Raw genomic sequence first — 57671 nt, forward strand, 5'->3', positions numbered from 1 at the left:
ATAGGTAGCCATTGCACCATCACCGAGTAATACTTTTTCTTTCATATACTCACGTACCGATTGTTCCACTCCGAATATCCCCCCTACACAGCGCTAAAGTAACGCGCTTGTGGATGTGCAAAAACCATCGCCGATACTGAGGCTTCTGGTTCCATCATGAAACCCTCAGTCAAATGAATCCCGATTCGTTCGGGTTGGATCAGTCCAAATAGTTTCTCCTGATCTGCTAAATCTGGACAAGCTGGATAGCCAAACGAGACCCGTATCCCCTGATAACGAGCGCCAAATCGTTCCTTCATGGTCATCTCTACGGGGTCAGGAAAGCCCCAAACATCACGCATAACTTGGTGCAAACGCTCCGCGAAGGCTTCTGCTAATTCAAGCGCGAGCGCCTGAATCATATGCGAATCTAAATATGCCCCTTCATCTTTCCATTGCTCAGCGCGTTCTCGCACGCCATGCCCAGCCGTAACAGCAAGAAATCCAACTGTATCCATCTCTCCAGATGACGTAGGACGAAGAAAATCAGCTAGACAAAGATAGGGCTCGACCTGTTGGCGCGGAAAGGTAAAACGTTCGATTATACGCTTGTGATCATCTGGGTCATAGATTATGATGGAGTCTCCATCCGCCTGAGCTGGGAAAAACCGATACATACCTGATGGAGAGAGATATTTTTCTTGTTCAATTTTCTGCCAAAGAAGTTCTAATTGCTGATTTAACTCAATTGCTTTTGCATCTCCTTGTGCTAATAATTGTTCGACATTACCCCGAATCCCTAAATGCTTTCCCAATAACATCTGTCGATTGACATATGGTCGTAAGTGTGGTAGTGGATACTCACGAAGAATATGGGTTTCATAATCAGGCGGTGTAAATAAAGGTGCCTTCCGATCAATCGGCGAACGTTTCAATGGTGTTCTCGGTTTTGCGATTTCTTCAGCAGTTTGATTCCTTTCCTGCACTTTTATTTGGCGTTGTTCTAAGTCTTCCAGTAAAGAAATTTTTCCTTCTTCATTTACTAGCTTATTGGCCAACTCAAGCCCATGCATAGCATCTTTTGCATATAGCACAGGGCCTTCATAGACAGATGCAATCCGCGTATCGGTAAATTTACGAGAAAGAGCAGCGCCCCCGACCAGTAGAGGAACATCGACTCCAACCGCTTGTAAATCCTGAGCTGTGATCACCATCTGTTGAGCAGACTTCACCAATAAGCCAGAAAGACCGATAATATCGGGTTTTTCGATCCGACATGACTCAATCAATTGCTCAGGAGGCACTTTGATTCCAAGATTTACAATTTGGTAACCATTATTGCTGAGAATGATTTCAACTAAGTTCTTACCAATGTCGTGAACATCACCTTTTACCGTCGCTAGGATCACTTTTCCTTTTGTAGAGGTTTCGAGTTGATCCATATGCGGTTCTAGATGGGCGACTGATGTCTTCATCACTTCCGCACTTTGCAAAACTTCCGCTACTATCAACTGATTATCATTAAATAAACGTCCGACTTCATCCATGCCTGTCATCAAAGGACCATTAATAATTTCCAACGGTTCATAGCGCGTTAAAGCTTCATCCAAATCTTCGATTAAACCATCTTTTGAGCCTTCGACCACATATTGTGCCAAGCGATCCTCTAGGCTGAGTTGCTTGATTGGTGTTTTCTGTTCCACTCTTTTTTCGCGATAGAAAGCCGTAAACTCCGCTAAAACTGACTCATAATTTTCTCCATGGGTCTCAAATAATAACCGATTGGCCAACTCTCTTTCCTCTTCTGGAATCGAAGCATATCGTTCTAACCGCTCTGTATTTACAATCGCATAGTCAAGTCCTGCTTTGGTGCATTGATAGAGGTAAACTGCGTTAAGCACTTCCCGCCCTGCTAAAGGTAACCCAAAAGAGATATTTGATACACCTAAAATGGTGGAACAGGCTGGTAAATGTTCTTTGATCAAACGAATTCCTTCAACAGTTTCCAAAGCAGAGCCAATATATTGTTCATCCCCTGTGCCACAAGGAAAAACAAGCGGATCAAAGATAATATCTTCTGCTGGAATCCGATATTTCTCAGTTAATAACTGATAAGAACGTTTCGCCACTTCCAGCTTGCGCTCTCGACTCACAGCCATACCTGCTTCATCGATTGTCCCTACTACAACAGCAGCCCCAAAGCGATGCACCATTGGTAGAACCTCGGCAAAGCGCTCTTCTCCATCCTCTAAGTTAATCGAATTAATAATCGCCTTCCCTTGAGAATACGTAAGCGCTCGTTCAATCACTTGTGGATCAGTAGAATCAATCATTAGAGGTACCTTTATTTTCTTTGTAACAAACTGAAGAAATGATTCCATATCGATTAATTCTTCTCGATCAGGGTCAGCCAGACAAATGTCAATGACCTGCGCACCGCCTTTTACTTGACGACGTGCCACTTCTGAAGCCTCTTCGTATAAACCAGAAGCAATTAACTCCTTAAATTTCCGGCTTCCAATCACATTTGTACGCTCTCCCACGAGAATCGGTCGATTATCCGGTTCTAGAAAGAGTGGTTCTATGCCAGAGACGGCAGGAAAATGGTCGATAAGCTGTTTCCTAGGTTGATACTGTTTCATCGTTTCGGCAATCGCTCGAATATGGTCAGGAGTCGTTCCACAACAACCCCCTGCCATGTTCAACCAACCTGCTGCTGCAAAGTCGCCCAATTTTTTCGCTAGCGCTTGTGGTGTTTCCAGATAGTTGCCATCTTCATCAGGCAATCCAGCATTTGGATAACAACTAACTGCACTTTGTGATAGTAAGGCAAGACTTCGGATATGGTCCTTCATAAACTCTGGCCCTGTTGCACAATTTAGTCCCACCGAAAGCGGTCTTAAATGCTCAATCGAGAGATAAAATGCTTCAATATTCTGCCCTGCTAACATCGTTCCCATCGGCTCAATTGTTCCTGAGATCATCACAGGAATCTCTTTACCTAATTCCGTAAAAGCTTGCTTCATACCTAGACTTGCGGCTTTAACATTTAGAGTATCCTGCGAGGTTTCTAATAAAAGAAGATCGACTCCACCTGTTACAAGTGCCCGAACCTGTTCATAATATGCTTGAATTAACTCTTCAAAAGTGATACCACCTGTTACCGAAAGGGTTTTCGTAGTCGGCCCCAGCGATCCTGCTACATATCGAGGAGTATCTGGGTGATCATAAAGATCACGCGCTGCACAAGCTACCCGTGCAGCAGCAAGATTTATCTCTTCCGTACGATCTTGAAGCTGATACTCTGCTAAGACAACAGAAGTAGCACCAAATGTATTGGTTTCAATGATATCGGCACCTGCATCATAGTAGGCTTCATGTATTTTTTGAATTAAATCTGGACGCGTGAGATTAAGCATCTCATTACAACCTTCATATTCCTCTCCGCCAAAATCTTCAGCAGTTAGATTCGCTTGTTGTAACATGGTTCCCATAGCGCCATCGATAATTAAAATCTTCTCATTTAATCGTTCTTGAATCGATTTTCTATTCACACACATCATCCTACTTTCTATCTCACAAAAAAACCTTCATCTCAGAAGATGAAGGTTGTTGTGTCGATCACTACATGCAACGCTCTCATCACTCAGAGGATTTACTCTGCAGGAATTGGCACCATGTAGATGATCATTCATCTACTGGTTGCCGGGTTTCATCGGGCCAGTCCCTCCACCACTCTCGATAAGAGAAGTATTTTATTCAATTACATAACTATACATTTTTTCCAAACTCTTGTCAAACTGCGTACTTACATTTGTTTTCCTAGCTGTTGAAAAGTCTCTGCTGTATGTAAGTTTGACTCTTTTTGTAAAGAGTACATTTTTTTTGTAACTTGTAAAAACTTCTCGTCATCGTGTAGCTCCATATAACAATCAGCAAGAGCAAAGCATGCCTCAAAACAAAGTTCGGTGAAACCGTTTTCTTGAGTAGCGGATATCACTCGTTCCAGATGGACAACTGCTTGATTCCATGCTTTTTTTTGTTTCTCTATCTGTGCCTTTAGATAGAGGGATCGTAAAGCCCATTCATCACCAGTATTTTGACCAATCATTTTTAAACTTTCATCAGCAATCGTATCAGCAAGGTGAATATTATCCTGCTTCAATGCTAACTGAATCATGGGCAGATAAGCCTGTACAATATCAAATGGTTGACGAACATATTCAACCATTCCCCGTACAAAGTGAAAACAGGTTTCTGCATGTTCTAACTGCTCCACTTCAAGGTAAATCTTACCCAGTAATACCCAGAGATGAAATAAATGATCTTGGTAACGACTTCCATTTGCTAACCTGATTCCTTCCCGTGCATAAACAATTGCATCATGATGCAACTTCATACGCAGATATAATTCTGCCCGTAATCTGTACATCTCCAACACAAAACCATCTTTTCGAATGGAATCAATTGAGTTCCAAAGCAATTCTAAATACTTAATCGCTTCATTTGTATGCCCAAGTTGTTCTAAATAGGTAACCTGTTGTAATTGCAACTGATAGATTAATTGATCCTCATGATTTCCCCGTTTTTGAAATGCCCTTACACCTCGTTCTACATAGATCAATGCTTGATCTACATCCTGACGTTCAAAACTACAGCGGGCTAGTTCGGCGTAACTGCTAGCAATGACATTGTTCTCTTGAGCATAGGAATCCTGTTCAGCATATCGAATGGCTTCACTCAATTCACGTTCTGCTTTTTTCCATTGTTGCTTTTGTAAGAATCTCTTCCCTTGGAGCAAATGTTGGATCGCCTGATAGTTTGCAATGGATCGCTTAGGAATACTTTTTAGCATTAAGAGCGCTTCTTCATCTTTACCTAGATCAATCAATGCTTCCATGGCAGTAAAAGTTAGCTCCACTCGTTCCGTATTCTCACTGTTTTCTATCATCAACTTAGGTATTTCTTTTATATTTATATTTAACTTATCTAGCAAATACAAAACTTTATCTTTATTAACATGGGGGACGCCGCGTTCTACGTTACTAATGGTAGCAGTTGAAATATGCTCATCCGCTAAATCTTCTAAACGTAACCCTTGTTCTTTCCTCTTATTACGGATAAACTTACCAATCTCATTGATCTCGAGAACATTCACGCGCTCCTCCCCTTTCGGAATATTTGTTAACTATATTTTAATCGATTATCCTATGTGAGATAAAGAAAAAGATGAATAGAATTAGACATTAAAAGCTTGTAAATGTTTCCAAGGAAAATGTGATCAACTAAATTAACATATATTTTAATAAAAGGAACATATAGTAAAAAGGCAAGGGTCCATAGCAAATATAGAGAAGACTATTGCTTGATTAGAGTTATATTGGACAAATCATGGAGAAGGACTCGTTCCATCCGAGGAGAATATGTTCTCCTCTTCGAACATCGTGATCATGTCGCCGAACGGTACGATCCCGACACCTCCGAACGAGTGGAGGGACCGAAAGTGGACCGGCCTACAGAGCGGCAGAGTCTGGGTCACCATGAAGAAGTGAGAGTGAGACCTACTCAGCGAACCGACCTACAGTACGGATCGCCGTGGTGAAGTGAGACTGACCAACATGAGCCAGGTGATGATGAGCTGTGAAGCTTCGATCATCACCTGGTTCTGTTTTCCCATCTCCTTATATCAGCGTCTTTGCTATATTTTTTATATTTTTTTACCCCTTTAGTTGAATCATATTTAACACACGTGTTGGATTTACGACAACCCATGTGGAGACTTCACCGGATATTAAAGTGATGGGTGTTATTCTCGAAATGTTCAGTTTATTATCCGAACTGCACAATTTAAGATGGATCCGCCCAGGATGAAGCTCTATATATTTTGTAGCACCTTTATAACTTACTTGTTTAAAGAGTATCTCTCCTCCTTGTGCCTTTAAATCGAGTGTTGGTGCTTGGGGAGAAAGGTGAATGAACCGAACTTTTGATACACTCGGTTCTGCCGTTTGTTCATCCTGATAGAGCAGCATCTGAATCCGATGTGACTCTCGTTGACGATCCGTTAACCCGGCTGTATAACGCTTCTTCCAATCGACTTCAAAATGCTTACGTAGTAAAAGACGTTGACGATCACCGCTCCGAAATATTTCTAGGCGATGATTTCCAGATGGTATTGCAAAATAGGAGCTATGCGAAAGATAGGGCAAAGCATGAACCACTCTTCGATCATCAATATATATATCAATAGGTGTCCTTGACGAAGAAATTGCCGCATGTAAAAAGCGAATCTCTGGTCTAGGCGAATGCTTCTGCACCTTCTCCCCCGACAAGCCTTGCTCCACCTGCATATAGTGACTCATTCCTCTTTGAATATCGAGCTCCGCTCTTCTAAGATCATCATTCATCAGCCAATCTGTCATCTGTTTAACGCTCCTTATCTCCTAAGATCACTTAAATGTATGCAATCAAAGTAAAAGAGATACGTTTTTCTCAAAGACATAGAAGATGACAAATGTCATGTGAAAGTGATGACATCTATGAATGTTCTATTTTACCCCAGACCAGTAAGATAAGTGTATCAAGACAAACGAAAGCAACTTATCTGAGGTGATCAAAAATGAAACCAGTGATTCAACTGAATCAGGTACACAAACGCTTTACTGACAAAAAAGTTGTTCAGAATCTATCATTTGAAATAGAGAAAGGAAGCTTTGTCGCATTACTAGGCCCCAATGGAGCCGGTAAAACAACAACAATATCCATGATGCTTGGATTAATCAATCAAACGAGCGGACAAATTCTCCTCTTTGGAAAAAAGCCTGAAGAGACAGCAGTCAAAAACCGGATTGGCGCTATGTTACAAGATGTACATCTAATTGATGACTTAACTGTAGAAGAATTGATCGATTTATTCCGTCATTACTATCCAAAGTCGTTGCCATTAGATTATTTATTAGCAGTTTCCGACTTACAGAAGAGTCGCAAAAAAATCGCTCATTCGCTTTCCGGAGGGCAAAAAAGACGGCTTAGCTTTGCCTTATCACTTGCTGGTGATCCTGATCTTCTATTTTTAGATGAACCAACTGTAGGCATGGATATTATTTCGCGTCAATTATTCTGGGATACAGTTCGCAAACTAAAAGAGCAAGGAAAAACGATTATTCTTACTACACATTACCTTGAAGAGGCAGATAAGATGGCCGATCGGATCATCATGATCGATCAAGGCAAACTGATCGTAGATGGAACACCAACAGAATTAAAAAAATCCACACTAGGGAAATCGATATCTTTCATCGTTGATCAAAAGACTACTACTCAAAAACTATATCAATTTCCTGGTGTTACAGATGTGGTCTGGGAAGGCGAACGTGTCAAGCTATATAGCCAAGATACTGATCAATTAATAAGAGAACTAATTAATAGTCATTTAAAAATGAAAGAAATTGAAATCTCAAATAGTAATTTGGAAGAAGCATTTCAACACTATGTAGAAAAAGCAAAAATTTCTTAGGAGGAAGATGAAAATGAGCATGTTTTTTGCCCAATGTAAAGCTGAATTTATCCGTTTGCTTCGTAGAAAAAAGACTTGGTTTACATCTCTATTGCTACCCACTATTCTATACTTTGTCTATGATCAATCCCATGGAACTGGAAAGTTCAATGGCGCTGATATTTCAACATATCTATTAATGGCGATTGCCTGTTTTGGACTGGTTATGACGAGCGTTAATACACTATCCGTTCAATTCGCTGATGAACGAAAACAGGGATGGACTCGGCTATTAAAGATGACCCCGCTACCAAATTCATACTACTTATCTGCTAAAATAGTGAGTCAGTTTATCATTAATTTAAGCTCTCTAGTATTCCTATTCTTAATTGGAGCCTTTACACAAGGGGTCGAATTATCATTATGGCAGTGGATTTCATGCACAGTGTGGATTCTACTCGCCACAATCCCTTTTATGACCTTAGGAATTCTAATTGGTACAATTCGGATCGTTGAAATTGTCCAAATCATCTCTAGCCTGACCATGATGTTACTCTCTCTCCTCGGTGGATTGTTGATGCCAATTCAAACCTTGCCCCACTGGCTACAAAAGTATGCAATCTGGAGCCCTACTTATCGCCTTGGTCAAGGAGCTTGGGATTTAATCGCAGGACATTCTCCACATTTACAAGCAGTATGGATTTTAGCTGGATATGCAATCATCTTTATTGGATTGGCAACCTTTATTATTAAAAGGCAAGAAGCTATATAAAAGCCTCACTCATCATCTTTGATGGTGAGTTTCTATCATTCTTAAAGGAGTTACAACAGGAATAGGCTTAGTAAAGCCCAACAGACCTGTCGACAAAGATAATGAAAAACAAAAAAGCAATTCATATCATTTGGCTAACTTTTTTACTCGCATACTTTTACGATCTATTCCATGAACAAGGACCGAATCGTTGGATCAATCTTTCGCTATTACTCATATTTTCGCTTATTTATGCATTAGGATTAATTCATGACAAATATCAATTTTATTGTACACTAGCCCTGATGGTTATCATTATCATCTGTATTTTTTATTCTCATTCCAATGCTTGGTTCCTTAGTTTCTATCTTGTGATTTTGATTGGGACATTAAAAAAAATCAAGCAGCTGATTACATTACTGGCATTTTTATTTGTTATTTTAATCACAACTATATGGCATGGAAGCAGTCATCTGCAAAATATAGATTGGCTCCTCTCAAATATTCCTTGGATGATTTTTGTGCTTTCCCTTCCAGTTCTCTCTTTTATGGGCAGACGTTCAAAAGAATTAAAAGAAAAATTATCACTTGCTAATGAGGAGATCGCCAAGCTAGTAAAAAACGAAGAAAGGGAAAGAATTTCTCGCGATCTCCATGATACACTTGGACATACGCTCTCTTTACTCACTCTAAAAAGCGAGCTAGCGGAACGCTTGATAGAAAAGAATAAGATAGAAAAAGCGATTCAAGAATTGCAAGAGATTCAAACAACATCTAGAAACGCCTTACAACAGGTTCGACTGTTGGTCTCTGATATGAATATGACCACAATTGCTGATGAACTGATCCGCGCAAAAAAGCTTTTAGCAACCGCAAAAATCACCTTAGAGAGTGATTCAGACATTCATACTCTTTCCATTCCACCATTGATCCAAAATATTTTAGGCATGTGCTTACGGGAAGCCGCTACAAATGTGGTGAAGCATAGCCAGGCAAAAGCTTGTCAATTTAAACTTAAAGAACATCCAGGAGAATGGCGAATGATGCTAATCGATAATGGGATCGGAATCAGCTTAGCAAATATTGATCAATTGAAAACAAATGGAATCCGAGGAATGAAAGAACGATTAGCAATCATCGAAGGGAAAGTTGATTTTATCCCTAGCAAGAGAGGAACCCAACTTCAAATTACGGTTCCTAGAATCAAACACCATCAAGATCGAAAGGAATAAACACATGAAAATCTTTATCGCGGAAGATCAAGGCATGTTACGTGACGCTTTAAGCGCTTTGTTAGAGTTAGAAGAAGATATTGAGGTTATCGGAAAAGCAGAAGACGGTTACAAGGCTTTAGAGCAAATCACTCAGTTAAATCCCGATCTCTGTATTCTAGATATTGAAATGCCGAAGATGACTGGATTAGAGGTGGCTAAGCAGCTAAAGAAAAAACATCATCCCTGTAAAGTGGTCATTGTCACAACATTTGCTCGCACCGGATATCTTCAACGGGCAATGAAGGCTGGGGTGAAAGGTTATCTTCTTAAAGATTTACCGATCACTCAATTAGCTGATTCACTTCGAAAAATTGATCAAGGGGCAAGAATCATCAGTCCAGAACTCTCCTTCTCTTTTTGGGAAGAAGAAAATCCTTTAACAGAGCGTGAACAAGAGATTTTGCAACGGATATCAAAAGGCGAAACTGTAAAAGAGATCGCCCAACATTTATATTTATCCAATGGAACTGTTCGTAACTACATCTCAGAAATTCTCCAAAAATTGGAGGTTAAAAATCGAATTGAAGCAATTACTGTTGCAGAAGAAAAGGGATGGATATAGCTGGATGAATACAAAAATTGACCAATTGAGACATTAAGTTTCAAAAATAAACAACATGGCGTATAATCGGTAGCTAGAGTTGCATTTTATTTTTATTAAAATTAAACCGAAGTAGTTTGATGGCGTGGAGAGATTCATGTTAAAAGTTTGGGGTAGGCAAAAGAGAATCCTCTCCATTCAAGGCGGGAGGTTCAAGTAGCAAATGGAAGATTGTATCTTTTGTAAGCACACAGATAAGATTTTAGAAAATAACCATGCATTTGCGATTTTTGATCAATATCCTGTGAGTAAAGGTCATATTTTAATTATTGCAAAACGACACGTTGCTGATTATTTTTCTTTAACAATTAGAGAAAAGTTTGCAATTGAACAATTATTGGATGCAGCGAAAGAAAAGTTAATCGATGAATATCAACCCGATGGTTTTAATATTGGAATCAACTGTGGTCAGGCTGCTGGACAGAGTGTCCCTCACACTCATGTTCATCTCATTCCTCGCTATGTGGGTGACCTAGAGAATCCATTAGGTGGTGTTCGCGGAGTGATCCCTGACAAACGGCTATATCCTTAAATTCAAAGAGTCGCACAAGGACAAAACACAATCCACCAAAAAAATACAAGCTCTACCAGTAAAAAATCTCCAACAACAACCAATCACGAAACGCACCGTAATCCAACTACACATTCCAATCAATGGCAAGCAAATGCTACATATCAATCATGTGACATGGTTACATATAAAGGAAGAACCTATGTAGCGAAATGGTGGAATGTAAATCAAGCCCCCAAACCCAAGAGTAGAACGGAAACCCTTGGTTCAAATTACATTAAAAACCAATCCGCATAGGATATGGTTTTTATTTTGCACAAAAATGTCACTATTTATTTCATAAAATTAATCATTCGGGTATTGATATTTCTCCTGCTTACGGTTATCATATGAATGGTTCGTATATGAAACATTATCATCTAAATGTTTTGGGGTGTGAAAAATGTTAAGCCAGGACCAGGTTCACGAGTTATTCCAAGCACTAAGACATAGTGGAAAAGTGATGCACCAAATATTTCAGCTTGAGCTTAAAAAAGTAGGGTTAACTGTTCCACAAGCACGTGTATTAAAAATTCTGTATGAAAAAGGAAAACAATCACAAGTCGAGCTAAGCCGTGAACTGGACTCCTCGATGAGTTCCTTGAGCGGAATGATTGATCGGATGGAGCGAATGGGACTTGTTGTACGCCAACGAGATGGAAAAGATCGTCGGATTGTACAAATTGAATTAACGCAAAAAGCTCAGGAACTAAAGAGTGACCTTCCTGCCGAAGGGAAATTTTTCCGCAAATACACCGAGAGCATGTCCACTGAGGAAATCATTAACCTGACTCACCACCTCAAACGTTTCACACAATCTTTGGAAGAAGGGCTAAAGAAATGGAACAAACAGTAGAAAAGAATAGACGCTTTCCTTGGGCAATCAGTGTCATTGTTTTACTGGTTCTGATCGGGGTCGGCGTTGCTCTTTACATGTACAATCAATCTTCACTCTATATACAGACCGATAATGCAAAATTAACTGTCGATCAAGTGACCATTTCCGCTAAACAGAACAGCAAGCTAGCTACTTGGGACATTCAACAGGGAACCTCTTTACAGAAAAATCAAAAATTAGGCTCTGAGCAACCATTGACAGCAGGAACCAATCCAACTGGTCAAACAGCTCAAACGAAGCAACCAACTGCTTCCGCTAGTGATATTGTCTCACCTATTGCTGGTACTGTGATTCAGAATCGTCTCCAAGCTGGACAGTCGGTAACTCAAGGTCAACCATTGGCTGTTGTAGCTGATCTATCCAAAGTTTATGTCTTGGCATATGTTGACGAAGATCAAATTCACAATGTTGCTGTTGACAAAGATGTTGACATCACGTTTGACGCATACAAGGATCAAACCTTTAGTGGTAAAGTGGCAGAAATCGGAAGCACTGCTGGTAAGTTTGCACAAAGCAGTGCAATTCTTAGCACAAGCACAGATAAAAAAGAAATGGAACGCGTTCCAGTGAAAATTGAAATCGACCATTTCTCTGTTAAATATCCGGTTATTGGACTCAATGCATCTGTGAAAATTCACAAATAATGTACGGAGGTAGTGGGAAACGATGAGTACGAAACGAATGATATTAATCAATACAGTCATCTTTATTGTGATTGCTGCAATCGCCATTGGTGGCTATGCCTACTATTCGGAAGCAGCCAACTATGTTAAAACGGATGACGCGAAAATTACCGGTGATTTGATGCCTGTAACAACTGATACAGCGGGTAAAATTACGGACTGGCAAGGAACCGTAGGAAAGACTTTTAAAAAAGGCGATGTAATAGGTAAAGTCGCACTTCCAACTGGAACAAAAGATATTACAGCACCGATTGATGGAACCATTGTACAAAACAAAACCAATAACGAACAATTAGTGGCACCTGGTCAACCCATTGCACAGATGGTAGATCGGAACAAGCTCTATGTATTAGCAAATATTGAAGAGACTTCATTAGAAGATGTAAATATTGACCAAGATGTTGATATTCAAGTAGATGCTACCTCAAACAGCAAGATTAAAGGCAAAGTAAAAGAGATTGGACAAACAACCAATTCTGTCTTCTCCTTATTGCCTGCTGATCAGTCAAGTGGAACCTATACAAAGGTTGTACAAAGAATACCTGTAAAAATAGAATTAGACTCTTATCCAGAAGAGATTGTACCTGGAATGAATGCAACAATCTGGATTCATAAATAATTTAACTACTTTAGTTTAGAAAGGGAGGGGACAAAAGTGCCTACTGAAGAAGGCAACGGCATACGCCAGCATATTCCGTTGATTATTGTCATCATGTCTGGTATGTTTCTGGCAGTTTTAAACCAGACGTTGCTCAGTGTCGCAATCCCTCATTTTATCAACGAATTTCAAGTAACAGCTACCACTGCTCAGTGGTTAATGACCGGCTATATGCTGATTAATGGTGTCTTGGTACCGATGTCCGCCTACTTAATTGAACGTTTTGGAACCCGCAATCTCTTTATTGGTTCCATGTTGTTCTTTACAATTGGCTCATTCATTTGTGGTATTGCCATGACTTTCCCCATCTTACTTACAGGACGATTAATTCAAGCAATCGGTGCTGGAATTTTGATGCCTCTGTGTATGACGATCATTCTCTATATCTTTCCCCCTGAAAAACGAGGAAAAGGAATGGGGATCGTTGGATTAGGAATTATGTTTGCTCCTGCGATTGGACCAACACTTTCAGGATGGGTAATGGAACATTATAGCTGGCGCCTTCTATTCAATGGGATTGTGCCATTATCCATCATCATTCTTATCATTGCTACGATTTTAATGAAAGAAGTAAAAGAGAAAAGTAATCCTCAATTTAGTTTTCTTGGCTCACTTCTCTCAACCCTAGGCTTTGGTCTTTTTATTTATGGATTGAGCCAAGCAGGTACAGATGGTTGGACAGACCCAATTGTACTTAGCTGTATCTATGCTGGGTTGATCGCGATATTAATCTTTATCTATCAGCAGTTACGTGCTAAAAATCCGATCCTTAACTTTCGCATCTTTAAATATGACATGTTCTCATTATCAACATTAATCAGCATGATTGTCACCATTGCAATGTTCTCAGGCATGTTTCTACTGCCAATCTATCTCCAAAACCTAAGAGGTTTTTCACCGCTTGAATCAGGTTTATTAATGCTTCCTGGTGCAATTGTGATGGGAATCATGTCACCAGTCTCTGGCTATCTTTTTGACAAAATAGGTCCACGATGGCTTGCCGTTGTAGGGATGGCGATTACGACCGTCACAACATGGGAATTTACCCATCTAACATTAGATACAAGTTATAACTACATTTTGACAATCAATATTATTCGTTCGCTCGGTATGTCCTTGTTGATGATGCCGATTATGACTGCTGGGCTGAACCAGCTTCCGCGTGAAGAGAACTCACATGGAACAGCAATGTCTAACACGATGCGTCAAGTGGGTGGCTCTATTGGGATTAGCCTTTTCACCACGATCTTTACAATACGCACAGATTTCCATCTCGCTCATTTAAAAGAACAAACCAACCTATTCGATCCACTGTTCCAACAGATGTTTCAAACGTTGAGCAATGGTCTTGCTGCCGTCACTGGAACACCTCCTGGAACAAGCCAACAATTAGCTACGGCATTGTTGGGTGGCCGCGTTGGTCAATCATCTGCTGTTTCGGGAATTAATGACGCTTTTTACTGGGCAACTGCTTTCGCTCTAGTCGGCTTTATTCTCAGCTTCTTCTTACGCGATGTCCGTCGAGATAAGAAGCCTGAGCTGGCTGTAAAAGAGCCAAATCAACCTTCACCAGACTCAGCAGAAGTTGTAGAAGAACCTGCATCATCTGAACCTGTACCAAAAGAACAAGCACAACCCATTCCATCAGCATAAAAAATAGCCCCCTTTATTGGGGGTTTTCGTTTATTTTTCTGGTAAAACTAAGTCGCCTTCTGGATCGAGCCCTAAGCTAGCCGCATATTTTTTTGCACCTTCTTCATCATGTTTCTCTATAAATGCATTAATAATCATCTGATGTCGACGGCGATCCATTTTTATTTTTTTGCGCAATGACATCATTGTTTGTACATCATCGGACAAACCTGCTTGCTCAAAGCGCACCTCGGGTAGATCACTTGAGATGTTAAGTAATTTCGCTTTCTGATTCGTTCGCTCCAAATAGGCAACCACAACATCCATGTAGTTTCGATCTAAGCTGAGTACTCGTTCATATTGTCCAGCGCGTAGATAAGTAAAGATTACCGCTTTCTGATCTTCACGATCTAACTTCTTAAAATCAATCTTGGCAAATTCCTTTGAGGCATTTGTAAAATCTTGGATAGCCGCATAGCGTAACCCTGCTAAAGCTGGACTACTCTGGCTGCCAGCAAAGGATAGAGGCTGAAAAGAATTTTGGATCATCAGATAGATGATGGTTAAGAATAATAAAGAACCGATTGTTAACAAAGATAATATATAAAGCAGTTTATGACGACGTAACGCTTTAAACCAATCTATTAAGCGTTGTCGTCTCCCAGGCAACAATGGTAACTGATCTCCCTTTTTTCCTGAATCAGTTAAAGCTAGGAAAGCAGGCTTCTTCACGATAGGCGGGGTTGTTTTCTGTTCTACCTTCTCCAATACTGATGCTTTCTGCTCCACTGCCACTGATTGTCTTTCTTGCTGAATAATGGAGAGTAATTCATTTAAATCAGTTGCCTCCATCCACTTTTTGATCAATGGACGTTCCCCAGCTAATGCTTGTTGATAAGCCTGCTTATTTCCATTTAGACGAATTTCATCAAAGCGTGCTTCCGAAAATAGCAAGAGCAACAGCCGGCGCACTTGATCGATAATCGGTTCTTGTTCATAACCATCGGCAGGCATAAGACCTTTTACACCACGGTAGAGCAACTTTACTCTACCTTGCGCATCAACAAAGAAATTCAAAGGGTGAAAGACGGTTACCAACTGAGTCTGTGTCTCAAAATAATATGCAATACGCACCAATTGATCTACAATTGCCAATTTTACCGGCCGATCCATTGTTCTTCCTTGTTGAAAGGGTAAAAAGCCTGGTTCAATTTGATATAAGAAAAAGAAACTCTCTCGATCATCAGATCGGTTTACTTGGCAAGAAAAACTGAGATCTGGTAACTGAAAGATGGGATCAAGCTCTTTTGGGGTATCGATCATCAGCTCCCGTGCTGGCAACTCAAAGAAGATTTGGTTTTCGTCAATTGCTAATGTTCCTTGATTAAACGATATTTTTTTCATATCAATCACCCTTCTTCTTCGATCATGGATCAAATAGACCTGATACCGGCTCTTCATCCAACCCCTTTGTATGATGAATCATCTGAATGAGTTCTTCGCTTGTTATTTGATCGGATTTCGACCCTTCACCTATCTTACCAATAATCATAATCGTAATCAGGATAAATCCAATCAATGGTAAAATCCATTTTTTCACGATTACTGGTTTTTTGACGTTTACCCGTTGCATGATCATTTGCAACTTTTGGTATTCTGGGAGACCTCGATGATCTGTCCTTGTCTCTTCAAGAAACTGCACATCGATGGGTCCTTTATCATGATGTTTCATATAATCGCCTCTACTGATAAATCATTTTTACAGCCAAATGTGAATTTGGAACCTCATGTTCAGTAAAAATTTGATTCAAATCCGGTAAATAACTGGTACAATCTCCCTTTTGGATCAGTTACAACAATTGAACGCTCTTGTTCATGAATCATATTCGTTAAAATATAAGACTTCGTTTTCCCTGATCCTGGCGATCCAACTATAAATACATTTCGATTCGGTATCTTTGTCTACTCCGAAAGAATCACTGGTTTATTTTTATATACTCCTGATATCAAACTCGATGGATTTTTGAGATTCTCATTACTGCTGCGATTCCATGTATTTCGGGCAAAGGCTTGATCATTAAAAATCTCTTTTGCTTCAGCAAAACGCGCAGTTTCATAAGCACCATAGATAGCTGCTTCATTGAAATTTTTCCCTTTTAATTTATTATATAACCAAATTCCAAAAAATAGAGCGATGATTGTTAAAACAATTTGCCTCTTTACAAATGATGATTGTTTTGCAGCACCTGAGAAGACTTAGCAAGTTGCTGATAGAAAAAAGAAAAGGGATCAATCTTTTGATGATAGGCGCCTAGAAGGAACGGTTAGCATCGACTACCTTTTGCCATAACCTTCCAAATAATTCTATGCCAATTGATCCACAATTCTTCTCAGCCGTCCTCACACCCAAAGCCACGGTCTTGATCAATTCCTTTGTCTCGATCTGGCGAAGAAATTCTAATGCATGGAACTTCCCTTTTGTCGATTCTAGTAATGGCATTTGTCGATAAGAAACAGATTTTTCCTCTAAAGTATTGGGATCTTGAAAGACCAGTTTTCCATCCCGCACTTCTTGAAAAGATGAAAACGATGGGTTGCTTTGATTTGGGTCTTGCCGTTCAACTAATCCCATTGGGTCTTTCATTTCCTTTGGCTGAATGTCAGGCGTGGGTAACTGCTCCCTAACCTCCTTTGTCATTTGAATCTCAATTCTTTTGATCATCTCATCACGCGCACGTTCCGCATATTCAGCTAACTCTCGTTTCTTCATTTCTTGCTCATAAATCCTTAATAGAAGATCAATAAAAAATTCAATAATTCCCTTCGCCGCCTGATCTATCTCTCTACTCTGCTGAACGATGAGAAATCCCTTCCTATTAACAGCCTATTCACTCTATTTACTCACTTAATTATAGTCGAAATTTAGCGAGCTACCAATACTAATGCGCATAAATGAGGAACCCGATTTGGGTTCCTTTCGATTTTTATTGAATTACACCACATGCAATTCGTTTTCCTGAGTCTCCACTTGGGTCCGTTTTGTAGTCATCTATCTTTTCATGAATGACAATCGATGTTCCACCAAAATGGAATAATGAATGTGCTTGACCTTTTTGTAATGTTACCCCTGCTAGGACTAGACTCGCATTTGCCTTTCCTGTTGAGTCGACTGTTAGGTTTAACATGTCACCCATATGTTTTCCTTTTGGATTCTTCTCACCATGTTCTTTATGAGTTGGGTTAAAATGCTTTTTGGCTGATTGAAAGTCGGGCAAGGTACATTTGCCTACTTCATGAATATGTAATCCATGTTGACCTGGGGCAATATTGGTAACGGCTAACTCCATTTTCACCCCATTTTGTACTTCTTCAAATGAAGCAGTCCCCACACTTTTACCTGTTTGATCGATTAATTTTGCTGTTGCTCGTTGTGGCTCATTTTTTACCTTTTGCGGTTGCTTCGATCCCGTAGCCGCTTTATCTAATGACATACATCCTGCTAACACTGTTACCATGATCATAAAAAGTAGTAATACTCGGCTCATCAGAAACCTCCTCCTTAGCACATTTGTTTTATAAAAGTATATCATATGTAATCTGAAAATTAATAATATATCATGATCAAAAAATGTACGAACTTAGCAGGAATGGACAATTAATCATTGAAAAATTATGATATTACTCAATTTTCAGGAAAAAGAGGTGTGGTTACATGTCGGAACAAGTCAAACTACAAATAGTAGGAATGAATGAGGAGACAGCTATGAAAAAGATAGAAACCGCATTGTACCAACTGCCTGGACTGATCGAAGCCAATGTTAATGTTGAAAAACAATTTGTCCAAGCCATATATGAGCCTGAATTAACAGGCCCCTATCGACTGCAAGAGGCAATTGAAAAATTAGGTTTATCGGTTATTTTAGACCAACCCCATTTAAAGCCTGTTCCCGCTCAGTTAGATAGCGATTTTACAGCCGAACCAAACATCCCTGTTGAAGAAGTTGCCGCAACAATCGCAGCTTCAACGTCTATTCAAGATGGATCAGTATGTGAGCTATGCCCCCCCACCAAACAATGGGAATTTCCTGCTACTCCTTCACTGGATAAAACTTGGATAGCGATTATGCTGACCATTCCGCTTCTATGGTCATTGTTAAGTGAAATATCAATCTTTTCCTTCTTCTACATACCGACATTATTTACAAATCCGTGGTTCCAATTGCTACTCGCAACTCCACTACAATTCTTTTGGGGCTCGCCTTATTATAGAAAAGCATGGAATTCACTACAAAATCGCCAAATCAATATAGATGTCTTAATCATGTTGGGGACTTCATGCGCTTATTTATATAGTCTGATTACCCTTCTATTTCCAAGGCAAGAACCAGACCCTCATTTTGAAACAAGCGCACTTTTGATCACGCTTTTTCTGGTCAGTAAATGGTTAGAGAAAAAAATAGAAATACATCAGATTGATCCGATTCGGCAGCTAATCGATTTACAGATAGCTCAAGTTACACGAATTAAGGGTGAAGATGAACAAACAGTTCCTTTGGAACAAGTAGTGGTTGGTGATCATTTACTTGTAAATCCAGGTGAGAGGATTCCAACTGATGGAGAAGTGATCATCGGAGAATCGATGGTAGATGAATCGATGATTATGGGACGCAAAGAAAACAGATCCCTAAAACCAGGGGATCGCGTGATAGCAGGTACATTAAATGGACATGGACAACTAACAATTTGTGTGCAATCGATTGATCAAGATACGATTTTAGCCAAAATTATTCAGGCCGTTCGCTCTGCACTTCAAGTAGAATCATCTATGCAAAAAATGGCCCAACGTGTTTCAACCTATTCTGGACCGACCATTCTGGCGATCTCATTACTCACACTCATAATTGGGTTATTCAAGCACTTTGTCCCCTCACTGGAAGCAGCTATCGCAGTGCTTGTCATCTCTTGCCCATGTATCTACCAAATCGCCACCCCCATCATGATCATCCTAGGACTCGGCAAAGCAGCTCAGCATGGCATCATTTTCTCAAGCTGTGAACAATACGAACAAGCATATGAAATCGACACCATTCTACTAGAAAAAACCGGGGTTCTAACTGCTGGAAAGCCTGAGCTTGTCGATATTATCCTCTACTCTGGACAATCTGAATACCAACTGCTACGTTTTGTTGGTTCATTAGAAAAGCAAATCGATCATCCGCTTGCCCATGCCATTGTATCCGCCGTTGAAGAGCGTCAGATTCAGCTTACGAGTGTTGATCAATATACAAAGTTACCTGGGTATGGGGTTCATGGACGAGTAGAAGGAAAAACGGTCACTGTGGGCAACCGCAAACTGTTAAAACAACAAAGCATCAACACCGAAGCGATTGAAGATCAGCTCCGGATGCTAGAAGCAGAGGGGAAAACGACAATCTTAATTGCCATCGATCACCGAATCGCTGGTATCCTTACTTTTCTAGACCCATTTCGTGAAGGAGCGGTTCACGCGATCCGTCGTCTGCGAAAAATGGGGATTGCGATTCAATTAATGACAGGTGATAGTCGTCGTACAGCAAATATGATTGCACAAACAGCAGGCATTCGTTATGTCTTGGCAGATGCACTATGCAGTGGCAAAGAAGCTGAGATCAAGCGTCTTCAGCAACAAGGCCGAAAAGTAGCAGTGATACATACTGCTACTGATCCAGTTCCGTATTCGACTACAGCAATGCAAATTCAACTTGATAGCGGGGCTTCTATTTACCCTTCTTACGGACAGTTACAAATTATAGAGCGTCATTTGCATCAAGTTGCTGCTGCTTTAGAGAGCAGTCGTCAAACATTTCGCAAGGTGAAAATGAATCGTTTCTGGGTAGGTGCTTATCATCTGATCTTTATTCCACTTGCTACAATGGGCTTTCTACCACCGGAGATGGCGGGTGCAGTTATGGTCACCAGCTTTGCTATACTAGCGTTTTATGCATATCATCAAGTGTTAAAAATAAACACCCACCCATAGATTTCGTTAATCAATTTGCATCAATGGTCAACTGCCGAGCCAGGTTCTACTCCCTCGCATAAGATAAGTTTGAGGGAGGTGATAAACGTGGGCTGGGAATCTAGAAGACATCGTCGGATCGTTCACTTTGGTCCTTCCATTCATATTCATAGAATTTGTCCTGGAGAAACCAGAAGAGTTCACTGCGGATTTCGCCATCGCCATCGTCGAAGAATAGTGAGACTTCATATTCGAGAAGGAGAACTACTCATTGTAAAATGCAAAAGAAGCCGTAGACGTTTTGCCTTTGCTGCTGTTCCATTGGAATGCCTAAGATGCGTTCGTTTCGTCACCGTATTCGGCAATCACACCGTCAAGATACACAGAAGAGAGCACAGAAGAGAGCATTGTCAATGGTAATCATCCCACATCAATTGGACATGGGGAGCTTTCCGCTCCCTAGGGTCCCGGGCTAAGTAAAATAATAAGCCTGCATTCGATAGATTTAGATTGTTCAAAATGCTATTCTGTTATTACATACAGCTATCGTTCATCTGGAAGGGAGCAAAACCAGACGAATTCCAATGCTGGAGCATGTTCATACCCAAAAACCAAGGGTCATCTAACGGAGAAACATTGATTACACAAATTCAGCTTCCTCTCGATGGAAAACACGTCATAGACGAGTGCTATGTTGGGCTCACTCCAACACATGGGACTTCATATCTCGTCAACCGAGCTATGCTGCTCGACCCCGCGACTCATTGCGCGAAGCTGTGCATGTTCCCGATCTACGGCTGGATGGCTGGGGAGATGCAGCCGAGCGCCTGGCTGATTAAGTTGTTCAGCCCGCTCAACCAGCTCGTCAAGCTGTTCACCCGCAGCCCTCTTCAGTACCTTCAGGGCGTGTGGATGACCCCTGATCAAATCCACATCCTCGTCCGAACGAAGAACGGTCTCATCATCGAGCCACGACACCACGGTGACAAGCCAGTCAAGAGTGATAACGAGGGCTAATCTGTACAACCTTTAAATCAAAACCACCTTCCCTTGGTGTGGAACCTTGGGAAGGTGGTTTTGATATGTAGATCGATTGATTAGAAAAGCTGAATCTGAAAATCTCCTTCGATATATGTATATATTTCTTCGATTTGTCAATTATATACTCTTTTATATCTGATAAGCTATAAGTAGAAACATGTTTTTTATCCCCTTGCTACTCTAATGGCTACGGCTTCCATCATCTTCGATAATCTGCATAAAAAACGCATATCCTATCAAAGACTGAAATTTGCTAAGAGGTAGGGAATGATATGCCATTTAAACAACAAATTCAAACTAATAAACAAAAAACCATCTTACTTGTTGCTATCTTTATCGCTTTTGTACTATTCATTGGCTCGACTATTACTTATCTACGATCAGAAAATTGGGTGTCTGGATTTATTATCGCATGCGTGATCGGGCTGATCTATACAGGAATTATGATTGCCTCCAGTACACGTATGGTGATGGCGATGAATCATGCAACTGAAATTGACCATCCTGAGCAGCACCCCTATCTTTGGCAAATGATTCAACGATTAGCGAATCGTGCAGAAATACCGATGCCCAAAATCTATATTATTGAAGATAATAGCCCCAATGCTTTTGCGACTGGTTTATCACCGCAAAAAGGCGCTGTTGCTATGACAACAGGTCTGCTGCATTTACTTGATCAAGATGAAGTGGAAGGCGTACTTGCTCATGAAATAGCCCATATAAAAAATTATGATGTTCGTCTTGCTACCATCGCCATCTCGCTTGTTTCGGCTGTTGCCCTATTAAGTAATCTAGGAAGCCAGTTCCTAATCTTTAGCGGGGGACACCGAGATGATGAGCGCCAAAATCCGCTTACACTTATTATTTCACTCCTGATGTTATTTTTAGCCCCTTTGATTGCTACCTACATTCGCCTTGCTATCTCTCGAAATCGTGAATACTTAGCCGATGCTTCAGGGGCAGCACTGTGTCAAAACCCACTTGCGCTCGCTTCCGCTTTGCGGAAAATCTCTGGTATCCCAATACCTGTACAAGCTGCTAATCCTTCATCTGCGTCGCTCTATTTTGCTGATCCATTAAAAAAACAACTTGCAGCTTTATTTTCCACTCATCCACCAGTTGAAGAACGTGTAGCCAGATTGGAAGCCCTGTATCACAATAGATAAAAGATATGGTCGCTTGCCAAGCGATAAAATAGAACAGTATAATCAGATTGTATGACTTTAAAAAAATGAATTTGTACGCAATTCTTCAGTTGATTTTGAATTGAAGACAAACCTATATTGCGGTCTACATCGATCAGAAGTTAAATCTTGAAGATAGATATTGTTTTTTCTAATAACGATTGATTTTATCCTCATATAAAAGAAGGAATTTCCCATATGGCACAGCACATATTAGTGGTGACTGCAGTCTCCGCCGAACAGGAGGCTGTTTTACATGGTTTGGGATCGGCAAGCCACATCGATGTAATCGTAGGCGGTGTTGGTTCATTTTCCACTGCTGTTAAAACCACACGAAAATTAAGTGAACAATCATACGATCTTGTCATCTCGGCTGGAATTGCTGGCGGTTTTGCAGATCGAGCCCCTGTTGGTTCTGTTGCAGTTGCAAATCGAATCATCGCAGCAGAATTAGGAGCAGAGTCTGAAGCAAGCTTTTTACCAATTGAAGAACTTGGTTTTGGTAGCTCCGTTATCTCAATGCAAGACCGGATACTGGCGCCTATTATTCGCAAGCTTCATGATAGCGAACTAGTTTCCCAAGTCGGTTCGATCTTATCCGTTTCGACAACTACAGGGACAACAAACACAGCTACAACTTTGCTACAACGCTACCCCGATGCCATTGCAGAAGCAATGGAAGGCTTTGGTGTTGCAATGGCAGCACATGAATTTTCAATACCTGTCCTTGAAATTCGCACCATTTCAAACGTGATTGGACCTCGCGATCGCGAATCCTGGAAAATTGTCGAAGCCTTAAACATGCTGACATCTGTTAGTAAACTACTTGCGGAGGTATACTGATGCAGATTGCTTTTTCACCTTGTCCAAATGATACATTTGTCTTTCATGCATGGGTACATGGACGAATCCTAGAAGCTTCTAAGCTGGACGTTATCTATGCTGACATTGACCAAACCAATGAATTAGCACTTCAAGCTAATGCCCCAGATATTTTAAAAATTTCTTATGCTGCGCTTCCTTGGGTTTTGTCTGAGTACGCTTTGTTGCCATGTGGCGGAGCTTTAGGTAGAGGTTGTGGCCCTTTAGTACTGATCTCGGACAAGCATGACCCAAACAAAGAGCATAGCCGCTTAACAGGCGCACGAGTGGCAGTACCTAGCGAACGTTCGACTGCTTATCTACTTTTTCGACTCTGGGCCAAAGCTGAAGTACCCAGCCAGATCGAGGAAATTGTGGTTATGCCTTTTGACCAAATTATGCCCGCTGTACAACAAGGCACTGTAGACGCTGGATTAGTCATTCACGAAGCACGATTTACCTACCCGCGATATGGATTAACACAACTTGTTGATCTGGGTGAATGGTGGGAGAAAGAAACAGCGCTGCCCATCCCGCTCGGTGCGATCATTGCTCGCCGTTCTCTTGACTTAGCAGCAATCACACGCTGGATTCGAGCATCCGTAACATATGCATGGGAACATCCCACTGCCTCACAAGCATATGTCCTTACCCATGCACAGGAAATGGACAGCCAAGTCGCCCAATCGCATATTGACCTATATGTGAATTCATTTACGCATGATCTAGGAGCAGAAGGTTATGCTGCGATTAAAACTTTGCTCAATCGTGCTGCTGATGAAGGTCTCGTTCCAGCCATTAACCCCAATTTGCTTGCAAATCCAAGTTAAAAGTGGACAAATATCTGTCTCTGATTGCAATAAAGTCACGTGATCGTGTTCGCGGCGACGCTCCAAACGAACTTTCCAGGAGTTAGGGCTGTCACGTTCTGATCATAGCATATTCATATAAGGGGCGTAAAAATATGCCCCTTATATTACATAATATTACCATCATTCAGATTTCGATTTTCGCGCATATGAGAAATAATACATACTCAATGGCCACCAGAGCATAAGAAAGATCGGATAGATTGCCCAAATGGTATGGGGTGTTGTGATAAAGTTTGCTGTAATGAAAAATAACGCACTTAGGATTGTTCCTGCAATGGATAGACCAAAGAAATTTCTTTTATATGAATAGTGTAACGCGATTGGCCACCAAAGCACCAAAAAGGCTATATAGATCACCCATGGGTGATCAGGAGAGAAAAGAAAGTTTAATGCACCATAGTAAAGAATGGTTAACAGACTGACCAATACTGCATATTGAACGGTCTTCGCCCATTTCCCGACATAAAGGGTAATTGGCCACCAAAGGAACAAGTAGGCTGGATAGATCACCCAGAGATGATCAGATGAAGTAAAATAATTGATAAGAGCTAAATATCCAATGGTTAATAAACTACAGATAACCGAATAGAGTTTACTTTGTTTCTTATAGATAAGTAACATGGTAACCGGATAAAGAATGAGAAAAAACGCAGGATATAGGAACCAAGGATGCTCAGGCGATGTGAGATAATTCGTTATTGCTAAAAACAAAATTGTCATCAAACAGGCTGCAATAGAGAACTTTACATGGGCAGCACGCATTTATGTCACCTCCTCTCATCTTGTTTTACGCCAATAATAAAACATAACAGATGGCCACCATAGAACAACAAAGGTCGGATATACAAACCAAATATTATCTGGTGTATAGTAAAAATTTGCAAAGACAAAGAGCGAGATTATGAGTAAGCTACCCCAAATCGAAAACCCTAGATTATATTTCGTATTGTTTTTTCTTAATGGATTTTTTGTTACGACAAGTTCCATCTTAATTTCATCTATATCACCAAATTCTACAATTGCTTTATTAATGGCGTCCTCCTCATCCTTCCCCTGTTCGATCAGATCTTGTACCTTTTCTTGAAGATTTTCATAGATTTCTTGTTTTAACACTTCTTTTTCATCGCTGTCTGGTACATCTGAAAACAGTTTATCTACATGCTTTTTTAGTTTTTTCAATCACAATCCCTCCATAAACAAATCAATAATATTCTTCGCTTCTTGCCATTCCTTTACAATCTCTGAAAGATAAGCTCTACCCAATGGAGTTATCGAATAATATTTTCGCTTTCCACCATGCGAAACACTACCAAAATAAGATTCGATTAATTCTTTTCGATGTAGTCGTTGAAAGACAGCATACAACGTTGCTTCTTTAATCTGAAAACGACCTTCTGTTCGATCTGTTATCTCTTTTGAAATTTCATAACCATAACGATCTTTTTCAGAGATTAAGCGTAAGATGATTGCATCTAAATGGCCTCGTATGATATCGCTGCGAATATTCATTTCCCCCTTCCGACCTCACAATTGAATAGCTCATCCATTTTAAAGCTTATTCTCTTGTTTCTTTGCTCGTAGAAAATCTTTTACATACTGAAAACCAACCAGCTTCTTCCGATTTTCATCCCAAATTCGATAGGACAATGAGCGAAGACTCGACCAGAGTGAGATTGAATTTACCTCTTGAAAAAGGCGATTTTCTTTATGCGCACGGTTTAAATGATAGTTTGGAACACGGGCGCTTAAATGGTGAATATGATGGTAACCAATATTTCCAGTAAACCAATGAAGCAGACGAGGAAGGTTATAGAAGGAGCTTCCTTGGAGCGCAGCATCTACAAAATTCCAATTCTCCTCTTTCTCAAAATAAGCACCTTCAAATTGATGTTGTACATAGAATAACCAAACACCCGCTAGTGAAGATAGCAAAAAGATGGGACCTTGAACAAGTAGAAATGCTTTCCATCCGATCAACCAACAGAGCAGTGAAATAATCGCAACAATGGACACATTGACCAAATATGTGTTGAAACGTTCTCTTTTCTTTGCACCTTTGCGATTAAAACGATTATCTATGAGAAACAGATAGATCGGACCTAAGCCAAACAAAACGAGTGGATTACGATATAGTCGATAAGCAATCCGTTTCCAGCGTGGCAATGCAAGATACTCTTCCACCGTAAGCGTCCAAATATCTCCTTCACCATGATGATCTAAGTTTCCGCTCGTTGCATGATGTCGAGTATGCGAATAGCGCCATTGATGGTAAGGTGTAAGGGTAAAGATGCCTGCAATTGTCCCAATGATTTCATTTGCCTTCCGATTGGCAAAAAAGGACCCATGACAACAATCATGAAAAATGATAAAGATACGAACCATTAAACCAGCCGCCACTATCGAAAATCCAAGTGTGAGCCAGTAAGAAACAGAAAGGCTCCAATATGCAGCATACCAAAGTACAAGAAATGGTACAAATGTATTGATCAACTGCCAAACACTTTTGCCAACACTCGGTTTTTCATAAGGAGATATAATCTTTCTCCAATTATCCTTTTCTTGTTGATTTCGCATTTCGCTTTCCCCCCGCGTCTTTAAAAATTACTTTAATAGATAGAGTAGTTATTAAGTATATTATTCTATCAGATAGAATAATACAACCCCTTTCGTTCAAAAACTTACAAAAAAATCTCTTTTAGATAGAGTAATTATTTTATTGATTGTTCTATGTCATTGAATACTAAGCAAGAAGGGTCGTATATCCATCTACACAAGAAACGGCTGAAGACCGCGAAAAAGCATTTACTGCATGGCAACAGAAGAAGGATGAAGCCGCACAAGGAAAAGAAGAAGATGAACGGTAATTTCGGGATTAGCGACACTTTTTATATCTTTGCGAGTGAAAAAACAAAGAGAACCACTCCTTTATAAGCAAGTGGTTCTCTTTTATTTTGTACGCTACTTCTCCTTTCGATCGTATTACCTATCATGAAAGACATCCGATGTCAGTCTCAGTCCCTCTTTTTCCACTTGTGGTCTACCCACATCATCAACACAAAAACAAGCAGGCAGACTCCACTGAAAGCAACCCAGTACAACGTACTGCTCGTCACGATGCCAAAACTGCCCCCAGCCACAATGAATCCTAGCTGCCCAGCGAGCTGAGTGATCGAAGTTGCCTGTCCTTGATATGGGTCGGCTGTTTCTCGCAGCTCCGATGAGGTTGCACCGATGAACCGACGAATAATCACCCCCAGCACAGTACAGATGAAAAATCCCAGTGGGATAAACCCTCGTTGATCCACAGTCGAGAGAAGAAAACTACATCCAGCAAGTCCCACTAGGCAGACTCGAACCGTCTTGCGGTCATCCTTTGCAAAGCGGTTGGTGATCGGTCCACTAAAAGCGAAACTCAACCAGTATACAAACAGAAGTCCTCCACCCCAGCCACCAAACGTCACAGGTAGAAAGAGAGTGATCAAACGCTGACTCGCACTACCTAGCACAAACGGAAGGGCGATCAGCCACAACCGTATTTGCAAAGAAAGAGAGGCCTTCTCTAGCTCCCTCTTCTCTGCCCTCTCTACTTCAGGCATGTGGGTCACAAGGTAGCGAACTAGGAGAATCATGGCGATTTCGGGCAGCATCCAATAATCTGTCAACTGAACCGCCGTGATCAGGGAGACGACCAGACCAGCAAGACCAGCTGAAACCGCAGTGAAGGGGGACATATAGTCCCGAATCGTTCGAACTTCGTGTATCCTGACAGCGTTCAGGTCCTGAAGTTCCCTTCTCAGTTCCTTCTTTACTTTCTCAGGATTGCTTTTCCAAGAGAAGAAAATCCTCCAGCGATCCCTTTGATGAGAAGCGTTTACCTGTTCCAACTTGGTCAGCTTGGAGAGCTTCCTTTGACGCAGATTCTCCACGTTGCTTTGAGCGACTTCCTCCACCAAGTAAGTGACACAGGTACCGATGTTGGTAGTGGCAAATTGTACCACCGAGGAAATCAGGAAAGGCAGAAGAACCATCATCAGCAACAGCCAAACCTGCTTGGGCAAGTATCCATTCATGCGCGAAATCAGGAAATAGACTATTGCCAGAACGAGGGAGATGTTCAAGCTTATCTTAAGATTTTGCTTGATGTCTCTACGGTCAGCGAAATTGCCCCCAATCTTAGGTCCAAGAAGGCTTCCGGCGACGGCAGCCACAGTTAGTGCCAAGACCCACACGGATGGCGTATGTGCCCGATGAGCCGTAAGTGTCGCCCCGACCGTGACGTACGGAGGTGACCAGGCCAGATAGGCGAAGATACGGAGTCCTCTTCGAAGTCTCAGGAACTCATCCGAGAAAAGCAGCTGCTTGTACATCCCTTTCCTTTCGGGTTGCTGCCATTTAAACATGGCCTTCTAATAGAGATTTCTTTTAGATATCGCTTAATCTATTTTATTTTATCAAAATCATAACCCCAGCAATTTCATTTATACATAATAATCATTACAATAGTTTTATAGTAGTGATTGATTCCAATCAAGGACACGCTCCTTTTTAAATTCGTGAATATAGCTTATCAGATGCTCCTGGGAAAAAATTGAACATAAAGTTACCGCTTTATATTGTTCTTCCTTTTCTTTTGAATTTCACTGTAGTCATAAACGACTTTTAACAATTTTTCTTCCGTTGTATCGCAATTCAACTTAACTAAATCCTTTACATACAAGAATGACTCTCCATCTTCCAATCCGTTAAATGAAACTTTTGATATACATATCTCCTCCATATTTATATGTTTAACAAAACCAGTGATATCGGCTTGCTCTTCGGCCTCATCTATACAAATTGACACGATTAAATTCTTTTTTTGAGCTACCATAAGAGCTTCCCTAAATAAATTCGTCTGTGAATCTACTGATATTTGTATAAAATCTTCATGATGTTGATTCCGAAGATCATACAACAATCTTAGCCTTTGTTCATACTCTCCATTTAAATCTACTCTGAAAATATCGTCTATTCTTCTAATCATATAACCATCGCTTAATCCTTCTGGTGTTATATGTTTCATTAAAAATTGATTCTCTGATAATTGATCAATAAATCCTACTGAAGCAGCGTTCGGTTCATATTGATTTGAAAATACATTAACAACTTCCGTATCTTTGATTGACTGTTCCAATCTAGATAAAAGATCCATATATGCCATCTCCTCATTTAACTATCTAGATTCAGAGAATTGCCTATTTGCAATACTCCTTTTACATGCTTGAAGCTCGGAACAATTTTAAACTATTTTCTTTATTTGATTTATTATTCACGAAAGAGAATTAAGCGATTCGGCGGACCATAATCCTGTTCACCTTCTAAATATGCAAGTTGATCAGGTATACAAGAGATGAGAGAAGGCATCCCATATCCTACTGACTACTTTAATCCTTCGATCAGCAGTAAGTGCTTTCCATCTATTTCGTCATTGTGGGAGATTGGCATAACAAGATTCACCAGCACCATATTCTTTTAGCAAATTTAGTATATATCGATAATCGAAATTTGGTTTTGGAATCCGAATCATATATTGTTCTTTCAAAAAATCCATATAATTATTTAATTTAAATGGGATGATCCCTCTCTTTTTAGTTGATGCTAATTCAAATAGGATTCGATCTTGCACCCTCTTGACAAAGAAACTCTTGACCAATATTTTTTCGTATGCTAAATCCATCACAGCCTCCTTTTTAATAATAGTCAACTAATTATAAATTATATTATATTAGAAATTCATTATTACTTTTTCTATTTATTTCTCTCTAAATAAGGCTCTCCAAGTCTTCACCCCTACCTTCCCATCAACGACTAATCCGTTTCCCATTGCAACAATTCTTCCTCTTTCATCATGAATTTGTTGCCAAGCCCTTACATCCGCTGCTGTTGCGGTTCCATAGATTCCATCTACCAGCTTAGACTTTAATCGTTGTTGAAGCCGTTTGATATCTTCCCCTCTCATCATTGGATGGGTTAATTTCAACAATCGATGATAGTGGGCATCTTTGTCATATCCAGCAGACTGATTCACATCTCCTCCTTGGATTAAACCTATAAACTTATGCCAACCTTCTTGCCGAATCTGATGCGGACAATCCTTACCACTCCAATGATGATGTTGGACAACATGATGCATGGGTATGTTGTGTTGCTCCATCAAACATCGAACAAGCCAAGCCGCATTCTCTTTTGCTTGTTGAAAGTTACCATCCTGATTCACACAGATTTCAATCCCAATGCTAGCCTGATTTCCTTCTCCATTCCTACCATCACCAGCATGCCAAGCCACTTCATCATCCGGCACACTCTGATAGATACTGTTCTCATCTACTGTATAATGCCAACTTGCTACACGTTCTTGATTCCCATTGTATAGTAGATTGGCATGTGCCAGCGCAGTTGCACCATTGCTTTCGTTACCCGTCTCATGGATTGTCACGAACAACGGCGTTCTTTTGAATCCAGGTCGAATTCTTTTAAATTTAGTAGGGATGAACTTCTGGATCATTTTCATTTCTTCACCTTCTCTATTAGGTTCTTTGGACCACTATATAAACCAATACTGCCTAGCCCCAAAATAAGCCCTGTGTAAATGCCTTGCAAAAGACTTCCATATGAAAGATAAACAACTCCAAAGAAAAGACCACAAAATAAAGCAAAAAGCGGGGCCCATTTATGAGGGAGCCCCACTTCTTTCAGCAACGACACTAAGCCTGTGATCAAGCCGATGATGATCACATTGTCATATTCCACCATTTGAATCCCGCTACTAAACACAGAGAAACGTCCTGTTTCCTAAATTTCACCTTCTTTAATCAGTCCTACTTGTTAGAATCTCGCTACTACAGTTGTTTTGATTTTCCACATACTTCCATCTCCGACTAACTTATGGTAGATGGATAAATTCGTTATGTGATTGCATGCACTTTATGGACTTAGGACATTGAGTTTGCGTTTTGTAGCAGGTTACCTCCTTTCAAAACTTGGATTATTCAGGATGCTTTTTCAACTTGTAGACATAGTAATGGTTCCGTCAATATTTCACGCTTCGCCTCCAGTTCAAGATGCGTTGATGTCTTCAAGACACGCATCTGCTTGTTCAGGGCAGTATCAACTCAGCTATGCGCGCCATAGTGAAACTTACATTAGCGAAACTTGTGTACGGCGTGTGTAGACAGTACTACCGCCTATTCTTCACTACACTTAACAAGGCTTTGTATTGTCTAGTAAAATGCGGGTTAAGAAGGTATTTATCCGCCTGCAGTGAAATATGGATTCCACGATTTCTCCTTCTTCTATATTCATCTTATTTTTGTAGATTGCTTACCGCCTACTTAATTCAAGGTGAAAAGTAGGCTGCCGATCCCAAGGATCGCTGTTAAAAATAGCCCCTGTAACCACTGTTGACGCGCATCGATTTTCTCCACCTGCTTTTCCAATTCAACCGCCTTCGCCATTGCATCTTTCGCCAGCTCTAACGCTTCTCGACTGCGTTCATCTGTTTCACGCAGGTTTTTTACCTCACTTTTTACTGTTGAGACATCTGTCTTAATCTCTTGCAGGGCAAAATAGATATCTTCAATGGAGATGACCACCCCACCCTTTTCTTTCATCATTTCCACCTCCTTCGATAAAGCACCCTGTTATTGATTCACATAATGCAAATAATGAAAAGGATTGGCTAAGAGCTTATCAAACTGCCCCGCTACCGAGTGATACCCTACCGCATATGCACCGGTATTGGGAGACCATGCCGCATAACAGCGACAAGCGTTGATCACTCTTTGCGTAATGGTGGCATCGGTCGGCGTATCCTTCCAGCCTCCGCCAGGGATTGTAGTGCCTTTACTCTCATAATCATTACGTGTCGCCATACTGATCACAAATCGAACATTATATTGAATCGCTCCAGCATTATACAAATCACGTAGTGCTTGTCCACATGCAGCATGATCTGGATGGATATCATGATCAGAGAGCGTGTAATGATCAGCATCTGGAAACTGGGTAATATAGCTTTGGATCACACTTTTCGCCTCATCATAGGTAAGCGTATCCCCTGATGATGGATTGTCCAAATCATGCACATGCCTTGTGGAAGCAGGTACACCTAACTGTCCACACGCATTATGGAACTCATGCATCCGTGCCTCCGCTAATTGCTCAGCAGTTAATGGTGAGTAATTCTCTAAAGCTGGATTATGTGTTGCTTTCCAATAACCAGAAGCAGTCGTCCCATTAATTGCAGCCAACGCCCCTGTAACACGCCCATGCGTCATCAACACCACATGTGTCGGACGACCTGCGGCAACATGCTCCGCAATCGTAATCCCCATATTTAACGTCTCATCATCTGCATGTGGTGAATAAAAAACAACTGGTCGAGCCATTTATCATCACTCCTATTTTTATGAATATATTTTGAACTAACCTTAATTTAGGAAAATGAAACATTTATATAAAGAATATAAAAAAGCATAGCTCCCTAATGGGCTACGCTTTATTCGATTACAAATAATTCATACCAAAATTATTATTCGACATCGTGACTTGAATATTAGAATTTCGAAATAAAGGATAAAATCTCTCCTTTAAATAGGATAGAGAAAAAAATAATAAAATAAAAAGGTATAAAAATAAACTGATGAAATTTTGTCTTCCTAGTATCAGGTAATCCGCCCCATCTCCATTTAACTGAAAACAAGCAAACGAGCCAAATCACACTTGAAACGATCCCTATTAATGGATAATCCATATAGGCAGAAATTACTATAGCAATTCCAAACATAAAATTAAACGCATACACTATTAATATCTTTTTGTAATATTGTCCGGATTTCGTTTTTAATTCATTAAAAATCATATCACCTCCCAAACGGACTACACTTTATTCTATACATAAGCAAGTATTTCATAATCAACCTACAAGCCAAACATATTTTGTAATTGCTTAATTTAGATCAAGTGATCAATAGAAGGTAGCATTACTACAATGCTTTCTTTAATACTTGTGGAGATAGGATATCCATGATTTGTCGATGTATATCCATTTGTTTCCCATCTTTGAAAAACACCTCTAAGGTTAAATACTCTGTTAGCCTTATTACCATTTGATAATCTGATAAAAACAGTATAGGAAAACTCTTTACAGCCATTCTACCAATTATCTCTAAATCTCGGAAATTTTCAATCTTACCACTACGATAGTCATTTTTAATCAATGTTACAGGGGCTATTATCCTGTTTTCTTCTAAACAAGTAGTATATTCTTTGTACTGTTTTTGAATCCAATCACAATCTGATGCCCAGTCTGGTAAATCATGCGTCCAATAAGTTTCTAAATCAGGTGTAAAGATCACTTTATTTGTAGGAAAAATAAGATTTTCTGCTTTACTTAGCCATTCAAAGAAGTAATCTTCTAACTTTCTCCATTGATGTTCTATAATCTCTACTTTTGCAGCAGAATTATTAAGAGCATCAAAACCCCAAGATTTATAAAAATTACTTATGTGAACATCATCTAATATATTTTGAGGCATGCCATAAACAATCAAATTTTGTTTTTCTTCGTTTTCATCGTCCCAGTCAAAAAAATTATAATGTATTAATTCTCTCAGTAAATCAGTGGTAGTCACAGGTTTCAAAGCACTTACTCCTCTTTTTAAACTCACTGTTCTTAAAATTGAATCATTCTATAAAACAAAACATTTATATAGAGAAAAGAAATAAAGCACAGCTCCCAATCGAGCTATGCTTTTTATAGATTAATTAACTAATTAATCTATCGTGATAATAGATCAAGCAACATTTTTTCACATTAAACTTGTAAGTAATATCATTTTTTCGGGAAAAATAATGGATCAATCAGGAGATTCCTTCATGATACTCTTTTAGTAACTTTAATTTCCGCATATCTCTGGAATGACAATGAATCGACACCACATCTTCTAGATAAAAGATTGATTCTCCATCTTCAGTACCAGAAGAAGTAAGATTTAAAGTAACAACCTCGTTCCAATAAACATCTCTCACAAATCCCACAATCATATCTTCCTCTTCTTCAGTTCCAGGAAAGCAGACATTGACTATAAAGTTATTTTTTTTTGCTGCAATAAATGCTTCTCTAAACAAATTAGATTTCTGAATGTCTGATTTTAAAACGAAAGGATTATGTTGTTGATCTTGCAGTTTGTATAATTGATCTAATTCTTGTTCGTATTGTCCATTCCGAGTTAGTTGAAACACATCATCTAATCTCCCGAGTATAAAACCATCTTCTAAACCATCCTCCGTGACATGCTTCATTAGAAATTGATTTTCAGTTAAAAGATTAATATACCCAGTCCATACTTCATCCCTTTGATAACCATAAGCATGTACAGATACAAGATTTTCTTTAATCATAGATTCCTTCATAAAAGTTTGAAGATAACGATCCATATGTTCACCCCATTATCATTTTAAACATTATTAAAGTTAGCAAGTTGTTTGAATTTAGGGTATTTTTAACAATGATACTAAGAATTTTTCATTATCCTGCATATATTCTTATCATACAAGAAGGAAATAGAGGATATAACTGGGAAATTAACCATTTCCCAGTTTATCCAAACTACTTGGAAATAGAAGTTTCTATATGTTCTTATCCTGACGATAAATAATAAACCGGTCAGGTGGACCATATTCCTGTTCACACTCTAAATATGCAAGTCGATCAGGTATACAGGAGACGAGAGAAGGCATACCAAAACCTACAACTTTATCAAGCGCTTCTCTGATTGGCAAATGTCTTCCGTCTATTTCAGAAAAGAAAGTTGAAATTACATAGCCAGTCTGTATGGGGCCATACTCTTTTAACAACTCCAATATATCAAGGTAGTAAGAGTTAGGTGGGGGTATTTGAATTAGATATTGATTTTTGATCACCTCATAAGGGTAGTTAAATCGAGATGAAACATTAAATCTTTTCTTCGTTGAAGCTAATTCAAAGAGAATCCGATCTTGAAATCGTTTATTAAACAGACTCTTCACAATAATTTTTTCGCTTTCTAAGTCCATACCTTTGTTCCCTTTCTTTTAAAGATAATTGAAAATAGGGTACTGATTAATTCCACTTTAACATTGCTACACTTATTTTGAGTTTCATTCCTATTTTTTAAAAAAAGGGATAGATAATTTCTATCCCTAGTAAATAGGAAAACAATAATTAAATTTATTAATAAGTTTAAATTTCTCTTTCATCACTATATAAATTAAACCCCTTTGGCTCCGCCATGAAATCTTCTGGGATAATAATAATGATCATGAGTGTGATCCTTTTGGCCTCTTTTATACGGATGAAAATGTGGTTTATTTTTTTTCCTACCGTTACCCTTGATCCTTGGATGCTTAGCATATCTCCCATCTCCTGCTCTTCTTACAGCATCCAATGCTTTTTTTCTTGTACTGAAGTGTCTTCTAAGTGCAATAGGTTCTTTACTTCTGACTTTTGGTTCAATTTCATCTTTCGATCTTGCCTTCTTTTTGGCTTTATTTTTCGAGCGTCGTTTTCTTGTGGAACTCTTCGTATAAGTATATATTGCTAATCCAGTAGCTATACCTGCTGCGATGGTTAACAAAGTCCAACCTAATGGTCCTAATGATACTCCCAACCCTAATCCTATTATGGCTAGTCCAGAAGTATTTCCATCAGGATCAACTTTCATTACTGGATTGTTATCACCATAAATATATCCATTTTGAGTGAGTGAATCATCTTCATCTCCAGGATCAGGGTCAAGGGTCAAAAATCTCCCAATATCCGGCTTATAGTACCGTGCTTGCAAATAATAGAGTCCAATTTCCTTATCATAGCAATAGCCTGCATAGCGATAAGGGTTTTCTACTGTTCCGGTTTCGCTGATGATGTTACCAAAGGCATCATAGGTATAGGTAGCGGCGACGGTTCCGGTGCCTGTGGTGAGGGCGACGACATCACCATGTCCGTTTAGTTGGTAATAGTATGTTGTGCCACCTCGTGTCATGCTGACTGGATGGATGCCATTCCAGGTGTAGCTGGCGATAATGGCATTGCTCGCGTTGGTTTCATAGATGACGTTTTTATTTTCATCGTAATGGAAAGTGATCGTTCCTGCTGCGGTTGTTTTGGTTTTACGCATCCCATCTGCCCGATAGGTGTAGCTGGTGATCGTATTAACGCCTTGTTTAACGGCAATCAGGCGATCTTCCGTGTCATATACGTATGAGTAGCTGCCATCTGAGGTGAGGTTACCATTCAGGTCATGGGTATAGGTTGTCCCACCTACACTTGTTAGTTCGTTGACATCATTATAGGTGTATGTTGTCGTAGTTGATGTTCCACCTGTTGTCACCTTTTTCGTGAGTCGGTTCCCTACCTCATCATAGGTATACTCGATCGTATCACCATTGGGACGGGTTTCTTTGGTTAGCTGCTCTAGTTGATCATAGTCATAGATGGTAGTGCCAATGTTTGATGTTACACTGGTGATATTTCCTTTTTGGTTATAAGTATAGCTAAATGAATCAATGATCTCCCCTGTTTCGATGTAATTCACAACTTGAAGCAGATCGCCAGCACCGTTATAGCGATATAACGAGGTAGTTTTATCGCCGTTTCTTCGACTGGCTAGTCGTTCTGTCTCATCGTATGTGAATCTAGCGCGGACTAGATTATTTTCTGTGATTTTGATTAATTGGTTTATATTGTCAAAAGTGAACCCATTGATAATATTTGCACTTCCTGCGACATGTTTTCGCTGAATGACATTTCCATTTTGGTCATATTGATATTCAGCAGTATTGTTATTTCCTTCGTTTACTGTCTTTATTTTATTATCTGCATCATAGGTATAGCTGGTAATCTGATTGTTATCCAGGTCAGTCTCTTTTGTTAGGTTCCCATTGGGATCATATTCAAAAGTATAGCGCTCTGTACCATTATACTTGGTTGATGTGCTACGTTTAGGTGATTTAGCAGATGAAAATATATCGGCCGCAACAATCAGTAAGATCGAACATGGAAACTCATCCAGCAAATTGGATTACCTCTTAACAAAATTAGAGACGAGCATAGGAGAGCTAGAGCAACAGTATTTAAAAGAACAAGAATTTAAAGATCAGGTATTAAGTTATCATTTAATGGTCATTGAAGGCGTCATTGATCTATTTGGAAGTGAGGCATTACATTATGTCTCTCGTTCTATCAAACGAGTTGGAAAGAAAATCGAAGAAGGCCATTCAGAATATCCTAAAATGCTATTACTCCATGGTAAAAAACGCTTTAAAAAAAATGATCCAAAATCAGAAGCATATTATTTTAAAGCAAAGGATTCTGTGAACAAATCATTCGAACAAGATCATAACAATGTGAAAGCAGCTGCATATAATGACCTTGGATATATTGAATATCTCCGAAACAACCTAGATCGGGCTATATACTTTATGGAGAAAGGTTTAAAAGCATTTAACGAAAATGGAGATGAACTACACTTAAAATATACATTGCTTAGCAACCAAGCTCTATTTTATGAAAAATTGGGAATGATCAATAAAGCAAAAGAATGTCTATCTATCCTTTGGTCAGAATATGGCAAGATTGATCAAGCAGCTACAAAAGGTCGAATGTATGTAGTACAAGCTCGAATCTATCAATATGAACGAGATTACGAATCAGCAAAAAAATGTGTAAGGGATGGTATGGTCTTAGCTCGTATCAATAAGTTACGGGAAACTGCTTTTGCGTTATGGACAATCTTAGGTGCCATTATGAGAGAAACAGGTCATAACGAAGTGGCTGAAGATTCGCTAAAAACAGCGATTACGATCTATGATCATTTAGCGACTGACCAAGAGCGCAATATTATCCAAACACATCTAGAATATGCAAGGCTATTAATTGATCAAAGAAGATGGGATGAGGCACAACTTCACATTTCATTAGCCATTTCATTATGTGATAAACATGACGATGCATTGAGAAAAACCAAATCAATGATTCTTCATGCAGAATTATACATGCTGCAAAACCAACAGTTAGAAGCAAAAATCAAGCTCCATGAAGCTAAAAAAATCGCAACCGAACATAATTTTAACAAGTTGCTACTCGATATATTGATGCATTTAGCAAATATTCATGAGGAAGATGAACCAGATCTATTTCAACAGATTTTAGCTGAAAAATATGCCATAGAAAAAGCCATGAGAGGAGGGATCCATATGCTAAGGAGTGATGAACCAGGAACAAGCTAAATTTGAGAACCGCAAATAAGCGGTTCTTCTGTTTATTTTTCGCGATAAATAATAAACCGATCAGGCGGACCATATTCCTGTTCACATTCCAAATATGCAAGTCGATCAGGTATACAAGAGATAAGTGAAGGCAGTCCATGGCCTACTGCATGCTCTAGTCCTTCTGTCAAGGTCAAATGTTTCCCATCTATTTTTGATTTGTTAGAAATTGCATAACAAGAGTCATTCGCTCCATACTCTTTTAACAAATCCAATATATCTAGGTAGTATGAGTTTGGAGGAGGTATTTGAATCAGATATTGATTTCTGATCACTTCATAGGGATAATTCAGTCTACAAGTTACCTTTAATCTTTTGTTAGTTGATGCTAATTCAAATAGAATTCGCTGTTGATATTTCTTGTTAAACAGACTCTTCACAATCATTTTTTCTCGTTCTAGATCCATCATTATCTCTTCTCTCAAAAATTCTCTTTTTTCAAATTTAATCTATACAATATTCATTCACATCACTTCATAAGATGGTTTCTACTACTCTGATTTTCTTTCAATCATCCTTATCTATAAATTTCTAATACAATCAATTACATCTTTTATACTTGAACTAACCGCTATTGTCTTTTCGATTTCTAAGCGTTTCAGTAAGGAAGCTATGATTTCGTCTCTATTCTCTTCATCTGAAACGAAGTTTAATAAGTTGGCTGTGGCACATCGGACTTTATATGATCTATGGTTGATATAAAAAATGATTTTCGACAATTTATTGCGATCTCCATACAGATATAAAGATGTATGAAAGTTTAGCCTCACCCAATCATTTCGTTCATATTTTAAACGCCTTCTAATCGCAAATCCCCCTTTTTTGGCGTTGATTTGCGCTAGTGCAATAGCCGCCGTTCCTCTTACTAAAATAGATCGGTCAAGTAATAATTTGATTAATGGGGGAACCGCCGAATGTATCTGATGATCCCCAACCATTTCAATAGCATTCACTCTAATCAATTCTTCCGAATCAGTTAATGCCTTTAAATAAACAAGTTCTAGTTCCTGATCAACTGGATAAGTCATCAAAATAGTAAATATTTCGTTTCTAATATACTTATCTAGATATGAACAATACAAATATATCAGTGTTTTCTTCAAACTATCATTTGGCTCCCATTCAGACAGTGATTGTAAAAAATCATATTTCCCATCTAGATTCTTACGATAAAATCTCTTAATCAATTCATTTTTATCATATTGAGGTTTAGCTTGTATCTCGCTATTCATTGTATGCACCCTTTGTACTATATATCGATCGATTAGTCGTTCATTAAACGCTTTGTTAACATACGCAGAATCTCATGTTTAATTCCAATCTAACATGAATTCTGTTTATTTTCTTCATTGTTCTTTAAAGCTGTAACGAGATTAGGCAGTGAAATAACATAAACAATCGTTATAAACAGTTCAGTATTGGTTGAAATGGATACTGTCGATAAGATTTCATCGATTTGATGTGTACAGAAGTAGGTTAATATTCCATAGACAGGTAAAGTAAATGCTTTTACCCATCTTATTTTAAGATGAAATATATCGAATAGTATTTTAGTAATATGCTGCAGAAATACACCCGAAAAAAGCACTGGAATCATAATCAATGAAAAAGGGAATAGTGACTTAAAATTTGCTACTGTAAGATCAAAAATAGGTATTTTACTTATCAAATATATAAAAAATGCATTTGATAGAATAAAGAGGGTCGAAATGATAAATGTCAATATAATTACACCCATAACCTTCATTAAATGAATGTAGGATTTCATAAAGTACTCCTCTTGAAATAATATGCAAGAAAATAGTGACTATGATAGACATGGCACTAAACCAGTACTTGAAGGAAGGTCCGCCAAGATAATCCACTATAAAAAGTAATAGACCTGATATGGGCTTTTCTTCATGATTTGGAAAGATGATTCACATAATATGATTTAGATAGTTATGATCTCTGAAAAAAGGCAATGAAACACTTCTACTTGCCCTTCTTCCAAAAGTTCTGTTTCAATGCCATCTACTTTCTGCCGAACTATATCAGTAGTTAGTTTTACATAACCCTTACTTTTCATAAAATCATTGAAATGGGTTAGGGGCACTTCTATCTGATCTGTACATTCGACAGTGTAGAAAGACCATTTATCCTCTACTTCTTCATAATGGGTTTCACTGATGAAATAATAATAATACTTTCCCAAAAAACTGATGAATACATTTAAATCTCTTCTTTTTCCACCAAGAACACGAATGAGCTCTATATCATCATCTAATAGAGGCTGGTTTTCGTGTAGTAGAATTCGATATTCATAACCATTGTATTCCAATGCATTTGTCCAATCTAGGTAAGCAAAATTTGCAAATGCTTTCCTAATACCCATTTCCAATTGTGACTGGATATCCTTATTTTCTAAATTTTCCTGGCTGAGTGATAAGAGTGCTTGATATTGCTTTGAATTTTGATATTCTTCCATGTCAAATAATTTATATCTAGGGAAATATTTAAAAATTATATCATAAACATGCTTACTAGTATTCATTTCCTGTTATCTCCTTTATTAAAGCGTTTATCAGTTAATCATTTTTTAGCCTTCTTTGCAGCTCGAATCCCTTTTTTAGCCAATTCATTTATTTCCTCTTGCGATATATTTACCATTCTGACCCACATACATAACGGGATTATTATGAGTATAGGTATACTTAAACTGAGTGATTCGTTATCAATTCCTTCAAAAGTATCCCTCGTCAATAATCTCCCAATATCTGGCTTATAGTAACGAGTCTGCAAATAGTAGAGACCAATTTCCTTATCATAACGATAACCTGCATAGTGATAAGGATTTTCTACTTCAGTTTACGATATATGGATTCTATTCTCCATCAACTATATTTCGTTCTGAAAATATGTCTATTCTCCTCATCATACAGCCATCACTTAATCCTACTGAGAATGATGTGTTTCATTAAATCAGAGAGTCTCCCTTTTATTAGCGCTAATTTCTTATCCCACAAACATCAACCAGGCACTCTCCGTGATGGAGAGCGCCTGGTTGGTTTCTTCTATTCAGTTTCCCCGATATCTCCGCTCCCTTTTAAAGTATCTTGCTACTGAAGGTGGGCCGATCCTTGGGTGGCCCGTGACCTGGTTATAAGTTGTATAAGCCCTAGCCTTTTCTATGGTCTCAAAATAATCCAGACCGTCGTCTGTGAGTACATAGGAGCTTGCGCTCTTCAAATCCTGGAGGGCGTTGTGAGACACGATGATAAGGATCCCGCCATTTTCCTTCATCTTATAATGAAGGTACTCAATCATCGGTCTCGCTTGCGCGGTGTCAATTTGGGAAAACGCCTCGTCCATGAACAGGACGATACGCATCCTAGCTCGGTTTGCAAATAGGAGGTAGCAAACTTGCTGGGCTATTTGCACCCGCTTGCGCTCTCCTCCTGAGAGCTCGTTCGGATAGGCATTCTCCTTTCCACAAAGCCCCGTTACATAAAGGGCTTCCTCTATAATCTCACTCTTCTCTTCTTCGGTTATCGTGGCATGCTTGAGCGTATCGGATAGCTTCTCCGACACAGTCGCCCAAACTGTGTCAGAATCTTGCCCGACAAATCGGAATCTCTTTCTCCATTCTAGAAGAGATATCTGGTGAGCTGAAACCTCTCCTTTAAACAGACATCCGTACATATTCGAGATAGATTGATTTTTCGATATTTTGACGATCGCTCCCGCTTTCCGCGTCATAACAATGAGCTGACCGCAAACCTGCGATTCATCGGAAAGGGTTACAATATCGCTGTAGTCGTCAACAGGGTAAAGTTCTATCTGTCGCCTCATGATTTTAATCAGTTGTGACTTACCGACTCCCGATGGTCCGGAGATGAAGTACGTTTTACCGCACAAGAAGATAGCATTCAGCCCATACTGAAAAAGTACCCTTCCAGTGGAGAATTCGATCCAGAGCCCGGCAATCCGGAAGCCATGGAAATCCTCTATTTTTTCCTCTCCTCCTGTACGAGTTGGCAGATTGAGGAATTCCGAAAGCTCCCTCATCGCACTGCTCTTTTCCATTACTTTCAAACACCCATCGGCAGCCCCATAGATGCTCATGCATGAAGTCACGGCGAAATTGTTAAGGATGAATAGCTGGGCGATGTAAAGGTGATCCACGAAGATTGCATAGGTCAGAACCAACAAGATAGTCATACCCGACCCTGCAAACCGCGGAAGACCAGACAGCACCCACTTTTTCCACAGTAGGCGCCTTGCCATTTGAGACGGCCCTAGAGCCGACTCCTGGATGGCATTAATCTTTTCCAATGTCGTTTCGTTAGCTCTTATGTCCTCCAAATTATCAACCAGTTCTTTCAGCTCACCAACTGCTTTCCTGGTGAGCTGGCTTACCTCCTTTCCAATCGTCTTTGCTTGCCTGGATGAAAAAGGGAAAAATGCGAGGGTAAAACCTCCTCCAATCATTACAGAGGCAACCGCGTACTCCCATCCGCATGCAACCGCTAGGGCCACATTGAAGATGACGAAAAACAACATCTCGCTGATTACTTTAGGCATTTCCTGACCAAAGGTCGTTGAAATCTCCTCGACGACCCGTTCAGGTGAACTTCTTCTTTTCTTGAAACCCTTCAAGTCCTCAATCTCCACATCAGGGAGGTGATTCAGAACCTTTCTCATGGTGTACGCAAAAACCTCTTTTTCCACCATTTCCTGAAACAACAAGGACAATCGGGTGGTCATCGGCGAGATGGCAAAGATCGCCGTCATTGCAACGACAATCATCCAGCCAAATGCTGTGTTCTCTTGATTACCTTCCAGTTGGCGAAGCACAACCATCTGGAGGACAGCAAAGACAACAGCCATGACCGTCGCCGCCAAAAAGAGTGCGTACGACAGGCGCGACGAACGCCAGAGGATTGAGATCATCACCCTGAGTCCATGACGGACATCAGGGTCGACCTCGGTGAGTCTGCACCGAGTTTTCAACCAATAAAACACGAAACTTCCTTTCCTCCTAACCCCTTAGGAGCTCTTATACATAAGTGGCACACATTGTGTTAGGTGGTATTAGGCACATTGTTCGATCTGTGCCTGATTATCTTCTAGATTTATCTACTTATCAGCATTGTAACATTATTCAAGCAGCTCCAAGGAGGAAGTACGAGGTTACAAAATAATCGTATTCATATAAAAATTATAAAAATAACACCCTTGGGAGCTGCAAACGAATTTTTTTGTGTGCAGGTGGGCTTTTTACACATCTCCATATGCAAAATCCCTCCGTAAGATTTCATAGTATCTCCTAGGGAGGGATCATATCCATTTTCAAAGCTTCTATCATAACACCCGTGACTCTTAATCAAGAGACGATTTGATCATGTACAGACATAATTTTTTGCTTAACAAATTTAATTTGCTCTACATCTATCTCATACAATTCCAATGTTGCAAACAGATGGTTTGCAACTGTTTGGTATTGCTCAGTAGTCACATCTAAATGATTGTGTGAATTTTTTATTCCTTCTTTACCTTTTTTATAAGGAGCACCCATTGAATAATACACAATTCGTCTAAACTGACCAACGTCATCTCCCTTAAACAGATAATTTACACTTTCATCTGATTTAATTCGTTGATAATATTCTTCTACTATCTTATTCATAAGTTCTGTGCCTACTAATTGTTCATATAAAGATGATTTTTCCATTTAATCATCCTCCTATTTGCTAAAACGTTGTTGAATTGGGGACATTTTTCCTATGTTAGCAACCTTTGCTCTACCTGTGATAACAGATTCATTGTTTAAGTGCTAAAAGCTAATAATTATATTAATAATAAAATATATAATTCCAATTTACAATAAAATATCTACATTATAAAAAATGAATTTATATATTTTATACAACCCAAAGATATGTCCTAGGTGCATTTCATAAGTCTACAAATAGAAATATGCAACCTTTTCTATATTATACGAATGATTTATATTATGAAGAGGGTTAATATAGATATATACCTCAAACTAAAAAAACTCTATTTACTAAATGGAGAATAATGAGACATTTGGATAGAAGAAGGACAAATAGCAGAGCCAATCGTTCATTACGGGGAAAAATGCTCCTTACCCCGCATTTTACTAGGCGCTACAGCATCTGTGTAGTGAAGAATAGACAGTAGCATTGTTTGCACACGCCGTGCACAAGTTCGCTAAGCAGCTAACGCTGCAAGTCTAACTATGATGCGCTTAGCGGAGTTGATACCGCCCTGAGCCAATAGATGCAGTGTATTGAAGACATCTGTGAAGCGTGAAATATTGACGGAACCATTATCTTTGTCTACAAGCTGGAATATAGAGATATTTATTAAACATTCAAAGGAGCTTTGTTGATTGAACGAAAAAGAATTACAAATAAAGCTAAACAATAGTTATAGAAATGGTTTGATTGAATATGGAATTACTTTTTCATATCTTACTGCTGTGATAACAGCTAACTATATGAAAAATGATTACTTCTACCTTTTTGCCAGTCTCACTTTGTTATGTGTTTTAAGCATCCTGAAACGTCTTTGGGGAGAATTACCTGACCTTGAAGGAACAAAATTTGATCACTATATTGCGAAACCATTCTTTCTCATTTGTATGATCGCAATATTATATAGAGATGATATCCTTGCATTCTTTAGTCGTTTTGGTCATTAATGTTACACCACAGTTAAGCGAGTTATATGAATGTTTTCAATGAACATTAAAGAATAACCCTAAATAAATAGTAGAGAACCCCCCGCATTAGTTCAACTGTGCCTAGGTTATAAAACTGTGATCTTGTGATATACATACACAATGAATAGATGCATTCTTCGAATTGAAGAGAACCCTAATGACACACATCATGGCAATCCCGGGTTGGAGCGTCGCCGACAGAGCCGATTACATAACTTTGTTCACAAGCTGAAGAATGAATAGATTCATTCTTGTTGTAATACGACTGATCACTTAGAGGACAAACATGTCTTCACTAACAAGACCATGGCTTAGCACAAATTACTTGATTCTCTCTACTTCAATTGCCCCACTTTCTGATACAATCAAAGCAATTGAGCTTAGGAAGTGAATGAGATATGGTACATTTTCAACAAGCAGATCGAATGAAGCAGTTACCAGCGCAATTTTTTGCTAGGCTTGTGCAACGGGTTAATCATTATCTAGAGCAGGGGATTGATGTGATTAATCTGGGACAAGGAAATCCTGATTTACCTACGCCAGATCATATTGTAGCTTCTTTGCAAGAGGCAGCGGGCGATCCACAATATCATAAGTACCCGCCTTTTCGAGGGTTTTCATTTTTAAAAGAAGCAATCGCAACTTATTACCAAAGAGAATATCAAGTAACACTTGATCCTGAAACAGAAGTAGCAGTTCTATTTGGGGGTAAGACGGGGCTAGTGGAAATTTCCCAGGCAATATTAAACCCTGGCGATCTGGCATTGGTACCCGATCCTGGCTATCCTGATTACTGGTCTGGTATTGCCATCGCCGATGGAAAGATGGAGATGATGCCGCTACTCGAAGAAAATCAATTTCTCCCTGATTACCAACAGATCGATCAAGCAAGTCTAGATCAAGCAAAGCTGATTTTTTTAAACTATCCAAACAATCCAACAGGCAGCATTGCAACACCTACATTTTTTAGCGATACGGTACAATTGGCGCAGAAACACGATCTGCTCGTCGTACATGATTTTGCTTATGGAGCGATCGGCTTTGATCAGCAAAAGCCAATCTCTTTTCTACAGACAGCAGGTGCAAAAGAGGTTGGAATCGAAATCTTTACGATGAGTAAAACCTATAACATGGCGGGCTGGCGCATTGGCTTTGCACTTGGCAATCGCTCTGTAATTGAGTCGATCAATCTGCTGCAAGACCATTTTTATGTCAGTCTATTCGGCGCGATCCAACATGCTGCTGCCACGGCTTTACTTGGATCGCAAGCTTGTGTGGAACAATTGGTCACTACTTATGAACAGCGCAGAAACACCTTTATGAATGGCTTACGTTCGATTGGCTGGAATGCCAAGGCTCCGAAAGGTTCTTTTTTCTGTTGGCTACCTGTACCTGAAGGCTATCGATCAGAAGCGTTTGCTGAAGCACTGCTGGAGCAAGCGCATGTTGCGGTGGCTCCAGGTATTGGCTTTGGTAAGACCGGTGACTCCTATGTGCGTGTAGGGCTGTTAACAGATGAGCATCGATTAATGGAAGCAGTTGAACGAATCAAATCTGGTACATTTTTCAATTGACAAACCGATTCACTTCAGCCATAATTCCTACTAAATCAATATAAATTGTATTTCTCTTATCAAGAGTAGGTGGAGGGACAAGCCCAATGAAACCCGGCAACCGGTTTAGCTGTATGGTAGAAAACACGGTGCTAATTCTTGCAGTCATGACAGGCTGAAAGATGAGAGGAAGCGGATCGTGATAAACCTCTTCCTCTGGTGGAGGTTTTTTGATGTTAAAAGGAGTGCGAACTGGTGAGTAAAGTTATAGCGACCTATTTGGTCTATGATCAAAAGAAAAATCTTGCGAAAAAAGCAGAAAGTATAGCACTAGGTTTAACTGTCGGTTCTTGGACAGACTTACCTGCGATTGATCAACAACAATTACGCTTATATAAGGGTGAAGTCGTCTCCATCGAAGAGTTACCCATTGATCAGCAAGCTGACACATACTTTGATCGGGAACTAATCAAAGGTTTGATCAAAATCGCTTATCCTACACGTAATTTCTCTGCTGACTTACCTGCGATCCTTACCACTGTATTTGGTAAGTTATCGCTTGATGGTGAAGTAAAGCTAATCGATCTAGACTTCCCTGTAGAACTGGCAAAGCAATTCCCTGGACCGAAACTTGGGGTTAACGGTGTACGTGAAAGACTACAGGTATTTGACCGCCCGTTATTAATGAGTATTTTCAAAAGTATCATCGGACGAGACCTTGTATTCTTTGAAACACAACTTCGTGCCCAAGCCTTGGGCGGTGTTGATCTTGTGAAAGATGATGAAATTTTGTTCGATAATACACTTACTCCTTTTGAGGAACGCATTCGCGTAGCACGTGCAGTATTGAATGAAACAGAACAACAAACAGGCGAACGCACCTTATATGCTGTGAATCTGACTGGACATACTTTTGAACTATTAGACAAGGCAAAAAAAGCGGTCGAACTTGGTGCAGATGCTCTCTTATTCAACGTTTTTACTTATGGACTTGATGTTTTACAAGCGCTAAGTGAAGATCCAGAAATCAATATACCCATCTTGGCCCATCCAGCCTTTGGTGGTGCAGTAACATCATCCACTTTTTACGGCGTTTCTCATTCCCTTTGGTTTGGTCGTTTCCTTCGTGCTGTTGGTGCTGATCTTGTTCTCTTTCCTTCTCCTTATGGAAGTGTCGCGCTTGCCAAAGAGGCAGCTTTAGGAATTGCAAAGGAGCTAACGCAAGACTCCGCTAGTTGGAAGACTGCTTTCCCTGTACCATCGGCAGGCATTCATCCCGCGCTCGTCCCTCAACTGCTAGCAGACTTTCAACTTGATTCTGTAATCAATGCAGGCGGCGGTATTCATGGACATGAGCAAGGAGCAGCAGCAGGCGGACGTGCCTTTCGACAGGCAATCACTGCTGCGCAAGCAAACATTCCATTATCCCAAGCGGCAAAAGAACATCCTGAACTCGCTACAGCGCTCAGACAATGGGGTGGGCAAAAATGAGCAAACAACTCCTGATCTTTTGCGATTTTGATGGTACAGTCACCGATACAGACAACATCATTGAGGTGATGAAACACTTTGCGCCACCAGAATGGGAACCGATCAAAGATGCCATCCTGTCTGAACAAATCTCGATTAAAAATGGTGTTGGGCAGATGTTTCAGTTGCTCTCAAGCAATTTAAAAGAAGAGATTGTCCAATTTGTCCAAGAAAATGCCCACATCCGTCCAGGTTTTGCAGAATTGGTTCAATATGTCAATGAGGAACAAATCCCTTTCTACATCGTGAGTGGTGGAGTCGACTTTTTTGTTTATCCGGTACTGAAAAATTTCATTTCAACAGCTTCCATTTTCTGCAATGAAGGTGACTTCTCTGGTGAACGGATTCAAATTAATTGGCCTTATCCTTGTGATGATCAATGTCAGAATGATTGTGGCTGTTGTAAACCATCACTTTTCCGCCGTTTTCCCAGTGATCAATACGAAAAAATCATGATTGGCGACTCGATTACTGATTTTGAAGCAAGCAAACAAGCTGATCATGTCTATGCACGCGATTTTCTACAGCAAAAATGTGAAGAACTACAAATTCCTTATACACCATTTACTACTTTTTATGATATTCTTGCTGACTTGCAAGAAAGGAAGATCACAACATGATTCTCATTGAAAATTATTGGGATCAACTTGCTGATGTAAAAGATGAACTGGCCTCTAGAGGCTGGTTTCCTGGTACTAGTGGAAATCTCTCTATTAAAGTAGATGAAAATCCACGCCGTTTCCTCGTTACAGCAAGTGGAATCGACAAAACCAAACGTACAGAGGAAGATTTTATATTGGTCGATCAACAGGGGCAGCCTGTTTATCAAACGGAGCTGCGCGTATCTGCTGAAACAAGTCTACACTGCCAGGTCTATGAACAAACGGATGCAGGTTGCTGTCTTCATATTCACACCGTTGATAATAATGTCATCTCTGAACTGTATGCAGAGCAAGGATATATCACTTTTCGCAATCAGGAACTGATTAAAGCATTTGGAATCTGGGATCAAGATGGTGAAATTACTCTACCAATCATAGAAAATCATGCTAATATGGAATTATTAACTCAAGCTTTTGCCCAAGCGATCAGCGCTGAGAGCTATGGCGTCTTAATCCGCAATCATGGGATTACCGTTTGGGGTAAAGATGCATTTACGGCTAAAAAACATCTTGAAGCATTTGAATTCTTATGCTCATATGAACTAAAACTTAGACAATTTGCATAAAAAATAAAGGAGGAATTAAGGTGGCACAATTACGTTTTCATGATACAGAGGAAAGAGTGGAAAATCAGGCGGAAGTGAGCGCATACTTAGAAAGCCAAGGGGTTATTTATGAAAAATGGGATATTACAAAACTACCTGCCCACTTACGGGATAACTATCAATTAAATGAACAAGAACAAGCGGAAGTAATCCAAACCTTCAGAAGTGAAATTGATGATTTATCTGCACGTCGTGGCTATGTAACAGAAGATGTGATTTCCCTCTCGCCACAAACACCTAATCTAGATCAGCTACTCACCAACTTCCTAGCAGAACATCACCATTCTGATGATGAAGTCCGTTTTATCGTGAGTGGACATGGCATCTTTGCCATCCAAGGACCAAATGGTCGCTTTGCAGATGTAGAATTAGAAGCGGGTGATTTAATTTCTGTACCTGAGGGTTACCGTCATTACTTTACGCTGATGGATGATCGCCAGGTCGTTGCGATTCGTATATTTAAAGGTAAAGAGGGCTGGGTACCCATCTACGATAAAGAATCATAAGCGCCTGCCTCGGTAGAGAAATGTAAAAGACTTTGCAGAAAATTGTTTTTGCTATACTAAATCAGATAAGGGACGCACTGCGTCCCTGTCAACGCCTTTAGAATAGAGACGTGAAGACTACAATGGATGTTTCGCCAAAACAGTTGCCATGTAGTCGGTGGTAAAAGCGGTTGCTAATGAAGCAGCCGTTTTTAATTATTCCATCCATACTCTCAGAAGAGTAGAGTCGGTACACCGAATTTAATCAATCATAAATCGGCATTGATCCGTAAGCGACTCCTTCTACTGGGCGAAAGCTATCTTAAAAGCCCTCTACCGCAGTGAGATGATTTCCTTACCAAACTCATACATTATAAAAGCAAGGTTGAAGACGTTCGCATCACTCTCTGACACGAGCTGAGCTTTGTCATCCCTATGCCAAGTGAGTAAACGTACTATCTCCAACCCATTTGAAAATAGTCTATAATAGGACATTCTATCCTGTTCATTTGGTATGTTACTAGACTCAAAATTGACCCAATATATCATATTGAAATAATAGTCAATCATTGCTACATTTTAAATGCGAATTTGATTCTAGAACGGAACTCGTATGTAAAAAGATATAATCTTGGACTGCTTTTATCACGCTGAACAACCTGCCATCAATCAATGTAAATGTGGAGTGCCCCCTATGTTCAACATGCATTGACCATTTTTCAGGTGTCATTTGTTATGATTGCGCTCAGCAAATGGAGAGTTCTATTAAGAGTTAGCAAATAATTGCAATTGAACACAGAAAAAGCGATCAATGGCTATCCACTATTTGAAATCTTCTACCTAGTAAGTGTATGATGATAGAGATATGCCTGAAAGAGTTGTGGTATCACTCACTTTCAAGTTAAGTGTGCCACTCCTCTTTTCATTTGTATGCATAAAAATACTAAAAACTTAATAGAAACCCATACTGCTCACATGTATATAAACTTCTCAATTGCGAAGAAGGGAGGGATTTATTATTAAAATTGGAAAATTCTAATAAATTTGAGATTTATATAAACACCTGCAACAAAGGAGGTGTAAATGTGAGTATAGGCGGTGATGGAGACCTGCATGATTAAGTCTCAATTATTTATAAAACTATAGAGCGTTCTTTTAGCTTCAATCAAATAAACTACTTTATATTGAAATATAATGATAAATATACCTTCTTTCAAACCATATACGATCATAGAGTGACAACCATCGTCACTGTGAAGATAAGAATAACTCTATATACGATAAACGAGCCCTATGTGCCCCCTTCTCTCACATAGGGCTGTAGTCTTGTAGATAAAGTTATGTGATCTGCTCGTGATCATGGTTCACGTCGACGCTCCGACTTAAGCTTGCAAGGATGTTTGGCTGTTCACTCATTTTTCCAAATGAAAAGTTGAAATCCGTTTTTTCTTATTCATTATAAGCAGATTATCAGAAAGCCCTAACGATTTTGATATCTGCTTGATTTGACATCATACAGATTTTGGAATTTACAAAGCGATGACTTAGAAAGCGATCCACGATACAATGGAAGAGTTTCGGTTTATAACAAATAAAAGTATTTCTGACGGTTTTGACGGAATTAAACATATACAACAGTATATCAAGTGAATACTTCCAAGATATCTTATCACCTTCTATATGTTCTTCTTATTTAAACAGGAGGCTTTATTATTATGTCAGATACAATTCAATCCAGTATATCAACTAGCCAACCTCAAAACTTATCAAAAAACAATCAGCTCCCATTATGGAAGCTGATTGCCTTATCAGCGGCCGGTTTTGTCGCGATTATGACGGAAACTATGCCAGCAGGTCTCTTGATTCAAATTAGTAGAGACCTCCAAGTCTCAGAAGCCTTAGTGGGGCAGTTGATCACATTATTTGCAATCGGCGCGATGGTCTCAGCAATCCCATTGATCGCTCTGACAAGAAGTTGGGGGCGTAAAAAGGTATTTATCCTCGCACTTGCTGGCTTATTTTTGTTCAACACAATCACGGCTCTATCAACTAACTATGTATTAACTCTTATTGTCAGGTTTGGTGCTGGCATGTCGATTGCTCTAATTTGGGGATTATTTGCAGGCTATGCGCGGAGGATGGTTCCACAGCACTTACAAGGGCGGGCGTTAGCCATTGCAGGGGTGGGGCAGCCACTCGCTTTATCTTTAGGCGTACCACTTGGAACTTGGCTTGGCAAGTTTATAGAGTGGCAAATGATCTTTGGCTTGATTTCGATGATTATCTTAGGGCTAATCATTTGGATGCTTTTTTTATTACCTGATTTCCCTGGACAAGCGGCAGCTCAAAGAAAATCTCTTCGTCAAGTCTTTGTTATGCCAGGCGTTCGTCCCATCTTATTTGTACTTTTTGTCTGGGTTTTGGCTCATAATATCCTCTATACCTACATCGCCCCCTTTATGGCGCATGCAGGTCTTGCAAATCGATTAGATATTGCTCTGCTGGTATTTGGTATCTCATCATTAGTTGGCATCTGGATCACAGGTCTCTTCATTGATGGTCGACTTCGTACACTTACCTTGATCAGTCTTGCTAGCTTTGCCGTTGCAGCATTGGTATTGGGTATCTTCGTTTCAGTCCCACTGCTGATCTATATCGGAATCGCTGCCTGGGGTCTTACATTTGGAGGAGGTCCTACATTATTGCAAACAGCCATTGCTGACACAGCCGAAGAGAATGCTGATGTAGCCATGTCGATGTTTGTAACCGTTTTTAACTTATCAATTGCTGCAGGTGGCATGGTAGGTGGTCTCTTGCTAGATTATGTTGGAGCAGGAACCTTTCCTTGGGCGCTCGTACTACTTAGTCTGATCGGACTCTTTACAGTCTGGCGCAATCGAAAACATGCATTCATACCTGATCAAAAGTAAATATGCCGTCCTTAAGTGATGGACGGCATATGTTAACGTTATCATTTTGGACTGTTAGAAAACAACCTTATGATGGAGGTGTATAAAGTCCTACCAATGCTAAAACATTGGCCAAAATCCCGACGATGATCGCAGCTAGAGGACCAGCCGCTAATCTCATTACAGGTCTTCCCGCAATTTCATTTAACACATAGAGTGATACAACAACAAAGAAGCCCGTTCCTGCCCAAATTTGATTCCCAGCGTTCATTCCACCTACTAATAAGGCAACTTCTAAAATCTGCGTCATCCCATTTCGAATATTATCCCCTGAATTTTTTAGCGCAGGGAATTTATTGAGAAAACGACCGATTTTCCCTAGACTTAGCACCTCAACCCCCATCGCTGAAGCACCTAGCACCCCAGCCAATAATGGGTTGCCTGATAAATAGCCAATTCCGATCAGCCAATCACACCAACCATTTGTAGCATAGACACCACTAATTAAAGAAGTGGTAACGATCAAAGGTAAAAATCCAATTGCTGATACAATGGCAACAATGGCAGCAGAGGTAATATCTCCTTTTCCTAACAACGCTCCCGCAATGGGCTCACCTGCGATCCAATGGAAACTAGCGGCAATGGCCAAAATCGCCCCCATCGGCAATAGATAATAGATATTTTTACGAATTCGCGAGGCGTTTTCTGCAAATACCCCTTCGCCCATATCGATCTCTTTCGTCTTATCCCTTGCAGCAATCACGATTAAGCAGATCATCCCGACTAGCATCGCCATCCCTTCGGGACTGAGGGAGACTTCACTTCCACCAATTTTAAGCGGATTTATCTTCTCTACCACAATTCGCGCTACTAGTGAGAACAGAAATGTAATCAAACCTTTTTTCTTACCAAATTGATATCCTACTGCCAATGCAGGGAAAGCGACAAAAGCATAGACAATTGGATCACCAACAGAAGCCAATGCATCGAGGAAATTAACGGGTAGATGCTTAAAGCCTTTAATAATCGCATCTAATGTAACGGTGACAATTCCTCCATATAATGTACCTACGATTGTCGCAATGATCGAACTGGAGAAAAATGTTCCAATAATATCCGCTGCAAGTAAAACAATATGAATCACAATGATTCCTGTTGCTAAGGTGATCGGCATGGCGAATCCTGTAATAAAACCAATACTGATCGCAAAGGAGACTGCTGCCAATTCTCTGCGTTTCATATTCCCATTGAGAAACTCAGGCATAATAGGTCGCAAACCATCATGATAGACAGCAATCGCCCGATTGGCGAGAAATGATGCATATCCACCCATGATTGCAAAGATGATAATCTTGATTATTTGCATCGAGTTCATGGTTCACCCTCCCATTTCTACTATGACTATGTCGATTTTTATTCTTTTTCAAGTAAGGTATCTAAGAGCAGCTTCATCGATTGTTCTACATGATCATTGGTAAAACCAAATGCCTTCACACCTTTTTTAACGGCTTCCTCAACAACTTCCTTTTTAGGCGCTCGACCAGCCATCGAGATCGTCGCGCATTTATCGCGACCTAAGACACCATAAGCCATTGCTAATGCACCACCTGCACCGCTCTGGCATGCTCCAACGTAATAGTCATAAGTTCCATTTTTCACTAACATTGCCGCTTCTACATCGGTAAAAATATCAGCCACTGCTTGTTGACTGGCATGCTGCTCGACATACGCTTTGATCTCATTCTTTGTTAATTGACCGCCAATGGCAAACTTCATCATGGTATTCATCTCCTATTTCATTACAATTTGTTCATAAAAGCTGGTTCCAAACTCAGGCTTTGGTAATTGGAAAAACTGACTCATCGTCGCACCAATATCAGCCATTGTTGAACGTGTTCCAATTGAAACCGGTTGAACTTTTGATCCAATCACTAGAATCGGCGTATATTCACGAGTATGGTTTGAGTGTCCTATCGTTGGATCATTTCCATGATCTGCCGTAATAATCAGTACATCATCGTCTTGAAGCAGTGGAATAAATGAGTCTAGGAACTGATCGACTGTTTCCAGTACTGACCGATACCATGTCACATCTTCGGCATGTCCTGCTAAATCGGTCTCTTGGACATTGACTAGAAAAGCCGCAGCTTTCTTCTCCTCTTCATAGAGCTTTTGAAAGCGTTTTAATACCTCGGAAGTTTGAACAACCGGATCTGCATAACCGCGTCCATGCACTACATCGGCTGTTTTTCCAATTCGATATACAGGGATGTCAAATTGTTCGGCAAGTGTTGGAAATTGCTTTTCGTAGTCTACTCCATAACCTAAATGCATCACTTGATAACCTTCCCCATAAACGCCTGCTTTTGGGCTATCGACACCCCATTGTCCGGGATTTTTCTCTTTAACCGCTGCGAGAATACGTTCAATATTTGTCTTTTGATTTCCGTAAACGATCACTCGACTTGTATCAACATGCTGACGAATCATCTTTCCGATCTGAATCGATTCTGCAAAAGAGATCTGGTTTAAATCACAGACCACATTGATAATATTGCCCAATGCCGATTCAAGGTTATCACCAATGACAACAGCTTGATTTACCAACAACACACTCCCATTTGAAACAGGATGTGTCACTTGATATCCAGCTTGCTTTAGTACCTGCTCAAATAGATCTCCTACTTCCATCATCAGCCGCTTCTGTGGTTTGCCTGGTCTGCTGCCCATTAACTCCTGATGGCCCATAAAAGTATCTGCTCCATAATGCGCCAATTTACTACGCCCAAAGGCTGCCGTAGGGACACCCTGATCATCGACAAGTCGTCCCAATCCTAAACGATATAAAGTAGGGATCTGCAAACACACTTGTTCACGAATATGTTTATACGTATGAGCATTTAGATCTGAAGGCTGAATCTGTAGGCAATCTTCCATCGCTCCGATTCCAAAACCATCAAGGACGAGTAAGGTTATTTTCCCCATTTATGTCCCTCTTCTCTGCAAATAAACAAGTTCAGGTTTTTGGTCGATATGGCGGATATAAGCAACATGTGCGCGCGTAACAAAAATCTGTGTTCTGAAAGCATAGACTACCGTATCTCCAATAGCTGTATCTTCTTTACGTTCCAACTCACCATAATAATCAATATGATCTCCTCTATAATCTTCTGTCACTCGATGATAATGATGAAGAATCTGATCAGGGTGACGTGCTACAAATGCACCTTTCATATGAGATCGAGGATAAAATCCTCCTCCTATCACATAAACATGGTCATCATAAAAATGGGAGACTTCCGTGACATATACCATCGCTGGCAACTCATCTAGATCCAAAGCTGCATGAAGAGGGGTTGTACCTGTTAATGCATGTCCTGGTTCTCCATGTGTAATCCCCTGTTGCTTCAGCATGGGAATCGTATGACAACATGTCGCACTAGGCCCATTTAGCTGTGTCACATTCATTCCAAAAGATTGCAGAAGGTCACGCGCTGCCAATAAAGTCTCTAGATTTGAGGTAAACAGATATTCGGTCTGTGTTTCATTCAGCTTTAAAACAGGAAAAGTCGTAACCCCTACAACGCGAATCCCAGATAGTTTGTTCAGTTCAGGTATTACCTTTGATAGTTCCTCTAAAGTAAAACCACCTGCCTGACCTTGGTAATATTCATCATTTGGTTGAACGACTCGCAGCAAAACATCCTGCACCAGCCCATGCTGGATCGCTTTAGCAGATAACTGAGCTGCTCTCTCTTTTGAAAAAACCGTCACAACTTGCGGTTGTATCTGCTTTAAAATATGCCCCCATTCATTTTTGCCAGGCTGTACAAGATGACCCAAATGACCGATTTTTACGCCTGATTTTGCTAAAATACGCGCCTCATCATAATCGACTGCTACGGCTTGATCAATTCCATGTTGACTAATCCAACGACCGATAAAATCATTTCTACCCAGTTGCTTTGACATAAAATAAAGCTGAAAATCATGTTCTTTTGCTGTTAGGGATAGTTTTTGGATATTGTGTGTTAGTGCATCCAAATCAACTACATACGTATTGGGAGGGATTTGTCCCGATTGATGGAGCATCACAGAAGCTTTTAATAAAGACGGATTTCGCCTTTTGATTACATCAGTAAACATGCCTATCCCTCCTTTGTATCGACCTGTGCTAAGTAATTAGCAAGATGTGCCATGATAAATCCGTGTTCTTGAGTTGGAAGGACATAAGGCAAATTCGCCTGTATCGCTTCAAACATCTCTTTTGCCTGACTGTAATAGGGAGAGCTCTTCACCTCCTCTTCAATTCCAGGCGCGGGAAGAGGAAGCGCTTCATTCTGCTCGATCCTAGTTACGACCATCGCCAGATGAGTTAAC

59 protein-coding genes, 1 pseudogene and 2 riboswitches (2 of these 62 cut by a window edge) are annotated in these 57671 nt (G+C 39.8%); of the genes and pseudogenes, 24 read left to right on the forward strand and 36 right to left on the reverse strand.

What is annotated here, in order from left to right; translation table 11 throughout:
* From BUB71_RS13070 to BUB71_RS13085, 4 genes are all read right to left on the reverse strand, one after another.
* A protein-coding gene (locus BUB71_RS13070) for a bifunctional homocysteine S-methyltransferase/methylenetetrahydrofolate reductase (RefSeq protein WP_422785144.1) crosses the window boundary here: on the reverse strand, window positions 1–69 show its beginning. 1797 nt of this gene lie to the left of the window's left edge; the window shows 69 of its 1866 coding nt (coding positions 1–69); its start codon is at window positions 67–69; the stop codon falls past the left edge of the window.
* A gap of 14 nt (window positions 70–83) precedes the next feature.
* The gene (gene metH / locus BUB71_RS13075; protein WP_245815635.1) at window positions 84–3473 is read right to left on the reverse strand and encodes a methionine synthase; all 3390 of its coding nucleotides are present in this window, start codon (window positions 3471–3473) and stop codon (window positions 84–86) included.
* 142 nt (window positions 3474–3615) lie between these two features.
* A riboswitch (SAM riboswitch) is annotated at window positions 3616–3727 on the reverse strand.
* A gap of 60 nt (window positions 3728–3787) precedes the next feature.
* Window positions 3788–5137, reverse strand: a complete 1350-nt coding sequence (locus tag BUB71_RS13080) for a helix-turn-helix domain-containing protein (protein ID WP_073155286.1) — start codon at window positions 5135–5137, stop codon at window positions 3788–3790.
* Window positions 5138–5696: 559 nt separating this feature from the next.
* Window positions 5697–6401 (reverse strand): DUF4397 domain-containing protein, encoded by a 705-nt coding sequence (locus BUB71_RS13085; protein WP_073155287.1) that lies wholly within the window; start codon window positions 6399–6401, stop codon window positions 5697–5699.
* A gap of 197 nt (window positions 6402–6598) precedes the next feature.
* On the opposite strand from BUB71_RS13085, the gene BUB71_RS13090 reads away from it, so the two are divergent.
* The 10 genes from BUB71_RS13090 (at window position 6599) to BUB71_RS13135 (ending at window position 14542) form a co-directional block, all read left to right on the forward strand.
* A complete protein-coding gene (locus BUB71_RS13090) occupies window positions 6599–7495 on the forward strand; it encodes an ABC transporter ATP-binding protein (RefSeq protein ID WP_073155288.1) in 897 nt (298 codons plus the stop codon).
* A 13-nt stretch (window positions 7496–7508) separates the two neighbouring features.
* On the forward strand, window positions 7509–8246 hold the full coding sequence (locus BUB71_RS13095; protein WP_073155289.1) for an ABC transporter permease: 738 nt from the start codon (window positions 7509–7511) through the stop codon (window positions 8244–8246).
* A gap of 101 nt (window positions 8247–8347) precedes the next feature.
* Window positions 8348–9457: a sensor histidine kinase gene (locus BUB71_RS13100; protein ID WP_073155290.1), complete on the forward strand. Its 1110-nt coding sequence runs from the start codon at window positions 8348–8350 to the stop codon at window positions 9455–9457.
* A gap of 4 nt (window positions 9458–9461) precedes the next feature.
* Window positions 9462–10061 (forward strand): response regulator transcription factor, encoded by a 600-nt coding sequence (locus tag BUB71_RS13105; RefSeq protein ID WP_073155291.1) that lies wholly within the window; start codon window positions 9462–9464, stop codon window positions 10059–10061.
* A gap of 202 nt (window positions 10062–10263) precedes the next feature.
* Entirely contained in the window at window positions 10264–10632 is a 369-nt protein-coding gene (locus tag BUB71_RS13110; protein WP_073155292.1) for an HIT family protein, read from the forward strand.
* 30 nt (window positions 10633–10662) lie between these two features.
* Complete coding sequence (locus BUB71_RS20345) at window positions 10663–10908, forward strand: carbohydrate-binding protein (protein WP_422785146.1); 246 nt, start codon at window positions 10663–10665, stop codon at window positions 10906–10908.
* Between the two features lie 145 nt (window positions 10909–11053).
* On the forward strand, window positions 11054–11506 hold the full coding sequence (locus BUB71_RS13120) for a MarR family winged helix-turn-helix transcriptional regulator (protein WP_073155293.1): 453 nt from the start codon (window positions 11054–11056) through the stop codon (window positions 11504–11506).
* Window positions 11491–12192 carry an HlyD family secretion protein gene (locus BUB71_RS13125; protein ID WP_073155294.1) on the forward strand — a complete coding sequence of 234 codons (702 nt, stop codon included), beginning with the start codon at window positions 11491–11493 and terminating at the stop codon, window positions 12190–12192. Before BUB71_RS13120 ends, BUB71_RS13125 begins: the two co-directional genes overlap by 16 nt.
* A 22-nt stretch (window positions 12193–12214) precedes the next feature.
* Window positions 12215–12850: an HlyD family efflux transporter periplasmic adaptor subunit gene (locus tag BUB71_RS13130; protein WP_073155295.1), complete on the forward strand. Its 636-nt coding sequence runs from the start codon at window positions 12215–12217 to the stop codon at window positions 12848–12850.
* A gap of 36 nt (window positions 12851–12886) precedes the next feature.
* On the forward strand, window positions 12887–14542 hold the full coding sequence (locus BUB71_RS13135) for a DHA2 family efflux MFS transporter permease subunit (RefSeq protein WP_073155296.1): 1656 nt from the start codon (window positions 12887–12889) through the stop codon (window positions 14540–14542).
* A gap of 30 nt (window positions 14543–14572) precedes the next feature.
* Here the strand turns inward: BUB71_RS13135 and BUB71_RS13140 are convergent, their stop codons facing one another.
* The 5 genes from BUB71_RS13140 to BUB71_RS13160 form a co-directional block, all read right to left on the reverse strand.
* The gene (locus BUB71_RS13140) at window positions 14573–15925 is read right to left on the reverse strand and encodes a type VII secretion protein EssB/YukC (protein ID WP_073155297.1); all 1353 of its coding nucleotides are present in this window, start codon (window positions 15923–15925) and stop codon (window positions 14573–14575) included.
* 22 nt (window positions 15926–15947) lie between these two features.
* Window positions 15948–16253: a hypothetical protein gene (locus tag BUB71_RS13145; RefSeq protein ID WP_073155298.1), complete on the reverse strand. Its 306-nt coding sequence runs from the start codon at window positions 16251–16253 to the stop codon at window positions 15948–15950.
* A gap of 59 nt (window positions 16254–16312) precedes the next feature.
* The gene (locus BUB71_RS20350) at window positions 16313–16477 is read right to left on the reverse strand and encodes a type IV secretory system conjugative DNA transfer family protein (protein WP_139279109.1); all 165 of its coding nucleotides are present in this window, start codon (window positions 16475–16477) and stop codon (window positions 16313–16315) included.
* Window positions 16478–16832: 355 nt separating this feature from the next.
* Window positions 16833–17291, reverse strand: a complete 459-nt coding sequence (locus BUB71_RS13155) for a hypothetical protein (protein WP_073155299.1) — start codon at window positions 17289–17291, stop codon at window positions 16833–16835.
* Window positions 17292–17505: 214 nt separating this feature from the next.
* Entirely contained in the window at window positions 17506–18066 is a 561-nt protein-coding gene (locus BUB71_RS13160; protein WP_073155300.1) for a superoxide dismutase family protein, read from the reverse strand.
* 167 nt (window positions 18067–18233) lie between these two features.
* Between BUB71_RS13160 and BUB71_RS13165 the strand changes: the two genes are divergently transcribed.
* From BUB71_RS13165 to BUB71_RS13185, 5 genes are all read left to right on the forward strand, one after another.
* Window positions 18234–20540, forward strand: a complete 2307-nt coding sequence (locus BUB71_RS13165) for a heavy metal translocating P-type ATPase (protein WP_073155301.1) — start codon at window positions 18234–18236, stop codon at window positions 20538–20540.
* A 615-nt stretch (window positions 20541–21155) separates the two neighbouring features.
* Window positions 21156–21536: a hypothetical protein gene (locus tag BUB71_RS19145; RefSeq protein WP_139279100.1), complete on the forward strand. Its 381-nt coding sequence runs from the start codon at window positions 21156–21158 to the stop codon at window positions 21534–21536.
* A 296-nt stretch (window positions 21537–21832) separates the two neighbouring features.
* Entirely contained in the window at window positions 21833–22726 is an 894-nt protein-coding gene (htpX, locus tag BUB71_RS13175; protein ID WP_073155303.1) for a zinc metalloprotease HtpX, read from the forward strand.
* 216 nt (window positions 22727–22942) lie between these two features.
* Window positions 22943–23587, forward strand: coding sequence for a futalosine hydrolase (locus tag BUB71_RS13180; protein ID WP_073155304.1), 645 nt, complete (start codon window positions 22943–22945; stop codon window positions 23585–23587).
* On the forward strand, window positions 23587–24435 hold the full coding sequence (locus BUB71_RS13185; protein ID WP_073155305.1) for a 1,4-dihydroxy-6-naphtoate synthase: 849 nt from the start codon (window positions 23587–23589) through the stop codon (window positions 24433–24435). Before BUB71_RS13180 ends, BUB71_RS13185 begins: the two co-directional genes overlap by 1 nt.
* Window positions 24436–24597: 162 nt before the next feature.
* Here BUB71_RS13185 and BUB71_RS13190 read toward each other — a convergent pair whose 3' ends face one another.
* The 16 genes from BUB71_RS13190 to BUB71_RS13270 all read right to left on the reverse strand — a co-directional run bounded on the left by BUB71_RS13190 (window position 24598) and on the right by BUB71_RS13270 (window position 37568).
* Entirely contained in the window at window positions 24598–25239 is a 642-nt protein-coding gene (locus BUB71_RS13190) for a hypothetical protein (RefSeq protein ID WP_073155306.1), read from the reverse strand.
* A 15-nt stretch (window positions 25240–25254) separates the two neighbouring features.
* A complete protein-coding gene (locus tag BUB71_RS13195) occupies window positions 25255–25656 on the reverse strand; it encodes a permease prefix domain 1-containing protein (RefSeq protein ID WP_073155307.1) in 402 nt (133 codons plus the stop codon).
* Window positions 25657–25986 (reverse strand): PadR family transcriptional regulator, encoded by a 330-nt coding sequence (locus BUB71_RS13200; RefSeq protein ID WP_073155308.1) that lies wholly within the window; start codon window positions 25984–25986, stop codon window positions 25657–25659.
* Between the two features lie 39 nt (window positions 25987–26025).
* Window positions 26026–27051 carry a Delta(5) desaturase DesA gene (gene desA, locus BUB71_RS13205; protein WP_073155309.1) on the reverse strand — a complete coding sequence of 342 codons (1026 nt, stop codon included), beginning with the start codon at window positions 27049–27051 and terminating at the stop codon, window positions 26026–26028.
* Window positions 27052–27488: 437 nt separating this feature from the next.
* The gene (locus BUB71_RS19150; protein WP_139279101.1) at window positions 27489–28208 is read right to left on the reverse strand and encodes an MFS transporter; all 720 of its coding nucleotides are present in this window, start codon (window positions 28206–28208) and stop codon (window positions 27489–27491) included.
* Window positions 28209–28290: 82 nt separating this feature from the next.
* Window positions 28291–28521 carry a hypothetical protein gene (locus tag BUB71_RS19635; RefSeq protein WP_175552368.1) on the reverse strand — a complete coding sequence of 77 codons (231 nt, stop codon included), beginning with the start codon at window positions 28519–28521 and terminating at the stop codon, window positions 28291–28293.
* 556 nt (window positions 28522–29077) lie between these two features.
* A complete protein-coding gene (locus BUB71_RS13215; protein WP_073155311.1) occupies window positions 29078–29668 on the reverse strand; it encodes a hypothetical protein in 591 nt (196 codons plus the stop codon).
* Window positions 29669–29941: 273 nt separating this feature from the next.
* Window positions 29942–30193: a hypothetical protein gene (locus BUB71_RS19640; protein ID WP_073155312.1), complete on the reverse strand. Its 252-nt coding sequence runs from the start codon at window positions 30191–30193 to the stop codon at window positions 29942–29944.
* Window positions 30194–30268: 75 nt separating this feature from the next.
* A complete protein-coding gene (locus tag BUB71_RS13230) occupies window positions 30269–31027 on the reverse strand; it encodes a peptidoglycan recognition protein family protein (RefSeq protein ID WP_073155313.1) in 759 nt (252 codons plus the stop codon).
* Entirely contained in the window at window positions 31024–31290 is a 267-nt protein-coding gene (locus BUB71_RS13235; RefSeq protein ID WP_217653555.1) for a hypothetical protein, read from the reverse strand. Before BUB71_RS13235 ends, BUB71_RS13230 begins: the two co-directional genes overlap by 4 nt.
* Before the next feature lie 557 nt (window positions 31291–31847).
* Window positions 31848–32129, reverse strand: a complete 282-nt coding sequence (locus tag BUB71_RS13240; protein WP_139279103.1) for a hypothetical protein — start codon at window positions 32127–32129, stop codon at window positions 31848–31850.
* A 27-nt stretch (window positions 32130–32156) separates the two neighbouring features.
* The gene (locus BUB71_RS13245) at window positions 32157–32903 is read right to left on the reverse strand and encodes a PIG-L deacetylase family protein (protein WP_073155315.1); all 747 of its coding nucleotides are present in this window, start codon (window positions 32901–32903) and stop codon (window positions 32157–32159) included.
* A 597-nt stretch (window positions 32904–33500) separates the two neighbouring features.
* Complete coding sequence (locus BUB71_RS13255) at window positions 33501–34157, reverse strand: hypothetical protein (protein WP_073155317.1); 657 nt, start codon at window positions 34155–34157, stop codon at window positions 33501–33503.
* Between the two features lie 220 nt (window positions 34158–34377).
* Window positions 34378–34953 carry a hypothetical protein gene (locus tag BUB71_RS13260; protein WP_073155318.1) on the reverse strand — a complete coding sequence of 192 codons (576 nt, stop codon included), beginning with the start codon at window positions 34951–34953 and terminating at the stop codon, window positions 34378–34380.
* Window positions 34954–35145: 192 nt separating this feature from the next.
* Entirely contained in the window at window positions 35146–35571 is a 426-nt protein-coding gene (locus BUB71_RS19160; protein ID WP_073155319.1) for a hypothetical protein, read from the reverse strand.
* A 194-nt stretch (window positions 35572–35765) separates the two neighbouring features.
* Window positions 35766–37568 (reverse strand): RHS repeat-associated core domain-containing protein, encoded by a 1803-nt coding sequence (locus tag BUB71_RS13270; protein WP_073155320.1) that lies wholly within the window; start codon window positions 37566–37568, stop codon window positions 35766–35768.
* Window position 37569: 1 nt separating this feature from the next.
* Between BUB71_RS13270 and BUB71_RS13275 the strand changes: the two genes are divergently transcribed.
* Window positions 37570–38781 carry a tetratricopeptide repeat protein gene (locus BUB71_RS13275; RefSeq protein WP_073155321.1) on the forward strand — a complete coding sequence of 404 codons (1212 nt, stop codon included), beginning with the start codon at window positions 37570–37572 and terminating at the stop codon, window positions 38779–38781.
* Between the two features lie 32 nt (window positions 38782–38813).
* On the opposite strand, the gene BUB71_RS13280 is transcribed toward BUB71_RS13275, so the two are convergent.
* The 5 genes and pseudogenes from BUB71_RS13280 to BUB71_RS13305 form a co-directional block, all read right to left on the reverse strand.
* Window positions 38814–39230, reverse strand: a complete 417-nt coding sequence (locus tag BUB71_RS13280; protein WP_245815626.1) for a hypothetical protein — start codon at window positions 39228–39230, stop codon at window positions 38814–38816.
* Between the two features lie 111 nt (window positions 39231–39341).
* Window positions 39342–40052, reverse strand: a complete 711-nt coding sequence (locus tag BUB71_RS13285) for a HEAT repeat domain-containing protein (RefSeq protein WP_073155323.1) — start codon at window positions 40050–40052, stop codon at window positions 39342–39344.
* A 701-nt stretch (window positions 40053–40753) separates the two neighbouring features.
* Complete coding sequence (locus BUB71_RS13295) at window positions 40754–41353, reverse strand: hypothetical protein (protein WP_073155325.1); 600 nt, start codon at window positions 41351–41353, stop codon at window positions 40754–40756.
* A 38-nt stretch (window positions 41354–41391) separates the two neighbouring features.
* Window positions 41392–41649, reverse strand: a pseudogene (locus tag BUB71_RS20355) (RHS repeat-associated core domain-containing protein); the annotation flags it as partial.
* 228 nt (window positions 41650–41877) lie between these two features.
* Window positions 41878–43689 carry an ATP-binding cassette domain-containing protein gene (locus BUB71_RS13305; RefSeq protein ID WP_175552369.1) on the reverse strand — a complete coding sequence of 604 codons (1812 nt, stop codon included), beginning with the start codon at window positions 43687–43689 and terminating at the stop codon, window positions 41878–41880.
* A gap of 179 nt (window positions 43690–43868) precedes the next feature.
* Here BUB71_RS13305 and BUB71_RS20210 point away from each other — a divergent pair, with 179 nt between their 5' ends.
* A complete protein-coding gene (locus BUB71_RS20210) occupies window positions 43869–44003 on the forward strand; it encodes a hypothetical protein (protein WP_281248205.1) in 135 nt (44 codons plus the stop codon).
* 182 nt (window positions 44004–44185) lie between these two features.
* Here the strand turns inward: BUB71_RS20210 and BUB71_RS13310 are convergent, their stop codons facing one another.
* Window positions 44186–44533, reverse strand: a complete 348-nt coding sequence (locus BUB71_RS13310; RefSeq protein ID WP_073155328.1) for a globin domain-containing protein — start codon at window positions 44531–44533, stop codon at window positions 44186–44188.
* 681 nt (window positions 44534–45214) lie between these two features.
* On the opposite strand from BUB71_RS13310, the gene BUB71_RS13315 reads away from it, so the two are divergent.
* The 7 genes from BUB71_RS13315 to BUB71_RS13345 all read left to right on the forward strand — a co-directional run bounded on the left by BUB71_RS13315 (window position 45215) and on the right by BUB71_RS13345 (window position 53312).
* On the forward strand, window positions 45215–45526 hold the full coding sequence (locus tag BUB71_RS13315) for a hypothetical protein (RefSeq protein ID WP_073155329.1): 312 nt from the start codon (window positions 45215–45217) through the stop codon (window positions 45524–45526).
* Window positions 45527–45945: 419 nt separating this feature from the next.
* Window positions 45946–47121, forward strand: coding sequence for a pyridoxal phosphate-dependent aminotransferase (locus BUB71_RS13320; RefSeq protein WP_073155330.1), 1176 nt, complete (start codon window positions 45946–45948; stop codon window positions 47119–47121).
* 53 nt (window positions 47122–47174) lie between these two features.
* Window positions 47175–47289, forward strand: a riboswitch (SAM riboswitch).
* A gap of 66 nt (window positions 47290–47355) precedes the next feature.
* A complete protein-coding gene (locus BUB71_RS13325; RefSeq protein WP_073155331.1) occupies window positions 47356–48591 on the forward strand; it encodes a 2,3-diketo-5-methylthiopentyl-1-phosphate enolase in 1236 nt (411 codons plus the stop codon).
* Window positions 48588–49250 (forward strand): 2-hydroxy-3-keto-5-methylthiopentenyl-1-phosphate phosphatase, encoded by a 663-nt coding sequence (locus BUB71_RS13330; RefSeq protein WP_073155332.1) that lies wholly within the window; start codon window positions 48588–48590, stop codon window positions 49248–49250. Before BUB71_RS13325 ends, BUB71_RS13330 begins: the two co-directional genes overlap by 4 nt.
* Window positions 49247–49858, forward strand: coding sequence for a methylthioribulose 1-phosphate dehydratase (locus BUB71_RS13335; RefSeq protein WP_073155333.1), 612 nt, complete (start codon window positions 49247–49249; stop codon window positions 49856–49858). Before BUB71_RS13330 ends, BUB71_RS13335 begins: the two co-directional genes overlap by 4 nt.
* Before the next feature lie 20 nt (window positions 49859–49878).
* Window positions 49879–50403 carry a 1,2-dihydroxy-3-keto-5-methylthiopentene dioxygenase gene (locus tag BUB71_RS13340; protein ID WP_073155334.1) on the forward strand — a complete coding sequence of 175 codons (525 nt, stop codon included), beginning with the start codon at window positions 49879–49881 and terminating at the stop codon, window positions 50401–50403.
* Window positions 50404–52097: 1694 nt separating this feature from the next.
* Entirely contained in the window at window positions 52098–53312 is a 1215-nt protein-coding gene (locus BUB71_RS13345) for an MFS transporter (RefSeq protein WP_073155336.1), read from the forward strand.
* Window positions 53313–53379: 67 nt separating this feature from the next.
* Here the strand turns inward: BUB71_RS13345 and BUB71_RS13350 are convergent, their stop codons facing one another.
* The 5 genes in view from BUB71_RS13350 to BUB71_RS13370 are tightly spaced (at most 38 nt apart) and all read right to left on the reverse strand, a layout consistent with a single transcriptional unit that may run on beyond the window.
* Window positions 53380–54666 carry a YhfT family protein gene (locus BUB71_RS13350; protein WP_073155338.1) on the reverse strand — a complete coding sequence of 429 codons (1287 nt, stop codon included), beginning with the start codon at window positions 54664–54666 and terminating at the stop codon, window positions 53380–53382.
* 38 nt (window positions 54667–54704) lie between these two features.
* The gene (locus BUB71_RS13355; RefSeq protein WP_073155343.1) at window positions 54705–55070 is read right to left on the reverse strand and encodes a DUF2620 domain-containing protein; all 366 of its coding nucleotides are present in this window, start codon (window positions 55068–55070) and stop codon (window positions 54705–54707) included.
* Between the two features lie 12 nt (window positions 55071–55082).
* Window positions 55083–56276: a phosphopentomutase gene (locus BUB71_RS13360; protein ID WP_073155347.1), complete on the reverse strand. Its 1194-nt coding sequence runs from the start codon at window positions 56274–56276 to the stop codon at window positions 55083–55085.
* Window positions 56277–57437, reverse strand: a complete 1161-nt coding sequence (locus BUB71_RS13365; protein WP_073155350.1) for an alanine racemase — start codon at window positions 57435–57437, stop codon at window positions 56277–56279. It abuts the gene before it with no gap.
* A 2-nt stretch (window positions 57438–57439) separates the two neighbouring features.
* Window positions 57440–57671: the 3' portion of a PRD domain-containing protein gene (locus BUB71_RS13370; protein WP_073155354.1), read on the reverse strand. It continues 137 nt past the right edge of the window; 232 of the gene's 369 nt are visible here — the last part of the coding sequence; its start codon lies beyond the right edge, outside the window; the stop codon is at window positions 57440–57442.

Source organism: Seinonella peptonophila (assembly GCF_900129355.1).
GTDB lineage: Bacteria > Bacillota > Bacilli > Thermoactinomycetales > Thermoactinomycetaceae > Seinonella > Seinonella peptonophila.

Coding starts and splice junctions, on each gene's coding strand:
- BUB71_RS13230 (WP_073155313.1), bottom strand. CDS start 31,027: ATGAAAATGATCCAGAAGTTCATCCCTACTAAATTTAAAAGAATTCGA.
- metH (WP_245815635.1), bottom strand. CDS start 3,473: ATGGGAACCATGTTACAACAAGCGAATCTAACTGCTGAAGATTTTGGC.
- BUB71_RS13085 (WP_073155287.1), bottom strand. CDS start 6,401: ATGACAGATTGGCTGATGAATGATGATCTTAGAAGAGCGGAGCTCGAT.
- BUB71_RS13280 (WP_245815626.1), bottom strand. CDS start 39,230: ATGATGGATCTAGAACGAGAAAAAATGATTGTGAAGAGTCTGTTTAAC.
- BUB71_RS13155 (WP_073155299.1), bottom strand. CDS start 17,291: ATGAAGAAACGAGAGTTAGCTGAATATGCGGAACGTGCGCGTGATGAG.
- BUB71_RS13350 (WP_073155338.1), bottom strand. CDS start 54,666: ATGAACTCGATGCAAATAATCAAGATTATCATCTTTGCAATCATGGGT.
- BUB71_RS13365 (WP_073155350.1), bottom strand. CDS start 57,437: ATGTTTACTGATGTAATCAAAAGGCGAAATCCGTCTTTATTAAAAGCT.
- BUB71_RS13260 (WP_073155318.1), bottom strand. CDS start 34,953: ATGGATCGTTATCTTCAAACTTTTATGAAGGAATCTATGATTAAAGAA.
- BUB71_RS13095 (WP_073155289.1), top strand. CDS start 7,509: ATGAGCATGTTTTTTGCCCAATGTAAAGCTGAATTTATCCGTTTGCTT.
- BUB71_RS13160 (WP_073155300.1), bottom strand. CDS start 18,066: ATGAGCCGAGTATTACTACTTTTTATGATCATGGTAACAGTGTTAGCA.
- BUB71_RS13100 (WP_073155290.1), top strand. CDS start 8,348: ATGAAAAACAAAAAAGCAATTCATATCATTTGGCTAACTTTTTTACTC.
- BUB71_RS19640 (WP_073155312.1), bottom strand. CDS start 30,193: ATGGATTTAGCATACGAAAAAATATTGGTCAAGAGTTTCTTTGTCAAG.
- BUB71_RS13345 (WP_073155336.1), top strand. CDS start 52,098: ATGTCAGATACAATTCAATCCAGTATATCAACTAGCCAACCTCAAAAC.
- BUB71_RS13105 (WP_073155291.1), top strand. CDS start 9,462: ATGAAAATCTTTATCGCGGAAGATCAAGGCATGTTACGTGACGCTTTA.
- desA (WP_073155309.1), bottom strand. CDS start 27,051: ATGCGAAATCAACAAGAAAAGGATAATTGGAGAAAGATTATATCTCCT.
- BUB71_RS13245 (WP_073155315.1), bottom strand. CDS start 32,903: ATGGCTCGACCAGTTGTTTTTTATTCACCACATGCAGATGATGAGACG.
- BUB71_RS13110 (WP_073155292.1), top strand. CDS start 10,264: ATGGAAGATTGTATCTTTTGTAAGCACACAGATAAGATTTTAGAAAAT.
- BUB71_RS13165 (WP_073155301.1), top strand. CDS start 18,234: ATGTCGGAACAAGTCAAACTACAAATAGTAGGAATGAATGAGGAGACA.
- BUB71_RS13215 (WP_073155311.1), bottom strand. CDS start 29,668: ATGGATCTTTTATCTAGATTGGAACAGTCAATCAAAGATACGGAAGTT.
- htpX (WP_073155303.1), top strand. CDS start 21,833: ATGCCATTTAAACAACAAATTCAAACTAATAAACAAAAAACCATCTTA.
- BUB71_RS19160 (WP_073155319.1), bottom strand. CDS start 35,571: ATGGACTTAGAAAGCGAAAAAATTATTGTGAAGAGTCTGTTTAATAAA.
- BUB71_RS19150 (WP_139279101.1), bottom strand. CDS start 28,208: ATGTCCCCCTTCACTGCGGTTTCAGCTGGTCTTGCTGGTCTGGTCGTC.
- BUB71_RS13240 (WP_139279103.1), bottom strand. CDS start 32,129: ATGATGAAAGAAAAGGGTGGGGTGGTCATCTCCATTGAAGATATCTAT.
- BUB71_RS13360 (WP_073155347.1), bottom strand. CDS start 56,276: ATGGGGAAAATAACCTTACTCGTCCTTGATGGTTTTGGAATCGGAGCG.
- BUB71_RS13330 (WP_073155332.1), top strand. CDS start 48,588: ATGAGCAAACAACTCCTGATCTTTTGCGATTTTGATGGTACAGTCACC.
- BUB71_RS13120 (WP_073155293.1), top strand. CDS start 11,054: ATGTTAAGCCAGGACCAGGTTCACGAGTTATTCCAAGCACTAAGACAT.
- BUB71_RS13200 (WP_073155308.1), bottom strand. CDS start 25,986: ATGAATATTCGCAGCGATATCATACGAGGCCATTTAGATGCAATCATC.
- BUB71_RS13285 (WP_073155323.1), bottom strand. CDS start 40,052: ATGAATAGCGAGATACAAGCTAAACCTCAATATGATAAAAATGAATTG.
- BUB71_RS13125 (WP_073155294.1), top strand. CDS start 11,491: ATGGAACAAACAGTAGAAAAGAATAGACGCTTTCCTTGGGCAATCAGT.
- BUB71_RS13090 (WP_073155288.1), top strand. CDS start 6,599: ATGAAACCAGTGATTCAACTGAATCAGGTACACAAACGCTTTACTGAC.
- BUB71_RS13335 (WP_073155333.1), top strand. CDS start 49,247: ATGATTCTCATTGAAAATTATTGGGATCAACTTGCTGATGTAAAAGAT.
- BUB71_RS13185 (WP_073155305.1), top strand. CDS start 23,587: ATGCAGATTGCTTTTTCACCTTGTCCAAATGATACATTTGTCTTTCAT.
- BUB71_RS13130 (WP_073155295.1), top strand. CDS start 12,215: ATGAGTACGAAACGAATGATATTAATCAATACAGTCATCTTTATTGTG.
- BUB71_RS13320 (WP_073155330.1), top strand. CDS start 45,946: ATGGTACATTTTCAACAAGCAGATCGAATGAAGCAGTTACCAGCGCAA.
- BUB71_RS13305 (WP_175552369.1), bottom strand. CDS start 43,689: ATGGCTGTTGTCTTTGCTGTCCTCCAGATGGTTGTGCTTCGCCAACTG.
- BUB71_RS13355 (WP_073155343.1), bottom strand. CDS start 55,070: ATGATGAAGTTTGCCATTGGCGGTCAATTAACAAAGAATGAGATCAAA.
- BUB71_RS13145 (WP_073155298.1), bottom strand. CDS start 16,253: ATGAAACATCATGATAAAGGACCCATCGATGTGCAGTTTCTTGAAGAG.
- BUB71_RS13190 (WP_073155306.1), bottom strand. CDS start 25,239: ATGCGTGCTGCCCATGTAAAGTTCTCTATTGCAGCCTGTTTGATGACA.
- BUB71_RS13180 (WP_073155304.1), top strand. CDS start 22,943: ATGGCACAGCACATATTAGTGGTGACTGCAGTCTCCGCCGAACAGGAG.
- BUB71_RS13295 (WP_073155325.1), bottom strand. CDS start 41,353: ATGAATACTAGTAAGCATGTTTATGATATAATTTTTAAATATTTCCCT.
- BUB71_RS13140 (WP_073155297.1), bottom strand. CDS start 15,925: ATGAAAAAAATATCGTTTAATCAAGGAACATTAGCAATTGACGAAAAC.
- BUB71_RS13310 (WP_073155328.1), bottom strand. CDS start 44,533: ATGGAAAAATCATCTTTATATGAACAATTAGTAGGCACAGAACTTATG.